We start from the raw sequence: 57,671 nt of genomic DNA, 5'->3' as shown, positions 1-57,671 counted from the left end.
TAGCGTCTCGCCCGCCGCGCGCGGAAGCTTAAATTTATCGCTCGGCTTGTGCTTTACCTTTTTTGCCTTCTGATTGATGCAGACGCGCCCTATCGGCATTTTCGCAGCTCGCACGATGTCTGCGATCTCGTCGGTGTCGCGCTTAGCGAAGCGCTCGGCAAAATCCATCGCGCCTATGCGCTCCTGCACGGCCTCGGAAAGAGCTAGCGAGACTTCGAATTTGCCTAAGCTAAGCTCCAAAAATATATATGCGCCGCGCAGCTCCTGCTCCGGCACGGCCTCAAGCGGCGACCTGCCCTCTAGCGTGAACGCGCCGCCGTATAGCTCGCGCGGAACCTCGTGCTGCACGCCCTTTGCGACCTCAAGCATCAAAATTATCTCGGTAAGCTTCGGCTCTGCGAGCTCTCCTGCGCGCACGAAGGCGAAAATTCCCGCCTCATCCCAAAAATAGCGGCTTTTGCCCTCCCCATCATCGATCACGCGCGGCTGCCCCAAAGCTTCGTTAAGCTTAGCCAGATCAAACTCACAGTTTACGCCGCCAATGAAAATGCCGTCCGAGCGCATATCGACGTCAAATTTATCCTTTTTAAAAATGCCAAACAGTCCCATTTCGCCTCTCCTGATTTTGCGTTAATTTCGTCTTAAAATTTTTCCAAAAACCCGTAAAAATCGTCTGCGAAAAGCCTATCCTCGCCCTCCGCGTAGTCGCGCACATAGACTTTGTATTCGCACGGCGCGTCATCTGCCCGCTCGCTCGCTATCTCTTTCGTTGCTCCACTTGCCACCTCATCTGCCGCCTCGCTTGTTGTTGCGCCCGCTGTTTTACACGTCGTTTCATCTGGCGCTTCGGCATTCATATCGCGCGCCGCATCCGGCGATCGCTCCGCACGCGCTTCGTCGTCCGATGCCCTGTTTTCTGCACCGTCGGCTACCGTCGCAACGACTGTATCACGCACCGTCGCGCCCATGGCTTCGCCGCTCGTACTCTCCGCCGTCTTGCCGCGCGCCGTGTTGGACGAGCCATCCGCTATGTCGCTTGCGGGCGAAATTTTAAAATAATACTCCTCGTCCTCTAGCTGCAAAAACACGAGCTCGTCCGCGGCGAATAGCCCGTTTTTGAGATTTATCTTATACGTGTAGCAGATGTCGGCGTCGGCGCTACCCGCGAACTCGGGCGGCGCGATCGTTTTTAGCTCCGTCCCCGCCGCGCTCACGCTGGCGTATCTTAGCAGCATCTGCTTGTAGCTCTCAGGCAGCGCAAAGCCTAGCCGCCGCTGCGCCTGCGCGATCCATGCTGGCTCTATGTCGCTGCGCCCCACGGCTGCGATATTTTTAGATTTTTGAATAAGTTTTTCTATGATTTTGATCCCGTTTCGAGCGAGAAATTTTAACGCCTTAGCAGCACTAAAACGCGCTGTTTACATAAACCCGCGGGCGTTTGGCGCGGCTTTGAAAATCTAAATTTAAAAGCACGCTCGGCTTCAAAACCAAAGCGAGCCGTTTAAAATTTCGAGCAGCCCGCGTATAAATTTTAACCGCAAACGCGAACTGGCAGAGTTTTAGCGATCTAAATTTAGCGCTAAGCCCTAGCCAGCGCTATTACTTCGATCTCCACAAGCGCGCCTTTGGGGAGTCTGGCGACCTGCACCGTGCTGCGAGCCGGCTTGTGCTCGCCGAACGCCGCTGCGTATATCTCGTTCACCGCGGCAAAATCGCCCATATCGGCCAGAAAAATCGTCGTTTTGACGGCATCCTGCAGCGTCGCGCCCGCCTCTTTCAAGATCGCGGCGAGGTTTTGCAAAACTTGCCTCGTTTGCGCCTCCACGCCGCCCGCGACAAACTCGCCGTCAGGCTTAAGCGCGATCTGCCCTGAGGTAAAGATGAGTCCGCCCGTCTTGATCGCCTGAGAGTACGGCCCGATGGCCTGCGCCGCATCGGGAGTCGAGATGATCTGCATAGTAAATCCTTTGTGAAAAATTTTGCCCATTTTATCGCAAAATATTTTAACTTTGTTTTAGGCGGCGGAATTTTGCGAGCGGGCGGCTAAAATTGCGGATGCGGCGGGTGCGATAAAATTTAATTGGCGCGAGAGGTTGGCTAAATTTCGGTGGGCGAGGCGAAACAGATACGCGGTAATGCGACAAATTTAAATGGCATGGATGGACAAAATTTCGCCTACGATAGCAGAATGAAACGGCAAACGCAGCGGTGCGGTTAAATTTATCGCACAATACAGCGGACAATATGCGAGAAGCTAGCGCGAAATAACAAGCCGTGGCGGCGAAACGGCAAATTTAAAAGAGCTAACGGACGTAACAAAACAGCACGTGAAAGTGCGGCTAAATTTAATCTGTACGAGCACGGCGGCGAATCTGCACAGCAAATGGTTGAACTGTGGGCACGAGCGCAGGGCGAGTAAAACGGCTCGCTAAGGTGGCGTGTATTTTAAAAGGCAAGTAAGCGGGAAAGAGGCGTGCGTGACGGTGCCCGATTAAATTTCATCAATGCGGACATGATAACGCCGCGCGCTCGGCAATACGACAACTCTATCAGCGGCACCGAATTAATGCATGGCGATACGACGAAATAGATACGGGCAGTGTGGCTAAATTTAGTCGATGTGAATGAACGAAACTTCATCGGCATCGTTGTACAGCAAATCAAATCCTTGCACATCAAGACCATCAATGTCGCGACAGCCAAACCGAGCCCGCCCACGGTAGTGATACGGGCGGCGGGGCGGTAAAAGCAGCGCCAAAATTGCTACCATCGCAGCAGAAAGAACAGCGCCGTCATAAAAAATCAGTGCGATACCGCGCAACGCAATTAAAATCCTCGCAGTAGCAAGCGCAGCAACGAAGTTGTCGATGTAGCGGAGCAATCAGCGCCGCCAAAATAATAAAATCAAAGACCTCGCGACAAGCGAGGCCTCCGACGTAACGCCAATAGAATCAACATCGCAGCAGCGGAAAATTAGCGTAGTCGCGACAAGATCAGCACAATGCTACGATATAATCGACGCCATCGAAGCGAGACTGACGCGACCCTACAACAAGATCTGCGCTACTGCGGCAGTAAGATCAGCTTTATCGAATAGATCGACCAGGACTCATAAAATTTTACGCGAAATTTTATACGAAATCCTGTATAAAATTCTATGATTTTGGCTTAAGATTAGCCTATGATCGGCCTTCAATCGGTCTGCATCAATTTGCGATCAGTCCGTAAAGTAACTTTAAAATCGTAGCGGCAACGACGAATAGAAGCATCTTGCGCACGAATTTTACGTCGCATCGCATCACTAGGCTTGAGCCTGCGAAGCTGCCCGCGATCTGTCCGACTGCCATCACCGCTCCGACGAGCCACAAAATTTGCCCGCCGATGATAAAAACGCCCAAAGAGACGATGTTTGAGGTGAAATTTAAAACCTTCGTGTGCGCGACCGCCTTTTTCATATAAAGCCCTAAAATTCCTACGAGCGCAAACGTCCAAAACGAGCCCGTACCGGGACCGAAAAACCCATCGTAAAAGCCCAAAACAAGCCCGAAAATCGCGTAAAAGCTCTTTTTTGACATTTTGGGCTTTGCGGGCGCTTCGCCTAGGTTTGGCGAAAAAATCATATAAAGCAAAAGCGCCAGCAGCAGGATCGGAATGAGGTAGTTTAGGAATTTCGCATCGACTAGAAGCAGGACATAAGCGCCGACGAGTCCGCCGATAAACGTAAAAACCACGCCGCGCAAGATCTCCGCCGCATCGACGTAACCCTTGCGGATGAAATTTAAAGCGGCGGTGAAACTTCCGAAACTGCCTTGAAATCTATTTGTGGCGATCGCTACATGCGGCGGAACGCCCACGGCAAGCAGCGCAGGCAGCGAGATCAGTCCGCCGCCGCCAGCGATCGAGTCTATAAATCCGCCGAAAAATGCCGCCGCAAAAAGCACCGCAAACTGCCAAAGTTCAAGCTCCATTTTTGTCCTTTTTTTTTCAAATCACGCAGGCACGTGCTATGAACGCCTGTCAGAATTCTCGCAATTACGATCGCAAACCGCTCATACGTCGCAAAGTGCATACGGGCGCCTGTTATAATTCCATAAAATCCAAAAAAATCCACGGAATTCTAGCAGATTTTGCCGCATGGCTCCCGCTTAAATTTTATGAAATTTACTGCGCGATTGCCGTTTTAGCTCCATGCAATCTATCGCGTCGTGCGCGAGCTGCAAAATTTCATAAAATTTAAGCAGCGAAAATTACTGGAATTTTACCTAAATTTCGCAAGATAAGTCCTACAATTCAGCGAGGCTATTTTTAAAATTTATAGAATTTTATGAAGCGATCTTTTACCAAAATTCTATAAAATTTCGGCACGCTGTACTCAAGACGCACGGCAAATCCATAAAGCCAGCTCCACTTATGCAGCAAAACAGCGCAAAATTCCGCCGTGTACCCGCATTGAATCTCCATAAAATTTCATCGCTCGTGTTAAGTAAAATTCCGCCGACTTACTCCGCGGTTTTGTTCTAATTTGCGGCTAATTCGGGTAAAATTTTATCTATCTCGCCACTCTGTCCGAGACGATACAGCGCGAAGTCGTATTTGATGGGATCGCTCGGATCGAAGCGCCTTAAGCTTTGCGTAAGCTGCAAAACCGCCTCGAAATCGTAACTCTTGCGATCGATCAGCCCAAGCTTAAGCGAAACTTTATGCGTGTGGGTATCGAGCGGGATGAGGAGGCGCGATTTTTCAATCTTTTTGTACAGCCCCAGATCGATGTCGCTGTCGCGCACCGCCCAGCGTAGGAAAAGATTGTAGCGCTTATACGGCGATGTGGGCTTTTGCGAGAAGCCGCGCCCGAAAAAAAACTCATATCCCGGACTGCGGTAGGGATTTAATCTGTAAATTTCGCCGATTAAAAAATTTATCCCATCCTCGATCCGTCCGCTTTTTTGCATGCCGCAAAGCACGCTCTCCTCGATGCTAAGGCTGTTTTTAAGCCACTTTAAAGTTATAAAAATTTCAGCGACGTCGCGCGAGCTTTGAAATCTATACTTTTTGCCCGCAAGCTCCGCACCAATGCGCTCATCGCTCGCGTCCAAAAGCGAAAAATCAAGCGAGCGGAGGAATTTTAAAATTTGAGCCGCGCTCCCGTAAGCAAACAGCGCACAAATAAGCGCTACGACGTCGTTTCGATGTCCCTTTGCGACCTGCAGCGGATCGGGTGCGCCGAAAAGATCCGCGTCGCAATTTTTCAAATCGGCGTAGTAATCCAAAATCTGCTTTAAGCTTTTCATTTTGCGTAGTAGCTCATCGTCGTGGTGCCGAATTTACGTGATTTAAGCAGCACGAAATCGCCGATTTTAAGCGGCAGCTCAAGCTCGCTCATATGCTCGATCGCGATTAGCAGCTCGCACTGCACGGAGCCCAGGCGCGCTATCAGCGCCAACACGCGCTCGTAAATCTCGCCAAAGCCCTGTCTGATCGCAAACGGCGGGTCCAGATATACAAACACTCTGCGCACGGGATCGGAGATGGAATTTTCTTTGGAATTTGCGGTATGGCTTTCGCTAGAATTTTCAGCAGGGCTTTCGCCTAAATCGCAGGCGAAATTTTCACGGGAGTTAACGTCGAAATTTTTTCTTGAACCGCGGGTTAAATTTACGTTTGGGCGCGAATTTTCTTTGCAGCTAGCGGCAAAATTGCCGTCAGAATTCGCAGTGGAATTTTTTCTTGAATCATAGACGAAATTTGCGCTTGAATGTAAACTTTTTCTGCAGCTAGAATCAAAATTTTCGCCTAAATTTAAGCTTTTTTTCTCTTCGCAGCTCACGTCTAAGCCCGCACCGTGATTTACACCAAAATTAGAGCTCTCGCTGCATTTTGAGCTTAAATTTAAGTTGCAATTAGCGGTCTCGGTGCCGCTCGCGTTGTATTCCGAAGCGCAGTTATCGTCAAACTTTTTGCTAAAGCTCATGGCATCCGTGGCTAGCGAATTTACGCAGTATTTTATACTAGAAGCGCCCGCATAATCGCCATTTGCGCCGCTCTGTGCGCTATTTTGCACTCTGTCATACATACTGCTTCGCGTGCCATATTTTGCCAAATATTTCACGCCGCTTTGCGCTTCTACGCTTTGCTCGGCGCGGTATCCGTCCTCGCCCCGCTCTACGCTATTAAAGCTTTTGCGACAGCCCTCTTTTTCGCTGCTTAAATTTTTATAGCAGGCGGCGTCGGCAGTGCGGTTTTTGAAATTGTTGCCGCTTAAATTTGGCGAATTCGCGCCCGAGCGTCCGTTCATATCCGCCTGCAGATCGTGCAAAATTTGGGGCAGTCGTTCGAAGCAATCACCCAAAATCGTATTTGCGCCGAGCCCGAAAAGCTCGAAATTTTTCCGCATTATTTTATGCGCGGCGGCGTCCTTTTCGATCGCATAAACGTTTTTTGCGCCGTTGCTTAGCGCTTCAAGCGCCATCGCGCCGCTACCGCCGAAGCACTCGATAAACGCCGCGCCGCGCAACTCCACCCGCCAAGTATCGAAAAACGAGCCCTTTACGATGCTTTTCGTGCTGCGCGTACTAGAAAGCGCGGGCAGAGCGAGCTTTTTGCCCTTATAGATGCCGCTTGAAATTTGCGTAAAGAGCGTGCCGCCAGATTTGGAAAATTTAGCCATTTTGCCTTCTTAAAATTTCGATGATTCTTGCCTTAAACTCATCAAATAGCGCGCAAATTTCAACTTCCGCCGCGTCGTATCCACTAAGATCTACCCGTAGCGAGCTTTGAAAATCCTCTAGCGTCGATAATAACATCTGCTTGGAAAACGGTAGCGCCAAATCTCCGCCCTCGCCGATCAAAAATAGCGGTTTTGCCGAGCTTTGCGGCTCATCGCTTATCACAAAGTCGCAATCCTGCGCACTTGTAGCATGACCTTTTAAAAACAACTCCAGCGTCTTTTGCAAAATTTCGCAGTCGCAATCGATAAAAGCTCTCATCAAAGCCCCTTTTTAAATTTTATCATCTTAAATTTTTCGCCAAACTCAGCGCGCAGGTGATTGAACTGCAAAAGCGCGTTATGATAGCCCTTCTCGCCACTTTTTTGCATAAAAAGCTCTAAAAGCTGGACCGCGCCGAAGTCTATGAGAGCCGCGATCTGTCTTTTAAAATCCGCCGTCACGGCGCCCACGTCCTCAAACGCAGCACGCAAAATTTCAAAATTTACGTCGTAGGTAAGATCGCTCTTGCCGTGAAAATCGCTCAAGTTTTTCACCTCAAAGAAGCTAAAAACCTCGTGGTTTCGGTAAATCCGCAGGCTAAAATCGCCGCTAGCGCCCATCTGTCCGTAATCGAAGGCTATGAAATAAAACCGCTGCGCACTAGCGCAAATTTCGCGGGCGAAGCGAAAGTATCCGACCGGGATTTCGCCGCGCGATATACCGAATCTGCGCGCGAGGGTTAAAATTTCGCGTTCTTTTATGGGGGCAAATTTTGCCGCGCCGCTTTCGATAAAAAGCATATTTTCGCCGTCCACCGCCTCGCATTTAAAGGCGTCGAAAAGCTCGTTTGCCACAAAGATCGCATCTTTAAATTTCGCCTCATGCGCACTTGCAAAGTGCTTTAGCGCGATTTCGTCGCCGAAGCTCTCCGCAAAGCTCGCTCGCTGTAGCTCGCGCAGGCGCTCGTGCGGCTCGATAATCGCAAAGCTAAATTTATCAAGCGCCGCCGCACCGCCTAATGTAAAAATCGCCTGCGCTATATCGCAAAGCAGCCGCCCGTCGTGCGAGCCGATCTCTACGATAGCGATTTTAGCGCTATTTTGCGGTTTTTCTGCAAGCGCGACATCTGAATTTAACTCGCACGCCGCCGCAAAATTTTGCCGCGATGCAATTGGGCTTGCCGCCGCATCTAAGCTTAACTCTTGCGTCGCGCTAAAATCCGCGCTTAAGCGTAAAATTTCGCGCGCGATGCAGATCCCAAAGAAGCTCCCTACGCTCACAGCGGTGTAAAAATCGCCGCTCTTGCCGATTTTAGCGCCATTTGCGTAGTAGCTCTCGTTTAGCCAGCCCTCGAAAAAATCGCTAAATTTCACGCCCGCACTATCTCGTCCAGGCTCTTGCGTAGGCGCACAAAGCCCTCTTTGATCTCCGGTTTTTTGATATTTAGCGCAGGCAAAAATCTAAGGGTGCGCTTGCCAGATTTTAGGATCAAAAGTCCGTTTTGCAGGGCTTTGTTAAAGATCTCGCCCAAGTTTTTTTCATCGCGCAGCACGAGGCCTTGCATCAGACCGAGCCCCACGCGCTTTTCGATCAGGCTAGGATAGTCTGCAGCGAGCCCGTCTAGTTTTTTGATAAATCTTTTTATAGTCTTATCAAGCTTACCGCTCGCTTTTAAAAACTGAAGCTGCGAAAGCACCGCAAGCGCCGTAGAGGTCGCCAAAAAGTTACCGCCGAAGGTGCTGCCGTGCTCGCCCGGAGCGAAAATGTTTTGCTGCGCCACGCACGCGCCGATCGGCACGCCGCCCGCAAGCCCTTTGGCAAAGGTGATGATGTCGGGGCGGATGCCGTAAATTTGCGACGTCGCAAACTCGCCCGTGCGATATACGCCGCACTGCACCTCGTCGGTGATCAAAAGCAGCTTTTTCTCTTTCAAAACCGCCGCCAGCCTTTGCACGCTCGCCTTATCCAGAGGCTTGATACCTCCCTCGCCCTGGACTAGCTCGATCATCACGGCGACGCTATTTTCATCGATATGCGCGATGATCTCCTCGATATCGTCGAAAAATTTAAACCCGGGCATATAGGGCGCAAAAATTTCCGGATGAAATTTCTCCTGCCCGGTAGCTTGTAGCGTCGCTAGCGTGCGGCCATGGAAAGAATTTCGCAGAGTTAGAATTTCAAATTTTTTATTAGGAAAATTTACGGTGCCGTATTTACGCGCCATTTTGATCGCCGCTTCGTTCGCCTCCGCGCCGGAGTTGCAAAACACCGCGTAGCTGCGATACCCCAAAAGCTCGCTAATCTTTTGAGCCAGGGCTTCTTGGGGCAGAATTCTATAGATATTTGAGCCGTGGATGATCTGCGCGGCTTGCGTGCCGATCGCCTCCAGCACGATCTCGTTTGCGTGCCCCAGGCAGTTTACGCCGATGCCCGCGCCAAAATCCACGTAGTCCTTGCCCGCTTCGTCATAGACTATCGAGCCCTCGCCTCTTACCAGCGCTACGTTTACGCGCGCAAAATTATCCATTAAATAGTTCATTGTTTGTACTCCACTTTAGGCAGATGCCAAGATTTGTAATAAGCTACCATGCGAAACGCAACTCCCAAAACCAGCAAAATAATCACCGAAAAGGCGCCGCTAAGCCCCAATCCATCAAGCACGAAATATATTAAGCCCACGCCCATGCTTATCGTGCCATAAAGCCCCGTATGCAAAAACCACGGCACTTCGTTCAGCAGCACGTCGCGCAAGATGCCGCCGCCCACGCCGTTACAAAACGCGATCAGTACCACGCCGAAAACGTTGTGATTATAGCTTAGCGCAACCATCGCCCCGACGATCGAAAAGCTTACGACATCGATCGCATCGGTTAGAATAAATAAAAATTTACCCTCCAAATCACGGTTCTCGTAAAGTTTGGCAAAAATGGCTACGGCGCTTACCGCAAGCACGATGGTTACGGGCGCATAGTGCGTGAATGAGTAGATCTCGCGGCTTACCAAGGTGTCGCGCATGATCCCGCCGCCAAGCGCAGTCAAAAACGCCGCGATAAAGATCCCAAGCCAATCGCAGCCCTTCTTTACGCCGAATAAAAACCCGCTAAGCGCCGCCGAAGCGATGCCTACGCACTCCGTAAACTCTAAAATACTCATATCACAAACCGCTAAAATCCTTTTAAAAACGCATTTTACAACAACTAAATATAAATTTGGGTAAAGCGCGACGAGCGGGAGAAATTTAGGCGCTGCGGGATAAATTTCAGAGCGGCGAATAAAATTTGAGCGCGGCGAATTAAAATTCTACAAGATAGAATTTTACGAAACAGAATTTCGCTAGATAAAATTTTACGCGGCAGAATTCTACACGGATAAAATACGGCGTCGCTTCCGCGCAAATATAAAATTTAGACTTGAAATTTATAAATGTCCGCGGGATAAAATTTCACAGAACTTTATTTCAGCTAAAATATATGGCGTCACGGTCTGGCGCAAATTTTAGCTTTAAATTTACGGCACGTGCGCGCCAAAAAGAATTTAACGCTACAAAGTCGGCTCTATACTTATGCCAACGGCACATAAATTTTGATTTGAAATTACGCCTCGTTTTTGGCGCCGTGTTTCGCCGCTATAAAATTTCATGCGATTTTGCGGAGACCGAGCCCGCGTGGAATTCTACGTAAAATTTTAAAATTTAGCGGTCGATTCTGCGTAGAATTTTACGCCGAGCTCCGCTAAATTATTGCAGCCTCTTTTTTAAAATTTCCCAAATACCGGGCATTGCCAGCAGCCCATTATGCGGCGCGGCGGCTATTTCGTAAAATAGATCGCCCGCCTTAAGAGATCCCGCAAGATCGTTTGAGTGCTGCACCGGTATTAGCTCATCTGCGGCTCCGTGTATGAGCGTGATCTGCGTGCCGCGTGCCGCTTGCAAAAATTCCGCGGTCGGAATCTTATATCGGATCAAAAATTTAGGCACAAAGGGGATTTTTTCGTGCGCAAGCCGTTCGAAGCTAAAATAGGGCGCGAGCAAAATCAGCCGCGCCGCATCCCACTTCGCAGCCTGCTGTGCTGCGATGCCGCTTCCGATCGAGTAGCCGATCATCGCGATCTTCCTTGGCGGATGCTGCGCTAAAACGTAACGGCTCATCGCATCCGCGCTCGCAAAAAGCTGCTGCTGCGATGAAATTTTGCCGTCCGATTTGCCGTAGCCCGGGTAATCGAAAATATAAAAATCGTATCCCAAAGCCGCAAAATCCGCGCCGTATGCGCCCCAGCCGCTCACGTCGCCGAAGTTGCCGTGGAAGAACAAAATCGCGCCTTTAGGCTCTGCCGCGCTAAATTTCAGCCCGTTTATCGACCCGCTCTCAAACGGGATATTGATCTCTTGAAATTTTATCGCAGCGGAGTTTGTGTTATTGCCCAATGCGACGTCCTGAGCGGTATTTTCGCCGACGCGCTTGGCGCTAGTTTGAGCGCTTTTATTTTTGATCTCGCCCGCTGCAGAGCCGCTTTCTTTTACGCCACCCTCCACAGAAGCGTTTTCGTCCGCGACGCCGCTTGTAGAGGCGCTATTTTTCGTAGCGGACGTCGGTATGTCTAAATACTCGCCGCTCTCGGGAGCGTTAACAAGTCCTGCAAATTCGGAATTTTCAAAGCTAAATTTGAAGTTTTTATCTAACGGCTCGCCCAAAAATATCAGCCGCTCCTGAAAGATATAAAGCCCCGCCGCGATCGCCGCATAAAGGCACGCCGCGATAATGCACAGCCTAAGTAAAACCCTCATCGCCGTCCTTTAAATTTAAAGCCGAGACGCAAAAACGCGCGATGGCACACGAAATTCCATCTCGCCGCTAAGCTTTAAACTCGCTCAAAAACCATTGAAATGCCAAGATCAGCCCCGGCGCGCGCACGATCTTTTCGTCGAACATAAACTCTCGCGCTTTGGCTGCAGGCAGGTAGAAAAGCTCGATATTCTCGCCATCCACGCCGCCGCCGGCTCCTAGCTTCATAGATTCGTCGATGCACGCGAAGTACAAAATTTGGCGGTTTGCCGCAAAGCCCAGGGCGCTGTAGTAGCTCGTGATAAATCTCAGATCCTTCACGGCATAGCCGGTCTCTTCGAGCACCTCTTCGATCGCCGTTTGCTCCTCGCTGATACCCTTGTCCAAAATGCCCGCGCAAAGCTCATAGGTGTAGCCCTTCTCGGGCGAATTTATTAAATTTTCCTCTTGATAAAACCACACGCTGGGACGAAACTGCTTGACGAGCAAAAGCGCATCGCGCTGCGTATGGTAGAGCAAAATCGAGACGCTATCGTGCACCTTGACGCAGTCCCACGCGCGCGCCACGCCATCCATTTCGAAATTTAGGCGAAATGGTTTAACGAAATTTGAGCTTTTAAGCTCGGAAATTTTGAAATTTTTTATAGTAGTATCCACGTCGCAAGTCCTAAAAAGCTGAAAAATCCCACGATGTCCGTAACCGTGGTAAGCAGCACGGAGCTGCCGACGGCGGGATCGATATTTAATTTTTTAAGCGTGATCGGAATGACGGCGCCGAAAAGCCCCGCAAGAGTTAAATTTAGCACCATCGACATCGCAATCACCAGCCCCAAAAGCTTAATACCGAACCAAAAATACGCCACAAACCCCATTAGCGTGGCAAAGATAAGACCGTTTATGAAAGCGATCGTGATCTCGCGAAAGAGAACCTGCTTTTTGTCTTTAAACGCTATCTCGCCCAAGGCCAGGCGGCGCACGGTTACCGTAAGCGCCTGCGTGCCGGTGTTGCCGCCCATGGAGGCGACTATCGGCATAAGCACGGCGAGCGCGACCAGCTTTTCGATAGTGGCGTCAAAAAGCCCGATGATCGTGGAGCTTACGATCGCCGTGCATAAATTTACCGCCAACCACAAGGCGCGCGCGCGACCTGCTTTAAAGATCGTAGTCTCATCGTCCTCCGCTTCGTCATCGACGCCCGCGAGGTTGTAAATTTGCTCGGTGGCGCGCTCTTGGATGAGATCGTGGATATCATCGGCAGTGATACGTCCGATGAGCACGCCGTTAGCATCGACTACGGGGATAACGTTAAGGTCGAACTCCTCAAAATCCTTGATTACGTCGTCGATCTTATCGGTATCGGTGGCGAAGTGGATTTTATTTTCGGCGCCGAATTTTTGTGAAATTTGCTCCAGCGTGAGCGAAAAATCATATAAAATCAGATCGGACGTCGAAAAGGTAGTAAGCAAATGTCCCTTTTTATCGAGCACGAAGAGCTGAAAGACGTTCTCGATCTCGTCCTTTTCTCGCATAACGCGCAGCATCTCGACCGCCTGCCCCAGAGTCTGATCCTGCCTAGCGCTAAAGACCTCGGTCTGCATATACGCGCCCGCCTCATCTTCGCTATATTTGGAGATAGTAAGAATATCGTGGCGATCGTCCTCGTCAAGCCCATAGAAAATCTGCTCGGCCTTGTCCTCGTCGATTTCGCCGATGTTTTGCAAAAGCTCTGCCTGATCGTCGCTTTCGAGCTCCTCGATCGCTTTGACGATCTTTTCGTGAGGTAGAGTTTCGATGACGTCTTCGAGCATATGCTCGGGCATCTCAAGCGCAGCATCGGCAAGATCCTCAGGATCTAGCTTTTTTAAGAATTCTACGTATTTTTCTTCGTCATGCTTTTTTAGAGTTTTTAAATGCTCCGTAAGATCGGCGGCACTCAGCTCATGCTCAAGCGTATCGCCTAGATGCGCATCAAGAAGCGCCTTAGCTTCCTCGACGTCGTCCAGCTGCTCTTTATTTTCCATTTTCAGCCTTAATTTATCGTGATAAGCGACTCGTAGTTTTCAAATTTAGCAGGGTTTTTCGAGCCGTCTTTAGCCGCAGCCATTCTGGCGTCCATATCTTTGACGAGAGCTTTAAATTTAAGCTCTTCGGCGCTTATGACGTTCGTTTTTTCAATCTTGACTACCTTAAGCGGATCTATAGCCTGCTTATTTTTATAAAGTCCGAAGTGCAGATGCGGTCCCGAACTAAGCCCGGTCGAGCCCACATAGGCGATTAACTGACCTTGCTTGACGCTAACGCCTGCTTTTGTGCCGCTAGCAAAGCCGCTAAGATGCGCATAAAGCGTACTGATACCGCCGCCGTGGTTGATCTCTACGGTGTTGCCGTAGCCGTTTTTACGCCCTACGAAGCTAATCTTGCCCGCCCCTGCGGCATTTACCTTAGTGCCTTTGGGGGCTGCATAATCTACGCCTAAGTGCGCGCGATATCGCTTTAAAATCGGATGAAATCTTTTAGGGGTAAAATACGATGAAATTCTAGTATAAACAAGCGGCGTAATTAGCAGAAAAGATTCGACCTTTTTGCCGCTTCGGTCGTAGTATTTATCATCGAAAAAATATAGCGATTTGGGCTTTTTATTTTCCTCGATCATTCCTGCGGTGATATTTACTCCGCCAAAAGGCTTGCCAAGGCGCGTCTTTTGCTCATACAGAATCACAAGCCGATCGCCCTTTTGCAGCTTTTTAAAATTTACCTCATTTTTAAAAACAAGCATAAACTCATTCGCTAAAGCTGCATTGCCCGTAGCTTTGATGATATCTTGATAGGGCGAGCTTTCGATCTGAATTCCTAAAGAGTAGCTGTTTTCCTCATAAACTATTGGAGTATAAACGAATCTAAAAGTGCCGAATTTATCGCGGTATATGTGGATCTGAAGCTCCTCACTGACAGGGATTAACAGCTGAGAGACGCGACCTGCTGGATCACGCAAAATTTGACACTCCACGCCCGCTCGCACCTCAGCGGCAAGCTCTTGATCCTCTTTATCCAGGTCGTAATATACAGATGCGGGGATGCCCGCGGTTTCCATAAATTGCAGAAGACTCACGCCATCTGGCCAGGCAAACTTCTCTACGCTGGGGTTGTTCGCAAAAACTACGCCTATCCACAGAAAAAGCAATATAAAAATTCTAGTCATATAAAACCGCTTTGAAATATTATTTTAAGGCGGGATTGTAACGAAAAAACGCTTATATTTCGTAAATACCGTGGAATTTTATCGCTAATTTCAAAGTTTTATGTATAATTAGCCGAAATTTTATTCAGGAGCAGAATTTTGAAAAAAGCTTTACTTATTTTAGGTCTATTTTTAAGTGCGGCGATAGGGGCGGAATTTAATATGCCGCGATACGAAACCGCCCTCCTTAGCGTAAAGGATGGTTCGGGCGAGATCACAGATAGCCCTACGATTGCCGTAGGCAGCAGCGGAGTGGTGATGCATAATTTTGGCAGTGGCGCGAGCTCCATCATCGCACGTGCCGTCGTGACGCAAAAAAGCGCAGGCAAGGCAAAGGTGCGATTTGAGGTTTTTGATATGTTAGCTCAAGAGGCGCTGCCACTGCCTAAAATTTTACCCTCAAGCGGCGATAAAGTGATCTTAAATTTCCTCTATGACCGCGCCATAATCGTCGCACCTAACGCTGAAATTTACGAGCAGGTTATCAAGGCTTTCCCTAATATAAATTTTATTCACCCAGATCTTGGCGGCGCCTATCTTAGCTACAATCACAAGCCAAATCCCAGCCGTGACGATTTTCGTAAAATTTGCGCGCAAAACAGCGCCGGACTGATTTTTATCGCGATGGATAAACAAGGCGTATTTGCCGACTGCGGCAGCTTCAAGCCTTTGCGTACGTTCGCTAGCGGCAGCGTGGCTTATTATCAGCTGCCGTTTTACTCACGCGTGGGCGAGATAAAGACCGTCATTTGGGACTTTACTAATGGCCCGATCAGCGATTACGACAAACACTACCGCTATTTGCTGGGCTTAGACGGCGATGAATAGCGCTGCGCAAGCGTTTTTTACAAATCTATTAGGCGCGGATAATGCCTATTTTGACGAGGCTCATCGCACGGCATACTGCTACGACGCGACGAAAAGGCGCTGTCTGCCGGACGGCGTGCTTTTCCCGCGAAGCGAGGACGATGTCAGTCAAATTTTAAAATTCTGCAACGAAAATTTAATCCCTGTAGTTCCAAGAGGCGCAGGTAGCGGCTTTACGGGTGGATCTTTAGCCGCAAACGGCGGAGTGATTTTAGCATTTGAAAAACATATGAATAAAATTCTAGAAATCGACATGCAAAATCTACTCGCCGTAGTCCAACCCGGCTGCATAAATATCGATCTGCAAAAAGCAGCTGCAGCGCGCGGGCTTTTTTATCCGCCCGACCCGGCAAGCCAGGATTATTCCACGCTAGGAGGCAACGTCGCCGAAAACTCCGGTGGCATGCGCGCCGCAAAATACGGCATCACCAAAGACTACGTAATGGCACTGCGTGCGGTACTGCCTAATGGAGAGGTGATCCGAGCGGGTAAACGCACTATAAAAGATGTCGCAGGCTTCAACGTGGTAGGAATTTTAATCGCAAGCGAAGGCGCGCTTGCCGTCATTACCGAAATCACGCTCAAGCTCATCCCGATGCCAAAGCTTAAAAAGACCGCGATGGGCGTCTTTCCTAGCGTAGATGCAGCAATGAATGCCGTGTATAAGACAATGGCAGCCGGTATCACGCCCGTGGCGATGGAATTTTTAGACGCGCTGTGCATAGCCGCGGTCGAGGAGAAATTTCATAAAGGCTTGCCAAGGGATGCGGGCGCGATTTTGATCTGCGAAACAGACGGCAATTTAGAAGCAGTGCTTTTGGAGGAGCTCGCACTCATAAAAGAAATTTTCGTTCAAAACGGCGCGAGCGACTTTCGCATCGCAGAAAGCGAAGAGGAGCGTGCGGGCATTTGGTTTGCGAGACGCAACTGCTCGCAGGCGATCAATATCTACGGCACGCTTAAGCTAAATGAGGACATCACCGTCCCGCGCTCGCAGCTGCCCGAGCTACTGCGCCGTATCGCGCGCATCGGCGATAAATACGGCGTGCGCGTGCCCTGTTTCGGGCACACGGGCGACGGCAATGTCCACACCAACGTCATGGTCGCCGACAAAAAAGATGAAGCTCAAGTGCGACGCGGACATGACGCAATCACCGAAATTTTCAAAGCTGCAGTTGATCTTGGCGGTACGCTCAGCGGCGAGCACGGCATCGGGCTAAGTAAGGCGGAATTTATGCCACTAGCTTTTAGCGCAGCAGAGATGGAGCTATTTCGCGCAATCAAAAGGGCTTTCGATCCAAAAGGCATCTTAAATCCCGGAAAAATGGGGCTTTAAATTAGGATCGTCATCCAACTTCTACGGTGATTTGAAATCGATTTATCCCACTTATCTCATCTAAAATTTTACTTTCTTACAATATGCCTACTTAAAATTTATCTTGCTTGCAATTTAGCCTATTTACAGGCTACTTCGAGTTAGTTTTAAGCTTGATCTGCCCATTTACAGATCGATTTTGCTTACTTTGCGATGAATAATTTTACTTGTTTATTGATAGATTCCCATTCCCTTGTGAATTGATTTTATTTACTTCGCAAATTAATTATCCCGTGCGATCTTCTTCGGATATTTTTGCCATATCAGCTGTGATTACATAGCTACTCGCTAGTTTGCGCAATTTTTTCTCTTTCAGGGATGCACTAAAATTATGATTAAATCCCTATATCGCGATGGATAAGTCTATGACAAGTCAAAATTCTGTCAATAAAATCCACAGCATAGATTAAATTCTAAACTTCCAAGATACTGAAATTTTAAAATCGCTATCCATCGCCATTATCGCAATATGCGGAATCTCAGCAATAAAATTTAAAGACAAAATTTCACGAAATTCCATAAAATCCCATAAAGCTCCGCAAAATTTCTATACTAATTTCGATCTCGCCGTATTATCTAGCTAGCCCTGCCATCTATTTGGTCGCATTAGCCTCGCTTGCATTTATTTTATTCATCGCGGCTACTACGTTGCAGCTAAACTCCGCTCCCAGTTTGCAAGCCTTGTCGTAGTAGATCATCGCCTTATCCAGATCCGGCTCGCCAAATTCCTTCTTTGAATACGCTAGTCCAACCCTTTGGCATCCCTCCGCCAAAGCAGCATCGCAAGATTTTAGGAAAAACTTAAGAGCGCCCTGATAGTCTTTTTCTTCATAGCTAGCGACCGCAGCGTTCAAGCAGCCCTCGCCTAATCCCAAATCGCATGATTTGGCAAAAAATGCGAACGTATTTTTCTTATCGGCATTTTTATAAGAGATTATCGCAGCGTTGTAGCAAGCTTTGGCGGCTCCCAGCTCGCACGCTTTGGAATAAAACCGCGCGGACTTGCCCTTATCTTTTGTAGTTTTATATAAATTTTGCTCGTCGTAATACAAATCCCCCGCGATAGCACAGCTATTTTCTAGTCCCGCTTCACAAGCTTTTTCAAATGGCTTTTTTGCTGCCTCATAATCGCGCTCCTCAAGCAAATATCCTCCATAGTCTTCGCACGAATTAGCCATACCGACGCCACATCCGACAAACGAGATCGCCTGCGGGAAAAATATCTGCGCGAGCAAGTAGACTGCTACGATTAGTGCGGCAATCGACGCTAAAATTTTCATTTTTGCTCCTTTTAAATTTTAAAAATAATTATAGCAAAAAGCGAGGGATAAAATTTTAATTTTTGATAATAGCTGTGAAATTTGCGGCGAAATTCCTGCAAAATTTCTATCAAAATCCCAAGCAAAATTTTAAATAAAATTTTAAACGGAGCTTTGAGCTGAATTTTAAAAAGACAAATTAAAATTTTACTTGCAAGATTATTTTTATGGCTGGCTTGCCTCAATTTTTACTCGCATGTCTATATGACTGTCCACGGCTATAGTATTTATAATAGGACTAAAACGTATTTAATCCTTGAGGTCTTAAGCACCTGCAGCCTCTGCAATGGCGATTTATCAGAGCGATAATTTAGTGTGTAAAATATTTTGTCGAGTACCAAACCCGCGACAAGCATCTTGCCGCACCCTAGAAAACTTTTGAAAATTTCGCATTGCTGCTTAGAAATTTTAAAAAATTTACACTGCCAGCCTTTAAATTTTATCTTAGAAATAGGCTTGCCTATGCCAAAACTGCAGGCGTAATGCACCTTTAGGCATTTTTTGCTCCGATACCCAGGCTTATTAGATTATATCGCACCGCTTAGATATGTTGAGCCTGAAAATAATCAAGGCCGCGCAGTATCTGTATAGCGTACGTAAATTTCATCTATGTAAGCCGCACCCGCAATTTCAGCTGTGCAAGCCCAGCTCGTAAAATTCTGATAGTTTTAAAACCCAAATGCCACGTAGAATTGCTTTACTTCAAAATTTATTCGCTACAAGCCGCGCTCCCTAGCGCTCAAACTCTATCACAGCCTCCTCCTCGCCGAACCACATCACCGAGTTTTTCATATCGCAAAACCTCGCCTCATCCGCCATCAGCTCCGTTAGCACCGCTCGCGCTGCCTCGCTATTTCGCGCATCCGCAAATGCCTGCACGCTCTCATACCATAGCTCGCCCATCGCGTCGTAGCCAAACGCCGCCGTATTGCGCCTGGTGCTCTGCCCCTCGATAAAGATGGGCATAGTTTTTGCATAGCGGACGATATTTAGTGCCTTTTGATTATCCAAAACCTTTTGCGAATGCGCCGCCCAATGCGCCATAAACTCTTGCTGCGTGATACCCGGCGCCCTTTTTACCAACATCGTGATCTTAAACATAACCGCTTCCTAAATGAAATTTATCTCAAAATTCGCGCCCTATTCTATAATGCATCCGCGTTTTTGCAATTTTGCTTAGCATTCTTTGCGTCTAAATAGACCTTGAAAAAACTTAAAATAGCAGCCGTGCGCGCGAGCACAAATCGCCAAAATGCATAAACCTCGCCGTTTAAAACTTAAATCGCTGTCAATCTCGCTCGGTTTAACCGCCTAAAGCGTCATTTACGGATGCTCCGAAATAAATTATACAGACTCTTTTTAGGCAAAGCAAAATTTCGCCAAACTTTAACGGACGATGAAATTTTATCAATCTCTAACGAGCATAAAATTCCGTCCGTTTTAGGCGAGCGAGTAAAATTTCGCGGCCTTTCAAACGGCGACAAAATAGACAAACGGCAAAACAGACGAGTGGCAATTCTCTCTTGCGTCGCCGCGCGCAAATTACGTTGCTGCACACGCGCCTAGCCCCTGCTCGCCAAAAACCTCTGTAAAATTATCGTCGCGGCGATACTATCAAAGCGCGGATCCTTGCCGCCGCCCTTAGCGCATTTACTCGCAAACTCCGCGGCTTCGGCGCTCGAAAAGCTCTCGTCTTGAAATTTTATCTCGCCGTCAAAATCCAGCAGCGAGGCGAAGTGGCGTATGCGCCTGCTCATCTCCTCCTCGCTTGCCCCGCCACGCGGTACGCCCAGCACTAGCACGCTGGCGCCCTTTTCACGCAGCAGTTCGCTTAGCTCGAGCGCGGCTTGGGTGCGATTTTTGCGTAGGATCGGCTCGCACGGAAGCGGCGTCTTATCATCCGGTGCCGCCGCCACGCCGATACGCTTAAGCCCAAGATCGATCGCAACTATCAAATTTCATCCTTTACTTACATTAAATTTTATGGAATTTTGCGGAATTCCGCTATTAAAATTCTATCGCCGAAATTCCGCGATCGGAATTTCATAGCTAAATTTTATCGCAGAATTTAGCTGCGGAATTTATGAAATTTTATACTAAATTGACATAAATTTCACTCGCTCGCGCCGCTTGCGAGCCTATTAATTTATCATCCACAAGCTTCAAATTTTAAAATTTCGATCGCCGCACCCGGCAGGTACACCCGTACTTCGTCCACGCGAGCCGCATGTAAGCGACACTCAAACGCACGACGGACATAAACTCTGCCGCACAGATACGGACGCGATCGACGCACCCCGCGCGAAATTAAAATTTTAAAATGGGTCCGCATCTGCACGACGACCGAACGCAAGCTCGCCTCATCGTTAGTAAAATTCTGTCGCCACAACCAAAATTTTTCCTTGCGGCAAATTCAGCCTACTACGTTTATGCTGAAATCCGCAGCCAAATTTACCCGCAAAAATTTAGCACGATAGGCAAACAAACATTTAAACGCTATTTCAGAAAATTTCATGCATTTTAAAGCTTAAATTCTGCGCCGCAAAGTATTTATAAATCGCGCGCGGCATTCACAAACCGATCATTACCGCAAGCGGAGGCGAGCGGCGCTGCACAAACAAGCCGCGATGGTTTGTTTTAAGCTCAAGTGCTACTTGCGGAAAGCAAAATTTTACCGAGCCGCCTTTTTCTAAATTTAAACACCGGCCGCGCAGACTACGCGCCGTGCAAACAAGCCGCACCGGCGGGCAGCGCCTATCAAACCACGGCGAGCAAGCGCCAGCCTCCAGCTACTTTGCTACGATCTTTGCGCCTAAAATTTCTATCCTGCCTTCAAGCTCGTATTCGTAAATTTTATCGCCGAAGCGCTCGATCGCCGCTTGCAGATCGGAATTTAGCGCTAAAAATTCCATCACCTCATCCTGCGCGCGCTCGATGCTTTGCGGCGTCTGCGGAGCTAAAGAAGCCACAAACTCGCCAAAATCCGCGATCAGCCGCGCCTGAGATTTTGCGAGTAGATCGTTCGTGCCCGCGCTCTCGTCCATGCGGTGCGGCAGCACGTAGACGGGTACGCCCATCTCGCGAGCCAGGCGCGCGCTTTGCAGCGAGCCGCTGCGGGGCTCGGCTTGAGCGACTACGAGCGCCTCGGACAGCGCTACGACGATGCGGTTGCGCTGCAAAAACTGAAATCCGCGCGCGCTCACGCCGTCCTCATACTCGCTAAGCGCGAGGCTGCGTTCGTAAATTTTGCCGATCATAGCGGCGTTTTGCGCGGGATAAATTTGATCAAGGCCGTTGCCAAAAACCGCGATCGTGTTTGGAAACGCCCCTTCGTGCGCGGCTATGTCGCAGCCGATCGCCGCGCCGCTTACGACGCAAAAGTCCGCATCGCTCAAAGCGCGGGCGAGGCGCAGGATCAAATTTTTAGTATAAACACTCATCTTGCGCGAGCCTACGATCGAGATGCAGCGCTTTTGCAGCAGCGCCGGCTCGCCCCTAAAATACAGCCGCGCGGGCTCGCTTGCGCCAAGCCTCGCTAGGCTTAGAATTTTAAAATCGAGCTCACTCGTAGTACTCATAAATTTCGTCCAAATAGACCAAATCGACCTCGCCTAGGATGTCGGCGCTGTTTGCAAGCGCGCGCAGAGTGGAGCTTTTGGGATGGCCGATAGCGATGGCGTAACCCTGCTTTTTAGCAAGCGTCACGGCTTCACGTAGCTTTTTGCGCACCGCAGCGACGCTGTTTTGATTATCTAAAAACACGTCGCGATGCACGTATCGCATGCCAAGCCCATTCATCGCCGCCTTAGCCTTGGTAGCGGGGCTCGTGCGCGAGTCGATAAATAAAAATCCATGCTCGTTCATCGCGCGCAGCAGGTTTTGCATCGCGCGCTCGTCGGCGGTAAATTTAGAACCGGTGTGGTTGTTTATAAATTTAGCGTTCGGAAAGTCCGCGCGCAGCTTCTCTATGACGCCTCGCAGCTTCTCGTAATTATCCGAGGTTCGCAGCGTCGCGGAATTATTTTTAGCAGAGCTCGCCTCCATCGGCAGGTGGATCGCGTAATGCTCAAAGCCGCGAGCGAGCGAGCGCGTGTCCTTGCGCTGATACTCGGGCGGGAAGATGGACGGCGTCACTCGCACGGGCAGAGCGGCGATCTTTTGCGCCTGCTCGTCGGTGCCTACGTCGTCGATGATGATCGCTAGCTTTGCGCGAGAGCCTGCGGGCAAAGCCTTGCGCGGCGATTTAGAAAGATCGTCCGCGCCGCCGGAAGCACGGCTTTGCGCGGTAGAATTTATGGAATTTTCTGGCGCGGAATTTGCCGCGGTAAAATTTACGTCAGGTCCGTCACCCGCCGAATTTGCGGCGGCGGAATTTGCGGAAGCCATAGAATTTACGGAATTTTGCGAATCGCCGTTTGCGGAATTTTCTCCTGCGGAATTCCGCCGTGCGGGCTCGATACTCATCTTAGGCGTGGTTACGTTTTGCTCGGCGATCTTATTAAGCTCCTTTTGAATCAGCGCTTCCTTCTGTGCAGCGCTTAAACGAGGCTTTTTACCGCGAGAATCAGAAGCGCTCTCGGGAGTTTGTTTGCGCGAGCTTTGCTGCAATGCGGCTTTATTGCCCGAAAATACGAGATCCAAAACCGCGTAGGTAACCGCACCGCTTAAAAAGCATAAGATTACGACAAAGGCGATCGCTATGTAATTGATCGGGCGCTTTTTGCGGCGCCCTCGTGGATTTGTATTAGCCAAAGCTCAGCCGAAATCAGTTTTTATCTTTATTTACGAGCTTGCCTTTGGCGATCCACGGCATCATCGCGCGAAGCTTCTCGCCGGTTTTGCTAAGCAAACTGTTTGCCGTGATATTGCGCTCGGCGTTCATTCGCACATAGCCAGCTTTGCGCTCGAGGATAAAGTCTTTTGCAAATTTGCCATTTTGAATTTCCTTTAGCACCTCTTTCATCGCCGCTTTGCTGCTTTCGTTTACGACGCGGTTTCCGCTTACGTAATCGCCGTATTCTGCGGTGTTTGAGATCGAGTAGCGCATATCTGCCATGCCACCTTGATAGATGAGATCCACGATCAGCTTCATCTCGTGCTGGCACTCAAAATACGCCATTTCAGGCTCATATCCAGCCTCGACGAGGGTCTCAAAGCCTGCGTTAATGAGCGCGCAAAGTCCGCCGCAAAGTACAGCCTGCTCGCCGAAAAGATCAGTCTCGGTCTCTGCTTTAAAAGTCGTTTCGATGATGCCAGTGCGGCCGCCGCCGATCGCACTTGCGTAGCTTAGAGCAAGCTCTTTGGCTCTGCCGCTTTCGTTTTGCGAAACGGCGATCAGCATCGGTACGCCGCCGCCGCTTACGAACTCGTTGCGGACGGTGTGGCCCGGGGCTTTCGGAGCGATCATAATGCAGTCGACGCCCTTTGGAGGGACGATCTGTCCGAAGTGGATATTAAAGCCGTGCGCGAACGCGATCGCGTTACCCTCGCTTAAATTCGGCTCGATCTCGGCTTTAAAAATGTCGCCTTGAAACTCATCTGGCGTTAGGATCATCACAAGATCAGCGGCCTTCGTAGCTTCGCCGACGCTCATTACTTTAAAGCCCTTTGCCTCGGCCTTGCTCCAGCTCGCGCCCCCTTTTTTCAGGCCCACAATGACCTCTACGCCGCTATCTCGCAAATTTTCGGCATGAGCGTGTCCCTGCGAGCCAAAGCCGATCATAGCGACCTTTTTAGCCTTAATCAAACCTAAATCGCAATCTTTGTCGTAAAAAACGTTTATTGCCATAACGCATCCTTTTTTAAAAATTTAGGCGAGATTGTAGCTAAAATTTGCTTTTATGCAGATAAACCGCGCGCCGCAAGGGCGGATAAAGAAATTTTGAGCTATCATTGAGGCATAATTTAGCTTTAAAAGGAGCGAAAATGAAAGTGGGATTTATCGGCGGCGGGAATATGGGCGAGGCGATGATCGCCGCACTTTGCAGAGCTGGCGGGCGAGATTGCACGGCGAGCGGAGAAAATTTTACAGAGGATAAAGAAAATTGCGCAGCGAGCGGAGAGAATTGCGCGCACGGCGGGCAAAATTTTATGCCAGATACTCAAAGCTTTGCGGCTTGCGGGCGGAATTCCGCAAATTTAGAGCAGAATTTTGCGAGCCGCGAGCGTGATTCCGCCTGCGCGCAGCCCGCCTCCGATACGAAGCTTCAAGTCCTAGCTTATGCCAGAAGCAAAAACGAATTTTTGCGCAAGCGCTACGGCGTGCAGATTTTGCAAGGCGAGACACAGCTGGCGCACGAAGCGGATATTATCGTGCTCGCGACCAAGCCCGCCAGTTACGAGGAGATTTTGCGCCTGATCGCGCCCGAGCTCGCGGGGAAAATCCTGATTCTTTTGGCGCCGAATTTCAAGCTGAAGTGCGCCCAAAATATCGTAGGTGCGGACGTTTTCGTAGTCCGCGCGATGCCAAACGTCGCTGCGGGTATCGGCGCGTCGGCTACGGCGCTGTGCTACGGCGAGTATTTTGATGAGGCTAGTCGGGAGATCGTACGAGCGCTAGCCGCCAAAATCGGCAAATTTTACGAGATAGACGAGGCTGGCTTTGCCGCATTTACGGGGATCGCAGGGAGTCTGCCCGCGTATGTGTGCGCCTTTATCGAGGCTGCGGCGGATGCGGGCGTGCGGGGCGGACTACCGCGGGCGCTATGCTACGACGCAGTAGCGGCGGCGGTAGAGGGCACGGCGCGCCTGCTACAAAGCGGCAAGCGCCCATCGGAGCTCAAAGACGCCGTCTGCTCGCCTGCGGGCACGACGATAGAGGGGCTGGCGGCGCTGGAGGCGGCGGGGTTTCGCGCAGCGGTGATGGCGGCTATCGAGGCGTGCATCGCCAAAGCTCGCGGCTAGCCTCGTCGGTTTTGGGTTTCAAACGCAGCGCGTTTGCAGTCGCGCTAACATTGGGATTCTGTTCTGCGCGGACGCGCTAGCTAAAATTTTGTCTTATTTTTATCAAATAAATTCGTCGCTTCTGCGGCGATGGAGTTTACGAACCTTACAACAAGCGAGCTGGCAAAGCTCGTATCGCATTTAGAATTTTAAATTTTAGAAATTTTAGGTCAAAATTTTACGCTTAAAATTTTAAATTTAGAGATTGTAAATTTAGCGCTCGCGGCAGGGCAAAATTTTGATTTTTAGCGGCGCGAACCTACGTCCAAAACCATTAAAATCAAAATTTAACGCAGCATAGGCAGATGCGCCCGCGACTGCGAACTTGCTGGATAAAAAATCAAGCCAAGAACGCAAGCGCTCAAATAGCGCGTCTTGCGCCGAAGTCTTATTAGGACACAAACGCAAGCCGCAAAATTTCACCGTCCACGAGAGCAGTAAAACAAAGCTAGCCGCGTCGAGCCGTATTTTACTACCAGAGCAAGCTGCAAATCAAAACACATTCCGCCGCCCGCCGAGCAAGCCGCAAATCAAAAACTACATTCCACTACTCGGACAAGCTTTAAATTTAAACCGCGTTTCGCCGCTGAGCTGCAAACCAAACCTGTGCGCCAAATCCTGTCAATCTGCGCAATAAAATTTGACTTTCATCCAGCCAAAACTTCGCACGCAAAGCCGTGATAAGCAAAAAGATCAGATAAATTCCTTCTCTAAAGGCTGCATCGCGTTGCCGTCTGCGTCGAAAAGTACCCGCCCGCAAACCTCGCAAACCTCATCTCTAGGAGAGGGCTCGTCCGCATCCAGCTGCCACGCTGACATCTCGCCGCACTCGCAGTTTATGACGTAAAGGATCTGCCTTTTGCGGCGCTTGCCCCACGGCGCGATATCCCAAAATAGCTCCTCGCGCTTGCCTAACTTTTTAAAATCTTTCTCGGCGTCCTTGTGCGCGACGAGCAGATAATATGCGTCGCTATGAATATCCAAAGTAAAGAGCCTAAAATCGCTCTTCTTCAGCGCCTTTTGAAACTCGTTCATCAAAAATAGGCTCGCATCGCCGCGCTCGAAACCCTCTTTTTTCGCTTCTTTTTCGAGCCTTGCGTAAATTTTATCGCAGTCTAGTGACACGCCGCTTTGCAGCGCCTCAAGCCTAGAGCTGATAAATTCGCCTACATCTCCCGTCTCGTCCTCGCCGGCCCAGTCAAGCATCCAAACAAGCCCTTTTCCGATAAGCGCATCCAAAAACTCGCCGTCATTCATCTCGCCCGTTTTCTCAAAACCGCCCGTCTCGCCCTCCGTCAAATGCTTTAGGATGCAGCACTGATCCTTCGTCATTTTCGCTCCTTTGATTAAATTTACCGCCTACGTGGGTTTGTTTAAATTTTACTCACAAAAAGCTTTAAGCTTACTTTTCGCAACTCTTTACGCCGTAAATTTAGCTCGCGGCGGCGGGTAAAATTTACGCTATAATTTCACAAAAGCGCTAAAATTCCAACCGAAAAGGACGCAAATGCAAACGGATCTGCAAGAAAAGATTAAGGAGCTGCAGCGCAAGATCGCGCGCGAAATCACCTATTTTCAGACGGGCGGCGTGAGGCCGCGAGGCGCTATTGATGAGTGCTGGATCGGTCGCGTGCTCGCTTACGCGGCGGACGAGGAGCTGCCTACGGATCAAAACGGCGTGCCGATGCTTCCTCTGGCGCAGTTTTACCTGCCCGCGCTACCCCACGTGCCGCAGGTCTTAGACGGTGTCAAGCTGCTTGCGGTCTTTATCTCGCAGGATCTCATCGGCAAATCCTGCGAGGATATGGACGGCCTGTGGAAGGTCCGCGAGTATAAAAACGAGGAGGAGCTCGTCATAAAGGAGCTTGCAAATCCGCGCTCGCAGATAAGGCCCTTTCCTTTGCAGCCAAAATTTGCCGCGGACGATACGCCCGTTTGGGACGGCGGCGGGCTGGATGCGGACGCCATAGATGAAATTTTGCGTCTTGAGGAGACGGAGGGGCTCGAGTATTACGACGACATCGCCTTGGAGTTTTATAACTGCACGAAATTCGGCGGCTATCCCTCCTTTTGCCAGTCAGGAGTGAGCTTCGGCGAGGGCTATCAGTTCGTTTTTCAGATCTCAAGCGATGAAAAGGCGGGCTTTAACGTCATTGACGGCGGCAGCTTGATGTTTGCTAAAAACCCGCAAAGCGGCGCGTGGAGCCTGTATTATGATTTCGATTAGGCGCGCGAAAGGCTTTAGCTCACCCGCAAAATTCCGCCGCTTTAAATAGATGCTCGGGCTGCATAAATTTACGATGAAATTTTATCTGAGCGCGGCTTTGAGCCCGCTCGGCGCGGATTAAATTTTAACGACGGCGCGCTCCGATCTAGATTAAATTTAAGCCGCCGAAAGACGAGCCGTATAGTTGCAGGCGAGCCGAATACAGCGAGCGGGCCGTGAAAAATTCGGCGCCGCAAAATTTTAAAATTTTATAGCCTGAAATTTTGGCTTCGAGCTTGAAATTTAAGGCGCGTTTGAAATTTCAACCCGCAAATTTAAAGGAGCGAAAATGAACGCAAACGAGCTTGCAAACATCTGGCGCAGGCCGATCTACCTGCCCTATCTACAAGATCCGCTCACGCCCGAGGCGCTGCGGGCTGCAGAAGAGGAGCTAGGACGCGCCCTGCCGCGCGAGCTTACTATGATGCTGAGCGCGCAAAACGGCGGCTACCTGCGCTACGAGCTAGAGGGCTATCCGCTAGACGCCATCAGCGGCATCGGCGAGGCGTATCCGTCGCTTACGCGCTTTAGCTGGGGCGAGGAGCGCGAGTGCGTGAGCTTCGAGCTTGACGGGCTGGTGCCATTCAGCGGCGACGGGCATTGGTATCTGTGCCTGGACTACCGCGCGAGCGAACAGCCTGCGGTCGCCTATATCGACGTCGAATGCGATGAGCAAAGCATCATTGCGAAGGATTTTGCTTCGTTTTTGGCGCTTTTGCGGCTCGACACGGGCGGCAAGATCGCGCTGCAAACAAAGCTCGATCTAAATGGCATAAAGGCGCGGCTGGAGGAAATTTTGGGCGTGCGCGCAAGAGCCGCCGATCCACAGCTTTACGGCTTTAGCGTGTATAATTTCGCTCGCGACGGCGGCATGCTGAGCCTTAGCCCGAACGAGGTTCGGCTCGGATTTGCCAGGCGGGGCGAGCGACGGTTTAAGGAGCTTAAAAACTTCAGCGAGCCCGCCCTGCGCTATGCCGAGCTGGACGCCGGCGCGATGTTACTGGACGTTTTCAAAGAGGAGCTGATGGGCGAAATTTTGCGCGAGCTAAAGGATACGGGTTTGTGCGCACAGAGCCTAAAAGACATAATCGGTGCGTAAGCTTTTGCGATTGAGAGTGCAGTTTTGTGCGGGCTGCGGCGCGCATTTGTGCAACCAGCAATACGGGCTTGCGCGCGCAAATTTAGCTCACCGCAGCAGGTAAAATTTCGCTATAATTTTGCCGTTTCAATAAGGAGAAAACGATGAGCGTAGAATTCCGCGTCAAAAACAAAAAGCGCCCGCTATTTATGGGCTATTCGGACGCCATGAGCGTTAGCAAGGCATTGGATCTCCTGCCCGATCTATCGGTATTTGACATAGACGAGAGCGCCGAAGGCTTTGACGAGAGGGCGTTTTTAAAATCACCTTTGAGCGAGCAGGAGTGCTTGATTTTGGGCGTGCAGGGCAAGAGCGGGCGCGGAATGGAGCTAAGATATGACGAGGAGCGACAAGGCTACGCCGTGCGCGTAAATACGCCCGCGACGGTCTTTGATTGGGTTTTGGCGATCTCATATCTGCAGGCGCTATCCAAGCAGCTACAAAGCGAGATCGCGGATGAAAACGGCGAAATTTACACCCACGACAGTATAGAACAATTCGACTACGAGCGCGATATATCGGCGGGGCTACATTCGATAGATCAGCACTTAAGCGGCGATACGGAGGTAAATTTTTGCTACGGAGTAGAGAGGCCTTTTGCGATAAACCGCGCGATGATGGATGAAATTTTAGCCTCATACAATCCCGCCGCCGAGTTTAGCAAGCGGCTAACCGAGGTGCAGTACCTCGACGCTTACAGCGCGCATCAGAGGTTTTACCGAAATGGGGATGACGGCGCGATAATGGGCTCATACGCGCTCACGCAAGACCTACCCACTATCCTGCCCTACAAGCCGCTTGTGGAGTGGCAAAACGCGGAGATGCTGAAAAATAGCGACGTAGCGCGCTGGCAGATCTCGCTCATAGGCATAGAGGGCGACGAAAACGACGCAGGTAACTACCATGCAATCGCCGAGCTGGAATACGGCGAGTTTATCGCGCGTCTGCCGAAGCAAAACTACCGCTTCATCGATGCGAGCTATATTTTGGTTGACGGGCTAAGCGCCGAGCAGCTAAAGGCGCTGGCGGGCTAAACTCGGCTTGCGGTGAAATTCTACAGAATTTTATCGAGAATTGATGCCGCAAAATTTAAAGACGCGGAATTCGCGGTAAATTTCGCGGCGGGCAAAATTCTAAAAGATAGAATTTTATCGCGATGCAAATTTAAGAATTCCACCACGATAAAATTTCGTCGCGGTAAAATTTAGAAGGGTTAAAATGAAAAAGACTTGCTACGATCTAAAAATTTACGATAACGGCATGATGCGAGGCGTGCTGCAAGAGGACATCGAGGCATTGCCGTTTTTCGGCTACTGGCAAAAGATGAGTCTTGGCTCGACGCAGGGCATATACATAGACGAAAGCGGCAAAGAGTACAGGCTCGTCTATCTGCACGACTGGGAGAAATTTTGCAGATTATTCGCTCGCGAACAGGAGCTACTTAAGCGCGCCCCGGTCGGTAGCGAAAATGAGCGATCCGAGCCGTAGCGGATCTCGGTCGGCGGCGGAGAATAACGGCGATCCTGGCGCAGCGCAAGTAAATTTTAGCCGATAAATAGCGACGCGCGTTAATCAGCCAAAATCGCCGCCCCGCTTAAATCCGGGTTTAAATTTAGCTCGTCTATGATAGATAAAAGCTCTGAAATTTCCTTTTTGATCCCCGCGGCGTCCTCGAGGCTAGGCGGCGGCGAAAAGAGCGTCGTTTCAAATTTATTTTTCGCTCCGTTTAAAAATAGATAAAATTTATCGTCCATAAACGCCGCGCTCAGCCCCATTTTCCCCGCGAATTTTTCCTTTAGCTCTCGCAGGCGCTCCATAAATGCGGGCGTCAAAAGATACCTCGCCTCTACTTTATCGTCCGCAAAGACCCGAAATTCTTTACTAAAAAACACGTCATCCATCTGTTCTTTTTCGCCTATAAATTTAGTGTTTAGCGTGCGACTCGCGACTATCGTTTGCCCGCTAAATTTCTTGTAGAACTCGCAGACCAAGACCGAGCCGCTGAACGCCTGCATATCCTTCATCGCCTCCCATGCAAAAACTATCGCGGATAGCAAATTTAGCGCCGCCGAGTCGCTTAGCTCCAGCGTCGCGCCGTTTGGGATATCGATCGCTTCGCTGAGGTTAAATTTGACGCCGTTATAAATGCCGCTGATTTGGTCTTCGGCGCGAAACTCATCGGGCGAATAGATGCCGATTTTGCGAAATTCTTTACGGCTGATGCCGGCATTCGGATCGTAGTTAAAATTTGGATCTACCCTGCGGATGGCGGCGCGGACGAAAACGTCTTTATAAAACGCTTTATAATCCCCCAGCTCGCTGGTCACTCGGCTAGCGTTAGCCATTAGCGCGGCGAGAAAAAACGGAATATAGATAATGATGAAAAATAGCGGCGCAAGGCGATTTTCAAAAAGATGTCCTACGGCAAATCCGCCGCCTACGGGCAGTGCTATTATAAATAAAATTCCCAAAAACAGATACTTTATAAATGCTAGCCGGCACTCTTTTTGCTTTTTTGCGGTGGCAACTATCGCTTCGTTTATGTTCAAATTTTGCCTTTTTCTAAATTTACGCAGCGGAATTTCGCGCTCGGAGCGAATTTTAGCAAAATTTGCGCCGCAAAGATACGGCGGCGTGAGTAAATTTTATTCGGCGGATTAAATTTATGAAATTTACGCCACGGCGGCGATCTACTCGGACGTGCGTTGATTCAGCCACGCTCTCAGATTATCCGCACCCTCTTTTAGCACCCCAAATCCTGCGGCGGCAACACAGACAAAATTAATTAGAGAGCCCCTCCCGCCGACGTTTAAAATCCCAAAGCCTACGATCCACAGCGCCGCGCCGAAACCCAGCGTGCACACGGCGGTCGCGATCCCCAGCTTGCGGCGCAAAGGGCTTGGTTTGCGTACCACCTGAACTCGAGTGATCACGTAGCTGCCCGCATATCCTCCGCGGATGAAATACGCGCGCGCAGGCTCGCCCTCCTCTACGGGGATATCGTTAAACTCGCCGCGCAGTTTCACACCGTCTATCTCGAAAAATACCCAAATTTTGCTATTTCCTCTTGCAGTGTGGACGCGGAGATTTCGAACCTCGCCCGTGATCTCATATTCCAATTTGTCTCCTCAAACATAGCTCCGCGCTTTGCTTCCGCGCTAAATTCCGCGCCGTAAAATTTTAAAATCAAAATTTATGCCTTGCTCGCAGCACTGTCCGTAAAATTTTAAAGTTGAACCTCTACAAGCACTAAATTTAGAACTAAGCCTTAAAAATTTTATAGCAATAGAATTCCAAATAAAGCTCGCCGCTAAATTTAGCAAGCCATATGTGCGGGCTATCTGGACCTTGCCGAATTTCGCACATCGCAAAATCGCGGCGAAATTGCGTGCGCTACAAAAGCTCACAAACCCATCGCGGCAATATCACAGACAAAGCCCATCGAAAAAACTGATACCGCGCGACGAGTAGCGTAGATAGACGGTGCAAGGCAGGTAGCACAACAAACGCCATACGACAGACGGTGCACGGCGAGCAATACAAAACAGGCGGCGTGCACGGCAGGCAGTGCAAATCGGCAAATGTGCGCCGGGCTACCAAGCGCCTACTTCTTTAAAATTTCGTTTTTCATGAATTCGTAGAGCTGGCAGGATTTTTTATTGCCCGCGTCGCAGCCCTTTTTGACGCATCCAAGCCCCTTGGAAAATCCGCGCAGATCCCCCTTGCTCACATACAAATAGCCTAAATTATTGCAGGCATCGCCGTAGCCCAGCTCGCAGGATTTGGTGTAAAGCTTCTCCGCCTTGTCGCGATCCTGCGGCGCGCCGAGACCCTTATCATACGCAACGCCGGCGTTATAGCAGCTATCCACTAGCCCGCCGTCGCAACCTCGCTCGAAAAAGCTCACCGCCTTTGCAGGATCCGCCGCGAGCCCAAAACCGCCCGTGAAATAGACCACGCCCGCATTATGACAGCTTTTGGCGTAGCCCAAATCGCAGGCCTTGACATAGTGCCGAGCTGCCGCAACGAAGTCCCTACTCAGGCGCCCTCGCTGATATAGGTTGCCTAGCTTGTGGCAGGCTACGGCGACGTTTTTATCGCACGCTGCGGCATAAAATACGCCCGCTTGCGTCGCATTGCCCTCGCCGTCGTATAGGGCACCCAAATCAAAGCAGCTATCTTTCTCGCCCGCCTCGCAAGCCTTAGCAAGAGCGAACTTGGCGCCATCGTAATCTCCGCGGGAGAGCTTGTCGCGCCCCAGCTGCGCGCAGCTTACGCCATCGCCGCGGTAGCACTTAAACGATAAAATGGGCGACGGCAAAAAAAGCACCATAACCAAGATGCAAACGGCAATCGAAAGCGCCGCTATGTCGATGATCTTTCTCATATTTATCCTTTTTGCGGCAATGCGCCGCGGAGCTTAAGGAGCGGTCTTACAGGCAAATCCCGCCCGAGTAAATTTCGCGGATGAAATTCCCTCACATGAAATTTGATCTGCGCAAAATTTTAGTACTTCAAGCCTTGTTTTAAAATTTTACTTAAAGCTTCCGCGCCGTAAAATTTTAGAATTTCAAAATTCCGCAAGCGGTAAATTTACGACCGAATTTAAATTTTACGAACAAGGCCCAGTGCAGTAGCAATACCGCGAAATCGCTCGCAAAATTCTAAAATCAAAATTTTACGAGCCGCAAATTTAGAACTAGCTTTAAAATTTTATAGCGATAGAATTTTAAGTCAAATTTCGCGATAAAATTTCATCCCAGATTCCGCCGTAAAATTTCGCTTTGTATTTAAATCATAGAATTTCGTTCGTGAGATTTAGGCTATCGGCGCGAATGTAGCCTGTGCGGCTACATTTTTTCTTTCGCGTTTAGACCCATCAGAGCAAACGCCGTGCGGATACTGAGTGCCACGAGCGCGAACAGCTTGAGTTTCGCGTCCTCGTTCTCGCTGCCTACGACGCGGTTTTCGTTATAGTATTTGTGAAAGTCCGCCGCGAGTGCCTTTAGGAAATCTGGCAGCTTCTGCAAGCCGCGCGAATTAAATGCGTCGTTTAAAATTTCATTCAAGCCAAGCGCCGCAAAAGCTAAGCCGAGCCCCGCTTCATCTAGCGCGCCGAAGTCCGCGCCCAAGACGTCCGCCTCGCTCTTGCCCGCTTTGGTAAAAATTTGATTGACCCGCGCGTGAGCGTAGTTGATGTAAAAGATCGGATTACTGCTGTCCTCGCGCGCAAGCTCGTCCACGTCGAACTCAAGCGGCGTCTCGCCCTTTTTGCTGATGAAGATAAAGCGCATCGCATCTCTACCGATCGCGGCAAGCACGTCGCTCATCAAAATCGCGTTGCCCGCGCGCTTACTCATCTTGTAAGTCTGCCCGTCTTTGAGCAAATTTACCATCTGCATTAGGATAATCTCGAGCCTGCTTTCGTCGTAGCCCAGAAAATGCACGGCGGCCTTTAATCGCGCGATGTAGCCGTGGTGATCGGCTCCCCAGATGTTAATGCAGCGCTCATATCCGCGCTCAAATTTGTTGTTGTGATAGACGATATCGCCCGCAAGATAGGTCGGGCGCGCATCCTCGCGGATGACGACGCGATCTTTTTCGTCGCCGAGCTGCGATGAGCGGATCCAAATTTTGCCGTCCTGCTCATACATCTTGCCGCTGCGCTCAAGCTTCTTAATCGTAGGCCCAAGCTCGCCGTAGAGGCTCTTTTCACTAGCCCAGTTTTGGATATGGATGCCGGCGTCTGCGAGATCTTTTTGGATGATCTTTAGCACTTCGTCCTTAGCGAACTCCGCGAGCTGCAAGATCCGCGATTCGTCGCGGAAAATTTCATCGCCGAATTGGGCGCGCGCAAGAGGGATGATCTCATCGATATACTCGCCGCGATAGTATTTCTCGGGATAGCTCACGTCCTCGCCTGCGAGCTCGCGCGCACGAAGCGCGATCGAAGTGCCCAAAAGCTCGATCTGATTGCCCGCGTCGTTGATGTAGTACTCGGTATCGACGCGGTGCCCCAAATAGCCTCCGATGCGCGCGAACGTATCGCCGTAAACGGCGCCGCGCACGTGCCCGATATGAAGCGGACCGGTCGGATTGGCGCTGATGTATTCGAGCAGAATTTTTTGCGGCATAGTGGCGGAATTCTGCGTCTCATCGCAATTTGATGCTGCGATGGAATTTGACGCCGCCTCGGAATTCTGCGAAATAAAATTTTGCCTAGCGGCGGAATTTCGCGATTTGGCGGCGTCATTACCGCTCGCAGCTAGATTCGCAGCGTAACCTTTGCTAGCAGGCTCGCTCGCGCAAAGCTTTTCCGAGGCCGGTAAAATTCCATGTCCAAGCTCGGCGTCGTTTTTCGCAAAATTGCCGCCCAGTTTAAGGGCATTTTCAGCAAGAGCACCCAACACAGCAGGCTTTAGGTGAAAATTTAGATAGCCGTTCACCGCCGTGGCGCTTAAAATTTCGCTATCTTTAAATTTAGCCGCAAGCTCCTCAGCGATGAGCTTAGGCGCCTTTCGCAGCTCCTTAGCCAGCGCGAAAGCCTCGGGCGAGGCGTAATGAGCCAAACTCTTATCTTTGGGTTTTTCTAAAACGACTTCGCGAGATAAAATTTTAAAAATTTCGTTTAAGACTAAATTTTTCAAATCCCTTACGCCTTTTTAGTATCGCTGATTTCGGCGTCTTTAACCTCTTGCTCCATCTTTTTCTCGACCTTTTGCGGTTCGTCGTCCTCTTCCATCTCTTTTTTGAAAGTCTTTATGCCCTGTCCTAGACCCTTTGCAAGCTCTGGGATTTTTTTCGCTCCAAACATCAACACAACAACGATCAAAACGATCAGCCAGTGACCAATACTCATAGAACCCATTTTTTCTCCTTTAAATTTTCCAAATTTCGATTAGCTTGCCTATGTCGCGGCTCGCCGTTTCTAGTTTGATAGTTTTGTAGATTGATCTCAAATTTTCATACGCCGCTTCCAAGCGGTCGTTTATTATGAAATAATCATACTCGCCTAGGCGCTCCATCTCCTCTTGCGCGTTTTGCAGGCGTAAAGCAATATCGGCAGGATCATTATCGCCGCGAGCGCGTAACCTATCTCTAAGCTCCGACAAGCTCGGCGTAGTAATAAATACGCTAGTAAGCTCGCTTTTAGGCACTTTGCTACGCACGATCTCATATCCTTGCACATCGATGTCAAAAATCACGATCTTACCCCGCTCAAGCTCGCTCGTAGCAGCTTTTAGCGAAGTACCGTAGTATTTGCCGTGGACCAACGCCCACTCTAAAAACTCCCCACGCTCGATGCCTGCGCGAAACTCGCTCTCGCTTATGAAATGATAATTCACACCATCCGCTTCGCCCGCACGCATTTCGCGCGTCGTAGAGGAGATCGAGAAATATATCTGCTCGCCAAATTCTGCGATAAGACGCTTTATGAGCGTACTTTTGCCGCTGCCGCTAGGACCGGAGACGAGCAAAATTTTGCCTTTCACTATCTATCTCCAAACGATATGTCGATATTGATCTTAAAGTCCTTCAGCGCGTCTTTAGCATCCTTGCTGCCCGCAAATTTCTCGATCGTGTTTGCGATGCCCGCTTCCAGATCATCGCGCAACTTGGTTTTCAGCTCCTCGGCACTCGGTTTTTTACCATGCTCGTTACGCAGCGGCTCGCTTTTAGAGCTAGGCTCTAACTCGCTTGCCATAAGGCTGGCAAATTCCGCCGCAGCCGAAGCGGCAAGCTCATTCGGCGTAGATTGCGCGCCAAATTTCATCTCATTTACCTGCTCGGACGCGCCGAATTTATGCGTTTTAAATTCTACGCGCTCCGAAGCCTTTGATATAGGCTTTGAAGCATTAAATTTTATCTGCTGCGCGGCGCTCTTTGCGGGCTTGCCGGATTTAAATTGCTCGCTATCTGCGGAGCTTGCGGCAAACGAGTTTGCAAAATCGCCCTCCATAGCGCGCAAAAATCCGTCCGCAAACCCGCCAGCAACGCTATTGGCTTGCTCGCTTTGCTTCGGTAAATCTGAGGCATCTAATATGTGCGGTAAGTTTAGCTCCGAAAAATTCGGCGCAGGAGTAGAATTTGCAGAAGCTACGAAATTCGCGGAAGCTGCGAAATTGGCGCTAATTGAATCCCCTGCTTCATTATGAGCAGACATAAGCGTATTCTGTGCAAATCCGCCAGTAAATTCCATACTTTGAAACGGAACGGCGTTATAAAGATTTTCACGAGGTATATTGCCCGCACCCGCTAACGCAATCGGCGTATCTGAAGCGACCTCGTATTGAGACGAAATTTGCATTTTTTGAAAATCCGTAGCCGCTGTATTTTTATCCTCTTTTTCATCAGAAGCAAACGCAGCCGCGGCAAAATTATCATATCCGCCAAACTCCTCCACGGGCATGCCGGCACTATCGAAAAGCCTGGAAAAATCCATATCAAATCCGCTGTTAACAGGTGCGCCAGCTGCATCTTGCACTACTTGCGAGGCAGATTTTTTTTCCTCTGTTTTATAGGCAAATGAGCCATCTGACTCATGCTGTTTAAGCGTAACGTCCGCAGAGTCTTTCGCTTCCTCTAGATTAGGCCCAGCGTCTGCCTTTTTTTCAACAGCAGTTTCATTAGAGCTGCCAGCTCTTTGCGGCTCGTCTTGCTGCGCAAGCGGTAAAGTTTCGCTTGCCCGTGTGGCAGGAATTTCATCTTCTGTCTGCGATTTATCTATTTTGGAATTCTTAGGATTTTCATCATCTAGCGCCGCTAGAGCTATCGGAGCGTCATCCTTTGCGAGTGGAATTTCATCTTGAGGCGCGTGATTACTTTCGGCAGGCTCGCTTGCGCCGATACTATTTAGCGGCACATCCTCAGGAATATCACTAGCAGCTAAGTTTAGAGGCATATCATCTGCGATATTATCCGCAATCTTTTCTGCGACGGCGTTAAGCGGCGTATCATCGGCGATGGTGTCCGCAAGAGCTGCTTCATCTGCAAGCTGTGAGAGTGGAATATCATCTGCGATCTCGTCCGTGCGCGGCATATCACCTACCAACTGCGAAAGCGGGACATCATCTGCAATCTCGGGCGCTATGTCGCTTGCCAGCTGCGAAAGCGGTATATCCTTGCCGGAGTCGTAAAAGCTATCCACGAGCTCTTCAAAATTACTGCCCGAAGCGGAATTTGCCTGGTCAATCGCATCGATCTCTTTCATCACAGAGCTTGCGTCGGCAAATTCTTTCGCCATTTTTTCTTTCGCCTGCACACTCATATTTTGAACCGAAAATTCGCTGATAAACGTGATGAGCTCAAGCGGCGAAAAAGGCTTAGTAAGGGTGTATCGCGCTCCTGGGACCGAGACATTTTTAGGCGTCAGAAATAGCGTCTTATTAAGATCAAATTTTGAAATATCATCGCCATCTTCATAATTTTTTATCGTCAAATCATATTCACTCTCGTCCGCACTATATGCTACCAGATCCGCACCGATGCGCTCGCAGCAAATATTTACGACACTTGCAACCTGCTCATTGTGATTGTCAAGTAGAATTTTCATTTATGACCTTTTAGAAAGAATTTGGGCTATTGTAAGATATTTTTGGTTATTAATTGCTTATATTTGCGCTAAATTTCGGTTATTTAGGCGATAAACTTTGCAGCATTTTTGCGCTAAATTCTCATCGTGGGTCACGAGCACGAGCGCGCCACGGCTGGATTTTACGTAATCAAAAATCACGTCCATGACCTCGTTTGCGGTATCTTTGTCTAAATTTCCAGTAGGCTCGTCGGCAAAGATTATGCGCGGCTTTTTGCAAAGTATACGGGCGATACTCACGCGCTGCTGCTGTCCGCCGCTAAGCTCGCCCACGCCTTGCTTTAAAGTATGTTCGATCTGAAGCTTTTTTAAAATTTCATCATCTATTGCATTATTCGTAAGTTTAGCAGCGAGTTCGATATTTTCGCCAGAGGAGAAGCCCTTAAAAAGGTAGTGGGATTGAAATATTATGCCGAAGTCGTTGCGGCGAATTTTAAGTCTCTCATCGGAGCTTAGCTCGTAAATACTGCGCCCGCCGTAGATCAACTCGCCCGAGTTCGGTTTTAAAAGCGTGCATAGAATATGAAGCAGGGTCGATTTGCCGCAGCCGCTAACGCCCAAAATGGCGATGCTCTCGCTCTCTTGGACACTTAAGCTTACATTTTCAAAGAGCGTATAATCATACGCGTGAGTAAGATTTACGCCCTTTAGAAGTTCCATATTTAGCCAATTTGAGCCGCTACTTCGGCAGCGAAGTCTTCACTCTTTTTCTCCAGACCCTCGCCCACTTCAAAGCGGACGTATTTTACGATCTCGATCTTGCCGCCTAGTTTTTTAGCTTCTTCGTCAATCACCTGCTCAACGGTTTTTTTATCGTCCATAACGTAAAATTGCCCTAGCAGCGTGAGGCGCTGATCGATTTGAGTATTATCGGCGATGAAGCGATCGATCTGGCCCGGTAAAATTTTATCCCAAATTTTTTCAGGTTTATTTTGTTTGCGAAGCTCGTCTTTTAAAACTTCGATCTCTTTGGCTAAAATTTCGTCCGTTAAATGCGCGCGCGAGCCGAACCGCGGGATCTTATGAAGCGGCTTGCCTAAGCGTACGAACTCCTCATTTTCCTTCTCAAACTCGCCTTTAAGAGCTAAGAATTCTTTTTCGATAAAACCGGGATCAAGCTCTTTATAGCTGATAACCTGAGGTTTCATCGCGGCTGCATGCATGCAGAGATTTTTTATAAGCTCCTTCGCACCCTCTGCAGTCCGCTCACTGTCGCAAGCTGCGGCGATGATGACGCCTACGCGACCGTTTGAGTGTAGGTAGCCGTTTACCACGCCGTTTGCGCCCGCCTTAATCGTTTCAAATCTTCTAACGACCAAATTTTCGCCAATCGTAGCGATCTGACTCTTTAGATGCTCGTCAAATTTAACGCCGTCGATGATGCTGGAATTTAGCTCATCAATGCTGCTAATGCCCTTGCTTTGGATATGTAGAGTAGTATTTTTAACTAAATTTATAAAATTTTGATTTTTAGCTACGAAGTCGGTTTCGGAATTTATCTCGCTTATCGTGGCGATCTTATGATCCGCGCCCACTTCGACGCTCACTAGACCCTCGCTAGCTAGGCGGTCGGCTTTTTTAGCAGCCTTTCCAAGGCCCTTTTCGCGAAGCAGATCGACGGCCTTATCCATATCGCCGTCTGTTTCAACTAAAGCCTTTTTGCAGTCCATCATCCCCGCTCCGGTGCTCTCGCGGAGCTCTTTTACCATTTGCGCGCTGATTTCCATTACTCTTCGTCCTCGCTTACGTCAAAATCCTCTTCGCTCATCGCCTCAGCTACGACTTCCTCTTTCTCCTCGTCGCTGATGGCTTCGCTCTGCTCGACATCCTCGCTCGCATCTTGATCGCGAAGCGCCTTGCCTTCGTTGATCGCCTCAGCCATCTCTTGGCAGAAAAGCTGAACCGAGCGGATCGCATCGTCGTTGCCCGGAATCGGGAAATCGACTACATCCGGATCGCAGTTCGTATCCAAAGGCGCGATAACCGGCATTTTTAGGCGGTTAGCTTCCGCTACGGCGATCTTTTCTTTTACAACATCGATGACGAAGATCATATCGGGAAGGCCCTTCATATTGCGAATACCGCCTAGATAAAGCTCGAGCTTCTCTTTTTTGCGGCGAAGCATTAGCGCCTCTTTTTTAGTTAGTAAATTTATCGAGCCGTCCTCTTCCATAGTCTCGATTACTTCGAGCTTGCGGATCGATTGCTTGATAGTGGAAAAATTCGTCAGCATGCCGCCTAACCATCTGTGGCTCACATAAGGCATGCCGCATTTTTCGGCGTACTCTTTTAGCGTCGCGCCGGCTTGCTTTTTAGTGCCTACGAAAAGTATCGTCTTGCCCTCGGCAGCCGCGTCGCGTACGATATTATAAGTGTAGCGGAAGTAGCGGATAGTTTTTTGTAGATCTATGATGTAGATACCTTTTCTCTCGCCGAAAATGAATTTTTTCATCTTCGGATTCCATCTGCGCGTTTGGTGTCCGAAATGAACGCCGCACTCTAGCAAATCTCTCATTGTTACCATGAGTTTTCTCCTTGTGGGTTGCCCCGAAATTTAGTTTATTCCTCCGCATCCGCCCGTAAATTTGCTCTAAATTTACAACTAAATCAAGGATTGATGCGTGTGAAATGAAATAAGAATTATATTTAAAATTTTATTAAAATAAGCTGATTATAAAAAACGAGGGATCAAGAGCGATATATTGACGCAAAGTTTATTATTTCACCAAGATATCCTTATAATAAAATCTTGTAATTTTTATATAGTACATAAAAAATGGTTAAAAATTTTAGGAATCAACAAAGTTCTATCGTTGATTTTTGGCACTTAATACATCAACTTTGATAGGAAATTTTCAAATTCATTTACTATAAATTCATGAGTTTTTGTTTTATCTGCACCATTAATAATATTGATACTATAGACTGTAGCAAATACAGCGAGTTGATTTACGCAAGTTAAAATTGTTGAAATTTGTCGTCCATATGCCATATAAATCAAAGCTGATACAAATCCATCGTTCTCAGAATATTTTCTAATCACATGTGTCTTAACCTCATTGTCAATTTCGCCATTTAAAATTCCACAAATTTTAAATGCAATGTCAATAAAGTAGCATATGTAAGCTATATCTGTATCGTTATAGTCATATTCCAATCTTACTTGCCATTGCGATTCAAAAAAGGCGCAGACATCAGTAAAATTACTAAATTGTTTTTTAGACCCACGTAAAAGCGTATCTATAACGAGATTTGAAATTCCAACTTTGCCAAGCTTAAAGCCATAGAATTTATCTAAAAATCCTATAAAAACATTTTTGGCTTCAATTTTATTTTTTAAAAATCTCTCAAAGTCCATATTTTATCCTTATTTTAATCTTAGATTACGTAATACTCAGACACCAAGCAATTCAAATTCGGTTTTTATAAAATTCGTGACATCGCCGTCAGCCGCAAGAGTACAAGTTATAAAAATTTGTTTAATCAGTTTCAATTGTTCATCGGCACATTTGTAATTGTACCTTTTAATTACTTTAAGTACAATTCTTTTATATGCATCTATTGACGAAGACAAATCAATAGTACGTATACCCTCGTTTTCTAATAGTATTGTCAATAAAATTGCCGCTTTTTCAAGATTTTGATCTATTTCAGAATATTTATCAGATATTTTCATTGTATCATCTATATTTTCTCTATCTATATCTATGCTGCTAGTAGTATCATCTTCATTATTATTTTTTATGTTATAACTAATTGCCCAAACTATCGCAACTAAAATTATAACAAATATGATATCTCCCATAAAATCCTCCTAATAAAAAATGACTATTAGAAATTTGGAAAATCAGATATAATACGATCATAATCGCCAATTCTATATATTTTCATTATGGCTACGATTATAGCGTATGAAAAAAACTGCACCGTCAAAGGGGTATCTGCCAACGTCAGCATACATTCCCCATCGGTTGATGTTCTTATACACATTGTAGTAATAAAATTTTGTCGTAAATTCATCTGCATATCAAGCAATATATCACCCGCAACAGTATCATATGTCATAAACGGTACTTGATATTTATCCTTTGAAATTCCGCTATCCTCGCAAAATCTTAACGACAGACGATCGTCGCTGTGATACATAGGACATAATTGCTCATAAATAAATTCTTCAGCATCTGATCTGATATTAAATTCATGCATGATCTTTTCGAAAGCAATTTGAACATATGGTGGGATTAGTAGTATCTTTTTGGTTTCTAATATCTCTTTTAAAATTTTTATATTTTCCATAATTTGCATCCAAATTTTAAAATTTCTAACTATAGTTAGTTGATAGCGGATTATAATCCAAATATACTTATGGTTAGTTTAATTATAGGTAGGTGTATTTGAAGGATTGCACGATAACCGATGAGAAGATGGACGCTATTTACAAGGCTATCGGCGATAATGTCAAGCGCATCAGAACGGTAAAAGGCGTTTCGCAGCTTTCACTCGCCCTCGCTATTGGACACAAAGCCGTAGGAACGATCTCAATGGCTGAACTTCATATCAATAAAAAACATTTCAATATCGAGCATTTGATAAAAATAGCAGATGTTTTGGAAGTAGATATTTCAGAATTTTTTGCTTTTGATCCACAGCCACAAGCCGATTAAATTTTATTCATCACAAAGCCGCAGAAGCGCCCCGTGACGCCATCTCTGCGGTAAGAAAAATGCCGATCGCTCTCGAAGGTGCAGCGCGGATCAAATTTAACGTTTCGCACCCCCGCAGCTGCGAGCTCATCGCGAAGTGCGTCGTTTAGATCGAAATGCCCCTGCGTTTTGTAGCGCTCGAACTCGCCCAGATCAAGCCCGCCGAGTTCGTAATTTCTCGCCTTGATATTAGCGCCCACGAATACCTTCAGCTCCGCAGCGACGCAGCCGAAGCGCTCGCTCATCAAATTTATCGCATTCGTGCAGATCCGCCCTATCACGCCCGCGCGCCCCGCATGCACCGCAGCAACCACGCCGCGTCGCTCGTCCGCGATCAAAACGGGCGAACAGTCCGCTACCAGCACGCACAGCGCTGCGCCGCGCAAATCGGTCACGAGCCCGTCGCAGGGTGGGATTTCATCGCTGCCTGCGCGTAAAATTTCAACCTTGCTCGAGTGGATCTGGCGCATAAATTTTAAATTTCGAGGCGCGATACCGAGCGCAGCGGCTAAAATTTCGCGATTTTGCGCGACGTTTTGCGGATCGTCGCCTACGTGATCTCCTAAATTTAGACTTGCGTAGGCCCCACCGCTTACGCCGCCAAGCCGCGTGCTAAAGCCCGCTAGCACGCCGTGTCCGTCCAATACAAACTCAAGATTTTCTCTGCAAATTTCTATTTTAGCCATCGCGCGCCGCTTAATACAGGCTCAAAATTTTATCTACCGCATCCCACGAAAGCCCATCTTTCCCGCTTGCGGCGCTATCATCACGTGCCGTGTCCATACCGCAGACGGGCTGTCCGCCGGCAAAGCGTATCTGCGCCGCGACGTATCGCGTGAGCAGATCGGTTTCGATATTTACGAGGCGCCCGATTTTGTATGATCCAAAAAGCGTATCCTTAAGCGTGAGCGGGATGATCGTAAGACGAATGGCGCAACTTTGCGCTCCGCTTTTTAAATTTGCGCCCAAAAAGTTTGGATCGCGAACGGAATTTGAGCTGCTAAAATTTTGCCCGCGCAAGCTTACGCCGTTAAAATTTAAGCCTGAGCAGTTAAAATTTGCGCCGCGCGGCTCTTTACGAGTAAAATTTCCGCCGTCAAGACCTTGGCCGTTAAAATTTCGCCCGTGCGAGCCGCCGCTTTCAAGCACTTCGTTGATCGTTAGGCTCACGCCATCGATCGCCACCGAGCCCTTCGGCGCTAGTAGCGGCGCTATGTGCAGCGGTGCGCGGATAAAAAAATCGACGCCGCTTACAAGCTTTGAAATTTTATAAATTTCACCCACGGCATCGACGTGCCCTTGGATCAAATGCCCGTCTATGCGCTCGCCTAGCCGCATCGCTGGCTCGATATGCACCGAGCCACGCAGGTTTTGTGCGGCGATGACGCGCGCCGTTTCGCTCGAAAGCTGCACCGCAAATCCGTCCGCAAAAAGCCGCGTCACGCTCAGGCACGCGCCGTTTACCGCGACGCTATCTCCGAGCGCGGGGCGGTATTTCGCGCGCAGTCGCAGCAAATCGCCGCTAAAGCTCGCAACCTGCGCGATCTCTCTGATCAGTCCGTTAAACATTATAAGCCTTTGGAATTTTTACGTGATATTAGCGTAGAATTTTGAAATTTTAAATTAAGCGAAGTTCGGCGAGCGCAAAGCCCGCCGAATGAAGTTTGAAATTATTTTTTAGAGACGATGAAATCGGCTAGCGCTTCGATCGATTCGTCGTTAAGCGAAGCTGCTTGACCTTTCATAACGCCCATCATTCCAAATTTTCCCTTGCCCTCGCCCAAACTGCCGTCTTTGTAGCCTTTTAGGCTAGCGATGATATCTTCCTTGCTTAGGGTGTTTAGCGCAGGTACTTTGCCGCCAAGATAAGGCTTCTCGGCGTTAGCTCCATGACAGGCCACGCATTTTTTATATAAAGTAGCGCCGTCAGCGGCGAATACACTCGAACTAAACGCCGCAACCGCAGCACATGCAATAAGAACTTTTTTCATTCCTATCCTTTCTTTTTAAATTGTGGGTGCAGTATAATCAAAATTTAGTAAATTTCGGTTAAATTTTTGCAATTTGCGCTAAAGAGGCGAAATTCTATCTACTGCAAACTTTAGCGTAGGGACTTGAAGCGGAATTTGCGCTGTAAAATTTTAAGCAAATTTTACCTTCCCGCTGAAATTTCAATCGTAGAATTTCGTGGCGAAATCCTAAGGCGAATTTCATCTAGACGCTAAATTCCATCGCGAAATTCTGCGTAGAATTTTAAAATTTCACCGCTTTACTTTATGCGAGAAATTTCGCCTCTTTGCATCTTATAAATTTTATCTGCAGCGCCGAAGTATTTATCATCGTGCGAGATCGCAAAGATCGTGTATCCGCGCGATTTCAGCTCGGGCAAAATTTGCTCGTAAAACTCCGCGCGAAACTGCGGATCGAGATCGACCGCAAACTCATCGAGCATCAAAAATTTTCGCCCGTCCATCAGCACGCTTACGAGCGCCAAGCGCTTGCGCTGCCCGCTAGATAGGCTCGTAGTGCTAAATTTAGCCCCCTTTAGCTCAACCTTATCCTGCAGGTGCGTAAGCGCTAGCCACTCGCGCGCGATGTCCGCATCGCCCGTAGCGTAGTCGAAGAGGTAAAAATCGCTGAAAACCGCGCTTATGTTGTTGCTGTAGGCGCGCAGATCAGAGGGTTTAAGGGCCGCGCCGTCGGCTAAAATTTCGCCTGCTTGTGGCGTATAAAGGCCCGCTAAAATCATAAAAAGCGTCGATTTTCCGCTGCCGTTTTCGCCGATCAAAAACACCGTCTCGCCCGCATTTAGCTGCAAGCTTACCCCTTTTATGCCGAATTTTCCGTCTGGATACGAAAAGCCCACGTCTTTAAGCTCCAAGCTGTGCCACGGCTGCATTTGCGCAAGCTCAAAGCCCTGCACGAATGGATCTAAGCCCAGCTCATTGATCTTTGCGTAGGCGATCTTGGCGCGCAGCACGCTAGGAAGCGAGAATATGAGCATCATCAAAGGCGCGCGCAAAAAAAGCACCGTAAGCGCGATCGTTACGGCGTTTGCAAGCTCCGCTTTGCCGCCGCTAAGCCCAAAATAAAGCACAAAGCCTACGGCGCCTAACATCATTACGTTCATAAAATTACTCGCAAACGCGCCGTAAACCTCGGCTCGCAGCGAGCTTTGGCGTAAATTTTGCGCGTTGGGCAAAAAGTCATTTTCGTATAGGCTCTTTGCTTTGGCTAGGCTTAGCGACAGCTCCTTATGCCCCTCGATCGCCGCGGCGTAGTTTTTATACAAAACGTCCTCGTTTTGGCGGTACAGATCGTAATTTTGCATGACTTTTTTCATCAAAAAACGGTTGAAAATCATCAGCGCGCCGATCCAGACGAATAAAAACGCAAACATCATAGGCGCGATGTATAGCACGTAGATGCCGCAAAATAGCACGATCATCGCGCCTTGGATCAGCTCGGAGATACGCATAAAGCCCTCGGTCAGGCGCGAAATATCGCTGGAAAGGGACGCAAGCAGGTTCGCCTTTGACGCAGCCTCGATGCGCTCGAACTTCGTATCGATGATCTGCTTGATGATCTTGGTGCGCAGATCGAATACGAAGTCGTTTTCCATCTTGCAAAGCATGATGCGGCTTAGCACCGAAAGCAGCAGAAATAGCGCCAAGAGTGCGAAAAATAGCGCGATGATTCTGCCGCCTCTTTCGGCGCCGTCAAGTAGATATTTATTGATAAAGCTTAAAATCAAGATCCCTGAACCGCTGTAAATCGCGTTTAACGCGAGCATCGCGAGGATTTGTTTGGTATATTTTTTCATCTTTCGCCCCAATGAAATTTGAGCGCAATTGTGACAAAATTCGCTTGAAAAAACGGTTAAATTTTAAATCCGTTCTCATTTCGCGAATAAAATTTTACCCGGGTTGCGTAAAATTTTGCCGAAGATTTATCCGCTTTTGGCGCGCCAGGAGCGATAAGCTCTATCTGTGTTCATGCCTCTGACAGAAATTAGCAGATAGGATTAAATTTGACGGATCGTAAAATTTAAATCAAATTTAAAAACTTAAAGCGACAGAGTGCAAAATTTAACTATATTTTTAAATTTTATAAACTTTGCCGGCTCTGCTAAAATCTAAATTTAACTCTAGGCATCGCCCTTTTTGTTGCGCTCCGTGATGAATTTGGCTAATAAATTTATCTCCAATTTACTCACTTCAAATAACGCCGTGATTTTCTTTTCGGCTAGGTCTAAATTTTTATTACAAACGACTTTGAAATATCTACGCAGCTCGGCGTAATCGTTTGGATCGCTGATCATAAAATTACAAAACAAACCGTTTTTGCCCTGTAAAAATATCATATCAAAAACGCTATCGACGCCCCCTCCGAAGTGAAAAATGATCTGAGGCAAAAGCACCATGCAGATCGTCGCTAAAATTATAAAAATAGATGTCGCTACGGGCAGAACTACAAACATCGCCGCCATGATAACGACAAGAAATATTATGCCTGATTTACCGCCGACGCTATCTAGCCCGTAATGTATCGGAAGCGCGTAGGATACTGTTTTGTGAAGCTTTCGTATTTGACGCGGCGCAATTTCCGCAAAAATGTTACCGTCAATTATCTTGACGATTTTATCATTATAAAAATAGACATAAGCGTTTCTATAGAAATTCATATCGAATTTTCTCCTGCCTATGACGAGCAAAAAGTATAATGAAATTTTAAACATATCGGAGTTGCCGCCAAAAAATACGTTTCTTAAAATTCCAAAAACCATTAACGCGAGCATTAAAATAATCGAAATTTTTATGACTTGATTAGTTTCGTCTTTGATGACTAGCGGCTCTTTGTCGTAGTCTCTCGCAAATTTTCTCAGACTTAATAACTCATCCTGCATGCTTATTCCTATTTTGTTTGCATAGTCAAATCTACTACGGCTTTCTCACGCCAGACGCACAGGTTACTTCAAGCCAAAATTTTGCTTGATGTAAATGTGCAAAATATCGATCGCGGCGGGCGTTACGCCGCTGATCTCGCTCGCGGCAAACAGCGTCGGCGGCGCAAAGCGATTTAGCTTCTGCACGATCTCGTTGCTAAGCCCTCCGATCTTGCTAAAATCGATCTGCGGGGGGATTGCGACGCCAAGCAGCCCCTTCATCCTCTCGACCTCGGCGCGCTGCATCGCGATGTAAAAATAATACTTGCACTGCGTTAAAATTTCATCCAAAACCTCATCGCTAAAGCCCTCAAAATGCGGCGCCAGAACAAGCAAGCCCGCCTTTGAAAAACCGCTCTGAGAGGCGATTTTTTGCAAGCTACAGCTTTGCGAAATGGGCTCCGCGCCGATGCTTTGCAGCAGGCTAAGCGTCTGTTTCGAAGGGGTAATCTGCGTTTTTAGCAAAAATTCCATTCCGCTCTGCGCGTCGTGCTTAAACTTACGCGCCCGCTCGTAGCTCGCCTCGTCTAAAAGCCCGATCTCGCGACCGTATTCGCTTAGGCGCAGCACGGCGTTGCCCTCGCGCAGCAGCAGGCGAAATTCCGCGCGCGAAGTAAACATTCGGTAAGGCTCGTTCGTGCCCTTGGTAACCAGATCGTCGATCAAAACGCCGATATACGCCTCATCTCTACGCAAAATCAGAGGCTGCCGCCCGCGCAAATCAAGCACGGCGTTGATGCCCGCCATCAGCCCCTGCGCCGCAGCCTCCTCGTAGCCGGTGGTGCCGTTGATCTGCCCCGCCAAAAACAGCCCGCGGATCTTTTTGGTCTCGAGGCTGTGTTTAAGCTCGGTAGGATCGATGAAATCGTACTCGATCGCATAGCCCGGGCGGACGATTTTTGCATTTTCAAAGCCTCTGATCGTGCGCAAAAATGCAATCTGCACGTCGTAAGGAAGGCTCGTAGAAAGCCCGTTTACGTAATACTCCGTAGCCTCGCGCGTCTGCGGCTCGACGAAGACGTGGTGGCGGTCGCGATTTGGGAATTCATAAATTTTAGTCTCGATGCTCGGGCAGTAGCGCGGGCCGGTGCTTGAAATTTGCCCCGTAAACATCGGCGCGCGGGCGAAATTTTCGCGGATGATCTCATGCGTGCGCTCGTTCGTATAAGCGATGAAGCAGGCAAGCTGTTTCGGCGCAAAATCCCTGCTGCGAAAGCTGAAAGGGCGCGGATCCGCGTCGCCGTCTTGGCGCTCAAGCACGCTAAAATCGATCGTCTTAGCATCGATCCTTGGGCAGGTGCCCGTCTTTAGCCGCCCCATTTGCAGCCCCAAGCTTCGTAGCGATTCGGCTAGCTCGACGCTTGCTAACTCGCCCACGCGCCCTGCTTGTAGCTTGTTCTCGCCTACGTGAATTAGCCCGTTTAAAAAGGTGCCGGCGGTGATTATCAGATGCTCGGTCTCATAAACGTTGCCAAGATGGCTCTTAACGCCGCAAACGCGCGGGACGCCATCCTGCTCGCAGGTTAAAATTTCGCTTGCGATCTCCTGGCTTATATCCAACCCCTGCGTGTTTAGCAGCAAATTTCGCATGTAGATGCGGTATTCATCCATATCGATCTGAGCGCGCGAGCCTCGCACGGCGGGGCCCTTGCTCTCGTTTAAAATTCTAAACTGCAGCCCGCACGCATCCGCCGCAAGCCCCATCTGACCGCCCAACGCATCGATCTCCTTTACTAGATGCCCCTTAGCAAGGCCGCCGATTGCTGGGTTACAGCTCGCAGCGCCGATCTGCTCGGCTAAGATCGTAATTAGCAGCGTCTTTGCGCCCATTTTTGCGGCGGCTAAGCTCGCCTCGATACCAGCGTGCCCGCCACCCACAACGATAACGTCGTATTTCATTTTTTACCTTTAAATTTAAAGCCGCAATTTTAGCCAAAATAAAATTTCAAAACGATAAATCGCGCGCAGATACCATGGGTAGCGGCTCGCTATGTATTTTTCATACGCGTAAAATTTTACCGTATCGCGACTTTTAAGCGATTTTAATTTGCGCCGCCGCAAGCGTGCAGACGAGCCGTCCGTAAAGGCTTCGGTACAAAATCGGCGAGCAAGGGCGTAAAATTCCGCGTGAAATTTTTAGCGAAAAATTCCTGCGCCAAAATTTCGCACGCGAGCTTTGCTTTAAATTTCGCATTGTATAATTACGCATTTTTTTCAAAAAGGCTAAGTATTGATAGACAAATTTTATGTTTCTGAGCTGAAAGATCGCGTGATAGGCGGCTGCGAGATTGCAAAGCAGCAGGCGCTAGAGCTGGCGCAGTGCGAGGATTTAGGCGCGCTTTTTGCGGCATCGGATGAGATCAGGCGCGAGTTTTGCGGCGATAAATTTAATCTCTGCACGATCATAAACGTAAAATCGGGGCGCTGTAGCGAGGACTGCAAATACTGCGCGCAGTCGGCGCATTTTAACACGGGCTGCGAGACTTACGAAATTTTGGGCGAGCAGCAGGTACTAAGCGCCGCGCTTGCGAACGAAGCCGAGCAGACGCACCGCTTCTCGCTCGTCGCCAGCGGGCGCGGAATTTCTCAAAAAAGCTCCGATCTTAAGGCATACTGCACGATCTATAAGCGGCTGCGAAGCGAAACGCGGCTGCATCTGTGTGCCTCGCTGGGGATCGCCTCAAAGCCCGTGCTGGCGCTGCTTAAAGCAAGCGGCGTGCAGACCTATCATCACAATCTCGAGACTTCGCGTAAATTTTATCCGCAGATCTGCACGACGCACAGCTACGACGATCGCATCCAAACGATACAAAACTGCCGCGCCGTGGGGCTTGACGTATGTAGCGGCGGGATTTTCGGGCTGGGCGAGGGCATGGAGGATCGCATAGATATGGCGCTGCAGCTGCGAGAGTTGGGCGTTAGCTCCGTGCCGATCAATATCCTGACCCCAATCAAGGGCACTCCGCTGCAAAACGCCGCGCCGTTAGAGCACGATGAAATTTTAAAATCGATCGCGATCTATCGCTTCATCTTGCCGCGCGCGTATCTGCGCTTCGCAGGCGGCAGGCGGAATTTGGGAGAGCACGTGCGCACGGCGCTTGGATGCGGCATCAACTCGGCGCTTACGGGCAATTTCCTAACCACCACCGGCGATAGCATCGCAAGCGATAAGGCGCTTGTGGCGCAGTGCGGGTTCGACCTAGCAAAGGGCGCAGACTAGCGGCGGTCGGGAATTAAAGATAAAATTTAAGAGGCGGCTATGAAGTTAAAATTTTTTCTTGCCTTGGTTTTAGTCGTGTTGCTTGGCGGTTGCTCGCTACTCTCGCAGGGCGACGAGGAGGCTCCATTCTTGGCGGACGCGAGCAGATGCGACGTCATAAGCTCGTTAAATAAGGAGCAGTCAAATCGCTGCGCGAAGCGGCAAAAGATTGACGCCGAAGTCGCGCGAAAGGCGCAAGAGCAGGCGGTATCGCAAGATACGCTTAATTCATTCAGAGCGGACAGCGCGCAAGCTCAGCAAATAGCGCATGAGCAATATATTGCCGCGCAGCAAAGCCTAATGCAGCAGCAAACGCAGCAGCAGCTAGGGCAGATGCAGCAGCGACAAAATATGAGAAATTTACAAAACGAGCAGAACTGGAATCGGCTGCGCAATCTAGAAAATATAAGTAACGGCGGGATTTAGCCGTGAATTTTACAATTTGATCTAAATTTTAATTCGCGCGACTTTAATTCTAGAGCAATTAGCCTAGATAAAAAAATATGATGAAATTTTAATCAACATACTACAAAATCAAATGAGGTCTTAATTTCAAGGGCAGGCAGCCGAATGCTAGAAAATTTTAATTGATTTTAAGTGATGAAATGGTGACCCACAGGAGATTTGAACTCCTGTTACCGGCGTGAGAGGCCAGCGTCCTAACCACTAGACGAGTGGGCCGCGAAATTAAAAGTGAGATGATAGCGAAGTGTATATAAATTTTGGATTAAATTATATAATTTCAACAAAAATAATGCAAAATAAAATTTTCGCCGAAAACTTAAAGCTTTTTGGCATAGCCGTAAATCTTGGTGCTCTAGAGAGTCCGATATGCCGCCCATTCTAGATGGCACATAAATAAGTTCCGTCGTTGCAGCCATAAGCCAAATCGATATCATAAAAGCTTGCTGCGCCTTGCTATCAGCATCAAAAACGCCAATAATTTTATCGCACTGATTTAAAGCAGGTGATAAAAAGCCATTTAGCATGCCTTGTTATTTGGCTTCTAGGCTTTTTAGATACTCATATACTCTTTTATCCTCATTTTTTCTTGCCCAATCCGATGGGGTTACGCTTTGGTTATGAGAACATCTAGCTTTTGGATCGGCGCCTCTTTCTATTAGATATTTTACGATTTCTAGACTATGAGAACTTGCCGCATAATTTACCATGGAGCAGCCATCCCTATCCTTTGCTTTAAAATTTCCGCCGTATTTTTCCAAAAGCTTTACGAGCCTAAAACTCTTCTCATCGTCGTGTTGGCTTCCGAATACGCTCATCATCATTGCGCTATCGGTCAGTCTTTTTGCGCACTCTAGCATCGCGCGAAGCGAATTTTCGCTACCTAACATTACCGCCATTTCGATGGGAGTGGTATTTTCATGACCTTTAAAATTCGGATCGCCGCCCATTTCGCAGTATTTTTTAGCATCTTCGGCGTTGTCTGAATATGCCGTTTTGTGAAGCAACGTTTGTATCTCATCTATACTCAAACTCTCTTCAGTCTTAGGCGTAACGAAAAAGTTTTTGTCGTAAATCTCCTTTAATGAATTTGTGCCGTAGTATTTACCCGGCTCGTCTTTAAAAATTAAATTTATACCATTTAAATCCGTAAGTTCTATAGAGTCGTTTGTTTTTAAATTTATTATCTTGTTAAAGTTAAAAACTAAATCATCCTTTTTAACCCCGCTATCAAAGATGAAAAAGTGGCTAAATTCGTAAGGAAATTCGCTTTTGTATTCGGGGTTTGACGCCGGATTTATCCTAGAATCGCCGATTTCTATCTTATCGTGCCCCCATCTTTTGCCGAATATAAATATATTTGTACCCCAGCTTTTTGAAATTTTATCATCGTTCTCGCCCATTACGAAGATATCGTTTCCCCATGGGTCTTCCACATCGCTTCTGCCGCCCGTCAAAATATAGACGTTGTTATTTCCGGGGCAAACTATAGAGTGCCTCGTATCGCTTTCGGCTATAATGATCTCGTCTGCGTTTTGGTTGCAGCGAGAATTTATATCCCAATATATGGTTTTGCTAAAATTTAAACTCACGTCTTCTAATACGGTGGTATCAAATCCTTGCGTCACTAAAATCTTTTTAGGAAAATATCCTTTCGCTTGCCCGTCTTTAATAAATTTTTCCAAGCTTTGAAAATCGGTTATATTGCCTCCAAAACAGCCGCTGACCACCAAAAACAATATAACGATAAATCTCATACTCGCTCCTCTTTTCGAGATAAAATTTTAAAAATTATACAAAATTTGTAAGCAAAATTTACTAAAAACAGCTCAAATTTAAAAATCAAAAATAAGCGTTTTTAATGCTTATAGTAATGGCACTTGGATAGTTATAAATTTTAAGCTGCTCCGCTGCTTTTAAATTTAAAAAGTTAAATCCATTTTAAACAGAATTTGCGTAAAATCCCATTTCAAAAACGTATTACGCGAGCGGCGGCGGCAAAGTAAAATTTGCGGTAAATACGGCGTTAAATTAAAAGCACTCGTAACGGCGGAACTAAATAAAATTCGCGGCAGTAGCCCAAGGATGAGATATTCGGCGGTGTGCTGAGTTTAAATCATTCACAGCGATGTAAAGTACGAAGTATGCACGGCGGCGTAAAATTAAAATTCGCAGCGGCTAAATTTAAAGCCCACGCGGCGATAATCAAAGCATCGCCCGCCGTTCATCTGCACAGTGCAAGTAGCGAGCCGCACATTAAAATTTAAAAGTATAAAATGAACGAAGATTTTCAAAGAGCGAAGCTGCAAGGCACGCTCGGCGCGCTCTGCCTACTGGTCGCGAGCGTGGCGTATTCTATAAAAGGCGAGATCGCGTACCTGGATTCTCAAATCTTAGTGTGGATTTTTGCTTTCACATTCCTTTACCACGCGCTTAAAAACATCCAAAATATCACGGGCCCGCAGGTTTTTATAATCTTCAAATACGCTTACAGCATTGCGCTTGCGGCGCTACTATATTTTTCAGCCATTTATATACTCAGAAGATGTGATTGTAATAGGCTGCAAATATACGTGCCGTATTTGATATTTGCGGTTACGATCGCTTGGATAGTTATAAATTTTAAGTTGCGCGCCGCTACCGGATGCAAGCTTTTTGCCGTATACACCGCGCTGCTAATCGTTGATGTCGCCGCAGACATCATCTACGGCATGCTGCAAGTACTCGCGCCGCCCCTCATCACCCCAAGCGTCGTAAAATACATGGCGCTAGCGAATTTGTTATTCGAGCCCTTGGCGCCTGCGGTGCTGCTCCTTGCCTGGCCTAGTATGAAAAGCTCCGCAAGCTCGCAGGATCTGTGGCATTAGGCGCGCAGGGCGACGATTTTACGCGAGAGGTTTAAATTTGAATCGCCGCATTGCGATTGTTTTTCGATCGCCTAAGCGGTACAATTTCGCACATTTTAAAATTTACGGTGCGACGAAATAAGCGCGGAATTTCATCTTGCAAAGGCGGAGTTTGGAATTTTAAATCCTCGTTGCGCGCCGCTCAGCCCGAGCGTATCGGCGACGGCGTTTGCAAACGCGGCGTAGCAGGGACCTAGCAAGCGTCTGCGCCAAAGACGCTCGCTTTTTTTGACGCCGTTTTGTAAATTGTAGCGAAAAATGCGCCGCGAAAGGTTTGCAAACTTTGCTACGACGCGACTATTGAGATTTACATCGCGACGTTACGATGCCTTGAGTTTAAAATATCTTCATCGCGCATAATGAAAGCGGGCGTTTCAAATTCAATGCATACGCCTTTTGCAGGCATATCGGCTCGTATCCAAACGAAATTTTATCCGTCGTTTGCGCTCTCGAGACGATGCGCTCGGCAAGCCCAATCTTTTTCAATAGTATGCAGCTAAAAAATTTGATTTTATACCTAAATTTAAAAGCTCCGATTTCAATTTCAATCCTGCCCTTTGATTGCACCGACGCAGGCTAGAGCATACTTTAGCCGCTTAAAATTTATAAACGAAGCGCAATCCCGCGTTGATCCCTTCTTTCTTGCCGCTTAAACCCTCTAGTTTCAAGGAAGTATCCAGCTTGCCGCTCGAATACTTCGCGCCGATCTCGCCGATAGCGGTATTGCCCTTGACGCTCGCGGCATCAATATCCATAGCGTAGGTACTATTATAGCCGCCGATCTTGCCTTTAAATTCTCGCTCGAAAGCGGCTCCCGCGAAAAGCTCCACGTTATCGCTTACGTCGAAATTAAATCGAGCGCCTGCCCTGCTTCTTACAGAATCGATACCCTCCAGCTTGATGCCCTCGCCCAAGACCTCCGTTTTCTTAGAATCGATATGCGTATAAAAGCCCTTGACATAAACATCCGCATTGAGATTAGCGCTCAGCTCGAAAATCTTGCCGAGGGCTAAATTTGCCCCGTAGTAGGTTCTCGTTACGTCGTATTCGGCCCTTCCCGAGGCCAGAGAAGCCTCGTAGTCCGATTTGATGCGACCGATTTTGGCTCCCGATTTGGCATAGAAATTTTCCGCCAAGTCGAATTCGCTCACAATGCCCGCCCCCGCGTATTTGAGATCGCCGCTGCCTTTGACGGCGAAATCATTGAAGCTCTCATATTTACCGCCGCCCGTTTCTACGTATCCTCCCAGGCTCGCGCCGTCCCCAATACGGCCCATCGCTCCTGCGAGCACGGAGATACCTTTGTTTTCTACATAGGAGCCGGAATTGTAGCGCATATTAAAACCTCCCGCATACGCAAACGTTCCGTCTGCGGTATCCGTTATTCCCGAAAGGATATCGTCGCTTTGATTTATCGCGCCTAGCACCGCGGCACCGGTTTCCAGCGTATTTTTATTTTGCGCCATTAGCTTCGCTCCGATTCGATCAGAATTCGGCAGAGGCTGCGGATCGGGATTTATCGTGATTTTGGTTACGTCGGCGATCAGGTCTTTATCGTCGTTAGCGCTACGCAAGGCGAATGTATAGGCAGTCGAAAGCCCGCTTTGAACTAACTGTTCGGAGCGGTTAGCCATATCGCCGAATTTTATCCCGCTTGCGGTTTTTATGAGATTTACGCGATCGCCCGATTTGAGCTTATCCGCTCCGTTTGCTATACCCACGCCGATAGTCGCTTTGCTTATATCGGTTAGCTCGCCGCTTACTAAATTTAAAATCGTCTCGTCGTTTGCGGTATCCGCGGCTAGATAGAAATTGAGTTTTTCAAAGCCCGCGATCGATTTAAACGTATCGTTTTTGCCGTAGACGTTGAAAGTGTTGCCGCTTAATTTTTGGTTTTCCCGACCGAATGCGACGCAGAGATCCAATCGGCTCCAATCTTTATCGCGGACATATACGTTAAGCACGTTATCTCTCGCTTCCGCACCGTCGTGCGCCCACATTATATTTGCAACGTCTATCCTACCGCGAAGATCGTCCGCATCTTTGAGATTTACGACGTTGTTCGTAAGCTTACTATTTCCCCATGCAAATGCGGCCCGCATAGCGCTCAACGAATCGCCGATCGTGCCGCCGTTGATATTTAAAACGTTACCATCGGCGGTACCGCTATTGCCGAGATACGCAGCGGTAAAGGTAGTCGTTAAACGTTCGCCTTTGGTACCGTTGATATTAAGCGTATTTTCATTCGCCGCACCCCCATTGATATCTACAACCGAAAGACCGTGATAAATCATAGTGCCGTTTAAATTTAAGACATTTTTCGTAGCCGTAGCTCTACCGTTTGATTCAACGAGATGCGTTTTCCTGAGCTCACCGCCGTTTAGATTCAGCGTATTTTCGCTAAATACGGTACCGTCCTGCTGCGAGGAAGCTACGTTTATACTATTGAGCGTACCGGCGTTCATCGTCAAAGCATTGCCCTTAAGCGTCTGATCGGCTGCCGTGGCGCTATTTACGATGATATTATTCAACGGGGAATTATCGCTCGGTTGGCTATCGAGCGTAATTATCTGCGCGACGGTCGGATTTTTTACCGTTAGGGTTCCGTCGTCGACGTCTTTTTCATAGACGTCGTAATTATTTAAATCCGTGGTTTTATCGATCGTAAGCGGATTCGCAACGGGTATGGCGTAAAGTTGACCGGCGAGCGCCAAAGATAAACTCGCGCCGATAGTTTTACTGTGCATTTTGAACTCCTCCATAAATGCGAGATGAAATAGCGGCAAGCGAACTCAATTTAGCGACGCTTTTGCACGCTAAAATTTGAAATGTATTATACTCCTATCAATATTAAAGAATTATTAACTATTAAATTTTTAAAGTAGCATTAAAAAATATTCGTTTTGCGGCGTAAATTTAAAGCACAAACGCAATAAATTTCGCTCAATTTACATTGTGAAATCGCAAAAATCGCCCATCCTCAAGAAACGAATTTAGCATCACGCCGGCGCATAAATTTGCAGCGCAACGGTAACGCCGAATTGATGCTGCGGGCTCGTAGCAAATGCTCCGCGATATTGGTAAATTTCCGAGCGCGATTGCGTTAGACGGTCGCTTCGCGCCGAAAATACTGGCGTTAAATTTGACGCTCGCGGCAAAATCAAGTGCAGCTTC

The 57,671-nt window shown here is 48.3% G+C and carries 57 protein-coding genes and 1 tRNA gene (1 of these 58 only partly in view); 12 read left to right on the top strand and 46 right to left on the bottom strand.

Annotation, left to right across the window (positions count from 1 at the left end):
* The 16 genes from QZ367_RS01605 to QZ367_RS01530 form a co-directional block, all read right to left on the bottom strand.
* A protein-coding gene (locus QZ367_RS01605) for a hypothetical protein (protein ID WP_291936410.1) crosses the window boundary here: on the bottom strand, positions 1-609 show its 5' portion. Its footprint begins 408 nt before the window's first position; only the first 609 of its 1,017 coding nucleotides appear in the window; its start codon is at positions 607-609; its stop codon lies off the left edge, out of view.
* Positions 610-641: 32 nt separating this feature from the next.
* Positions 642-1,319, bottom strand: a complete 678-nt coding sequence (locus tag QZ367_RS01600; RefSeq protein ID WP_291936407.1) for a hypothetical protein — start codon at positions 1,317-1,319, stop codon at positions 642-644.
* A 260-nt stretch (positions 1,320-1,579) separates the two neighbouring features.
* Positions 1,580-1,957: a RidA family protein gene (locus QZ367_RS01595; protein WP_291936404.1), complete on the bottom strand. Its 378-nt coding sequence runs from the start codon at positions 1,955-1,957 to the stop codon at positions 1,580-1,582.
* Between the two features lie 654 nt (positions 1,958-2,611).
* Positions 2,612-2,881: a hypothetical protein gene (locus tag QZ367_RS01590; RefSeq protein WP_291936402.1), complete on the bottom strand. Its 270-nt coding sequence runs from the start codon at positions 2,879-2,881 to the stop codon at positions 2,612-2,614.
* Between the two features lie 325 nt (positions 2,882-3,206).
* Entirely contained in the window at positions 3,207-3,968 is a 762-nt protein-coding gene (locus QZ367_RS01585) for a TSUP family transporter (protein ID WP_291936399.1), read from the bottom strand.
* Between the two features lie 337 nt (positions 3,969-4,305).
* Positions 4,306-4,461 carry a hypothetical protein gene (locus QZ367_RS01580; protein ID WP_291936396.1) on the bottom strand — a complete coding sequence of 52 codons (156 nt, stop codon included), beginning with the start codon at positions 4,459-4,461 and terminating at the stop codon, positions 4,306-4,308.
* Between the two features lie 56 nt (positions 4,462-4,517).
* Positions 4,518-5,288 (bottom strand): TIGR02757 family protein, encoded by a 771-nt coding sequence (locus QZ367_RS01575; protein WP_291936394.1) that lies wholly within the window; start codon positions 5,286-5,288, stop codon positions 4,518-4,520.
* Complete coding sequence (locus tag QZ367_RS01570; protein ID WP_291936391.1) at positions 5,285-6,664, bottom strand: RsmD family RNA methyltransferase; 1,380 nt, start codon at positions 6,662-6,664, stop codon at positions 5,285-5,287. Before QZ367_RS01570 ends, QZ367_RS01575 begins: the two co-directional genes overlap by 4 nt.
* A complete protein-coding gene (locus tag QZ367_RS01565; RefSeq protein WP_291936388.1) occupies positions 6,657-6,983 on the bottom strand; it encodes a hypothetical protein in 327 nt (108 codons plus the stop codon). Before QZ367_RS01565 ends, QZ367_RS01570 begins: the two co-directional genes overlap by 8 nt.
* On the bottom strand, positions 6,983-8,077 hold the full coding sequence (locus QZ367_RS01560; protein WP_291936386.1) for an SAM-dependent methyltransferase: 1,095 nt from the start codon (positions 8,075-8,077) through the stop codon (positions 6,983-6,985). The genes QZ367_RS01565 and QZ367_RS01560 overlap by 1 nt, the downstream gene beginning before the upstream one ends.
* The gene (locus QZ367_RS01555; protein WP_291936382.1) at positions 8,074-9,243 is read right to left on the bottom strand and encodes an acetylornithine transaminase; all 1,170 of its coding nucleotides are present in this window, start codon (positions 9,241-9,243) and stop codon (positions 8,074-8,076) included. Before QZ367_RS01555 ends, QZ367_RS01560 begins: the two co-directional genes overlap by 4 nt.
* A complete protein-coding gene (locus QZ367_RS01550) occupies positions 9,240-9,857 on the bottom strand; it encodes a TRIC cation channel family protein (RefSeq protein WP_291936379.1) in 618 nt (205 codons plus the stop codon). Before QZ367_RS01550 ends, QZ367_RS01555 begins: the two co-directional genes overlap by 4 nt.
* A gap of 583 nt (positions 9,858-10,440) precedes the next feature.
* Positions 10,441-11,487, bottom strand: coding sequence for an alpha/beta fold hydrolase (locus QZ367_RS01545; protein ID WP_291936377.1), 1,047 nt, complete (start codon positions 11,485-11,487; stop codon positions 10,441-10,443).
* Between the two features lie 67 nt (positions 11,488-11,554).
* The gene (locus QZ367_RS01540; RefSeq protein ID WP_291936374.1) at positions 11,555-12,142 is read right to left on the bottom strand and encodes an NUDIX hydrolase; all 588 of its coding nucleotides are present in this window, start codon (positions 12,140-12,142) and stop codon (positions 11,555-11,557) included.
* Positions 12,127-13,506: a magnesium transporter gene (gene mgtE / locus QZ367_RS01535; protein WP_291936371.1), complete on the bottom strand. Its 1,380-nt coding sequence runs from the start codon at positions 13,504-13,506 to the stop codon at positions 12,127-12,129. The genes QZ367_RS01540 and mgtE overlap by 16 nt, the downstream gene beginning before the upstream one ends.
* Positions 13,507-13,514: 8 nt before the next feature.
* On the bottom strand, positions 13,515-14,684 hold the full coding sequence (locus QZ367_RS01530) for a peptidoglycan DD-metalloendopeptidase family protein (protein ID WP_291936368.1): 1,170 nt from the start codon (positions 14,682-14,684) through the stop codon (positions 13,515-13,517).
* Between the two features lie 138 nt (positions 14,685-14,822).
* Between QZ367_RS01530 and QZ367_RS01525 the strand changes: the two genes are divergently transcribed.
* Both QZ367_RS01525 and QZ367_RS01520 read left to right on the top strand, forming a co-directional pair.
* Positions 14,823-15,551 carry a plasminogen-binding N-terminal domain-containing protein gene (locus tag QZ367_RS01525; RefSeq protein ID WP_177386883.1) on the top strand — a complete coding sequence of 243 codons (729 nt, stop codon included), beginning with the start codon at positions 14,823-14,825 and terminating at the stop codon, positions 15,549-15,551.
* Positions 15,544-16,926, top strand: coding sequence for an FAD-linked oxidase C-terminal domain-containing protein (locus QZ367_RS01520; protein WP_291936362.1), 1,383 nt, complete (start codon positions 15,544-15,546; stop codon positions 16,924-16,926). The genes QZ367_RS01525 and QZ367_RS01520 overlap by 8 nt, the downstream gene beginning before the upstream one ends.
* Positions 16,927-17,558: 632 nt before the next feature.
* Here QZ367_RS01520 and QZ367_RS01515 read toward each other — a convergent pair.
* The 7 genes from QZ367_RS01515 to ilvC form a co-directional block, all read right to left on the bottom strand.
* Positions 17,559-18,245 (bottom strand): tetratricopeptide repeat protein, encoded by a 687-nt coding sequence (locus tag QZ367_RS01515; protein WP_291936358.1) that lies wholly within the window; start codon positions 18,243-18,245, stop codon positions 17,559-17,561.
* Positions 18,246-19,016: 771 nt separating this feature from the next.
* The gene (locus QZ367_RS01510) at positions 19,017-19,385 is read right to left on the bottom strand and encodes an EthD domain-containing protein (RefSeq protein ID WP_291936356.1); all 369 of its coding nucleotides are present in this window, start codon (positions 19,383-19,385) and stop codon (positions 19,017-19,019) included.
* Positions 19,386-19,846: 461 nt separating this feature from the next.
* A complete protein-coding gene (gene ruvX / locus QZ367_RS01505) occupies positions 19,847-20,239 on the bottom strand; it encodes a Holliday junction resolvase RuvX (protein ID WP_291936354.1) in 393 nt (130 codons plus the stop codon).
* 194 nt (positions 20,240-20,433) lie between these two features.
* Positions 20,434-20,673 carry a hypothetical protein gene (locus tag QZ367_RS01500; protein ID WP_291936350.1) on the bottom strand — a complete coding sequence of 80 codons (240 nt, stop codon included), beginning with the start codon at positions 20,671-20,673 and terminating at the stop codon, positions 20,434-20,436.
* Between the two features lie 400 nt (positions 20,674-21,073).
* Positions 21,074-21,862: a DNA-processing protein DprA gene (locus QZ367_RS01495; protein ID WP_291936347.1), complete on the bottom strand. Its 789-nt coding sequence runs from the start codon at positions 21,860-21,862 to the stop codon at positions 21,074-21,076.
* Positions 21,846-23,036: a divergent polysaccharide deacetylase family protein gene (locus tag QZ367_RS01490; RefSeq protein ID WP_291936345.1), complete on the bottom strand. Its 1,191-nt coding sequence runs from the start codon at positions 23,034-23,036 to the stop codon at positions 21,846-21,848. The genes QZ367_RS01495 and QZ367_RS01490 overlap by 17 nt, the downstream gene beginning before the upstream one ends.
* A gap of 13 nt (positions 23,037-23,049) precedes the next feature.
* Positions 23,050-24,072 carry a ketol-acid reductoisomerase gene (gene ilvC / locus QZ367_RS01485; protein ID WP_291936343.1) on the bottom strand — a complete coding sequence of 341 codons (1,023 nt, stop codon included), beginning with the start codon at positions 24,070-24,072 and terminating at the stop codon, positions 23,050-23,052.
* A gap of 137 nt (positions 24,073-24,209) precedes the next feature.
* Here ilvC and proC point away from each other — a divergent pair, with 137 nt between their 5' ends.
* The gene (gene proC / locus QZ367_RS01480; protein ID WP_291936341.1) at positions 24,210-25,187 is read left to right on the top strand and encodes a pyrroline-5-carboxylate reductase; all 978 of its coding nucleotides are present in this window, start codon (positions 24,210-24,212) and stop codon (positions 25,185-25,187) included.
* Positions 25,188-25,919: 732 nt separating this feature from the next.
* Here the strand turns inward: proC and QZ367_RS01475 are convergent.
* Positions 25,920-26,558 (bottom strand): hypothetical protein, encoded by a 639-nt coding sequence (locus QZ367_RS01475; RefSeq protein WP_291936339.1) that lies wholly within the window; start codon positions 26,556-26,558, stop codon positions 25,920-25,922.
* A gap of 175 nt (positions 26,559-26,733) precedes the next feature.
* On the opposite strand from QZ367_RS01475, the gene QZ367_RS01470 reads away from it, so the two are divergent.
* The 5 genes from QZ367_RS01470 to QZ367_RS01450 all read left to right on the top strand — a co-directional run bounded on the left by QZ367_RS01470 (position 26,734) and on the right by QZ367_RS01450 (position 30,118).
* Complete coding sequence (locus QZ367_RS01470; RefSeq protein WP_291936337.1) at positions 26,734-27,453, top strand: DUF1963 domain-containing protein; 720 nt, start codon at positions 26,734-26,736, stop codon at positions 27,451-27,453.
* 328 nt (positions 27,454-27,781) lie between these two features.
* Complete coding sequence (locus tag QZ367_RS01465; RefSeq protein WP_291936336.1) at positions 27,782-28,591, top strand: SMI1/KNR4 family protein; 810 nt, start codon at positions 27,782-27,784, stop codon at positions 28,589-28,591.
* Positions 28,592-28,734: 143 nt separating this feature from the next.
* Positions 28,735-29,664: a DUF4299 family protein gene (locus QZ367_RS01460; RefSeq protein WP_291936333.1), complete on the top strand. Its 930-nt coding sequence runs from the start codon at positions 28,735-28,737 to the stop codon at positions 29,662-29,664.
* 12 nt (positions 29,665-29,676) lie between these two features.
* Positions 29,677-29,838 (top strand): hypothetical protein, encoded by a 162-nt coding sequence (locus tag QZ367_RS01455; protein ID WP_291936330.1) that lies wholly within the window; start codon positions 29,677-29,679, stop codon positions 29,836-29,838.
* 10 nt (positions 29,839-29,848) lie between these two features.
* Positions 29,849-30,118: a hypothetical protein gene (locus QZ367_RS01450; protein WP_291936326.1), complete on the top strand. Its 270-nt coding sequence runs from the start codon at positions 29,849-29,851 to the stop codon at positions 30,116-30,118.
* A gap of 80 nt (positions 30,119-30,198) precedes the next feature.
* On the opposite strand, the gene QZ367_RS01445 is transcribed toward QZ367_RS01450, so the two are convergent.
* The 13 genes from QZ367_RS01445 to QZ367_RS01385 all read right to left on the bottom strand — a co-directional run bounded on the left by QZ367_RS01445 (position 30,199) and on the right by QZ367_RS01385 (position 42,518).
* Positions 30,199-31,179, bottom strand: a complete 981-nt coding sequence (locus QZ367_RS01445; RefSeq protein WP_291936323.1) for a DUF3137 domain-containing protein — start codon at positions 31,177-31,179, stop codon at positions 30,199-30,201.
* Between the two features lie 141 nt (positions 31,180-31,320).
* On the bottom strand, positions 31,321-31,749 hold the full coding sequence (locus QZ367_RS01440; RefSeq protein ID WP_291936320.1) for a hypothetical protein: 429 nt from the start codon (positions 31,747-31,749) through the stop codon (positions 31,321-31,323).
* A 485-nt stretch (positions 31,750-32,234) separates the two neighbouring features.
* The gene (locus tag QZ367_RS01435; protein ID WP_291936317.1) at positions 32,235-33,017 is read right to left on the bottom strand and encodes a tetratricopeptide repeat protein; all 783 of its coding nucleotides are present in this window, start codon (positions 33,015-33,017) and stop codon (positions 32,235-32,237) included.
* 463 nt (positions 33,018-33,480) lie between these two features.
* On the bottom strand, positions 33,481-35,277 hold the full coding sequence (gene argS, locus QZ367_RS01430; RefSeq protein WP_291936314.1) for an arginine--tRNA ligase: 1,797 nt from the start codon (positions 35,275-35,277) through the stop codon (positions 33,481-33,483).
* 5 nt (positions 35,278-35,282) lie between these two features.
* Positions 35,283-35,498: a twin-arginine translocase TatA/TatE family subunit gene (gene tatA, locus QZ367_RS01425; RefSeq protein WP_291936310.1), complete on the bottom strand. Its 216-nt coding sequence runs from the start codon at positions 35,496-35,498 to the stop codon at positions 35,283-35,285.
* 10 nt (positions 35,499-35,508) lie between these two features.
* On the bottom strand, positions 35,509-36,123 hold the full coding sequence (gene gmk, locus QZ367_RS01420; RefSeq protein WP_291936305.1) for a guanylate kinase: 615 nt from the start codon (positions 36,121-36,123) through the stop codon (positions 35,509-35,511).
* Positions 36,123-38,183: a hypothetical protein gene (locus QZ367_RS01415; protein WP_291936304.1), complete on the bottom strand. Its 2,061-nt coding sequence runs from the start codon at positions 38,181-38,183 to the stop codon at positions 36,123-36,125. Before QZ367_RS01415 ends, gmk begins: the two co-directional genes overlap by 1 nt.
* Before the next feature lie 57 nt (positions 38,184-38,240).
* On the bottom strand, positions 38,241-38,882 hold the full coding sequence (locus QZ367_RS01410) for an ABC transporter ATP-binding protein (RefSeq protein ID WP_291936303.1): 642 nt from the start codon (positions 38,880-38,882) through the stop codon (positions 38,241-38,243).
* Between the two features lie 2 nt (positions 38,883-38,884).
* Complete coding sequence (gene tsf, locus QZ367_RS01405; protein ID WP_291936301.1) at positions 38,885-39,949, bottom strand: translation elongation factor Ts; 1,065 nt, start codon at positions 39,947-39,949, stop codon at positions 38,885-38,887.
* Positions 39,949-40,746, bottom strand: coding sequence for a 30S ribosomal protein S2 (gene rpsB, locus QZ367_RS01400; protein ID WP_177388980.1), 798 nt, complete (start codon positions 40,744-40,746; stop codon positions 39,949-39,951). The genes tsf and rpsB overlap by 1 nt, the downstream gene beginning before the upstream one ends.
* 303 nt (positions 40,747-41,049) lie before the next feature.
* Positions 41,050-41,580, bottom strand: coding sequence for a hypothetical protein (locus tag QZ367_RS01395; protein WP_291936291.1), 531 nt, complete (start codon positions 41,578-41,580; stop codon positions 41,050-41,052).
* Positions 41,581-41,616: 36 nt separating this feature from the next.
* A complete protein-coding gene (locus QZ367_RS01390) occupies positions 41,617-42,027 on the bottom strand; it encodes a hypothetical protein (protein WP_291936288.1) in 411 nt (136 codons plus the stop codon).
* Positions 42,028-42,053: 26 nt separating this feature from the next.
* Complete coding sequence (locus QZ367_RS01385; protein ID WP_291936285.1) at positions 42,054-42,518, bottom strand: hypothetical protein; 465 nt, start codon at positions 42,516-42,518, stop codon at positions 42,054-42,056.
* Between the two features lie 98 nt (positions 42,519-42,616).
* Here QZ367_RS01385 and QZ367_RS01380 point away from each other — a divergent pair, with 98 nt between their 5' ends.
* On the top strand, positions 42,617-42,886 hold the full coding sequence (locus QZ367_RS01380) for a helix-turn-helix domain-containing protein (protein WP_291936283.1): 270 nt from the start codon (positions 42,617-42,619) through the stop codon (positions 42,884-42,886).
* Here the strand turns inward: QZ367_RS01380 and QZ367_RS01375 are convergent.
* The 6 genes from QZ367_RS01375 to mnmG all read right to left on the bottom strand — a co-directional run bounded on the left by QZ367_RS01375 (position 42,883) and on the right by mnmG (position 49,769).
* Positions 42,883-43,611, bottom strand: a complete 729-nt coding sequence (locus QZ367_RS01375; RefSeq protein ID WP_291936280.1) for a polyphenol oxidase family protein — start codon at positions 43,609-43,611, stop codon at positions 42,883-42,885. The genes QZ367_RS01380 and QZ367_RS01375 overlap by 4 nt on opposite strands.
* A 10-nt stretch (positions 43,612-43,621) precedes the next feature.
* Entirely contained in the window at positions 43,622-44,494 is an 873-nt protein-coding gene (locus QZ367_RS10365; RefSeq protein WP_367116666.1) for a riboflavin synthase, read from the bottom strand.
* A 101-nt stretch (positions 44,495-44,595) separates the two neighbouring features.
* Positions 44,596-44,916 carry a c-type cytochrome gene (locus QZ367_RS01360; RefSeq protein ID WP_291936277.1) on the bottom strand — a complete coding sequence of 107 codons (321 nt, stop codon included), beginning with the start codon at positions 44,914-44,916 and terminating at the stop codon, positions 44,596-44,598.
* A 278-nt stretch (positions 44,917-45,194) separates the two neighbouring features.
* Positions 45,195-46,748 carry a cyclic peptide export ABC transporter gene (locus QZ367_RS01355; protein ID WP_291936275.1) on the bottom strand — a complete coding sequence of 518 codons (1,554 nt, stop codon included), beginning with the start codon at positions 46,746-46,748 and terminating at the stop codon, positions 45,195-45,197.
* Between the two features lie 324 nt (positions 46,749-47,072).
* On the bottom strand, positions 47,073-47,831 hold the full coding sequence (locus QZ367_RS01350) for a hypothetical protein (protein ID WP_291936273.1): 759 nt from the start codon (positions 47,829-47,831) through the stop codon (positions 47,073-47,075).
* Positions 47,832-47,894: 63 nt separating this feature from the next.
* Positions 47,895-49,769 (bottom strand): tRNA uridine-5-carboxymethylaminomethyl(34) synthesis enzyme MnmG, encoded by a 1,875-nt coding sequence (mnmG, locus tag QZ367_RS01345; protein ID WP_291936270.1) that lies wholly within the window; start codon positions 49,767-49,769, stop codon positions 47,895-47,897.
* 331 nt (positions 49,770-50,100) lie between these two features.
* On the opposite strand from mnmG, the gene bioB reads away from it, so the two are divergent.
* Together bioB and QZ367_RS01335 are read left to right on the top strand one after the other, a co-directional pair.
* On the top strand, positions 50,101-51,090 hold the full coding sequence (gene bioB, locus QZ367_RS01340; RefSeq protein WP_291936267.1) for a biotin synthase BioB: 990 nt from the start codon (positions 50,101-50,103) through the stop codon (positions 51,088-51,090).
* A gap of 39 nt (positions 51,091-51,129) precedes the next feature.
* Complete coding sequence (locus tag QZ367_RS01335; protein WP_291936263.1) at positions 51,130-51,555, top strand: hypothetical protein; 426 nt, start codon at positions 51,130-51,132, stop codon at positions 51,553-51,555.
* Between the two features lie 180 nt (positions 51,556-51,735).
* On the opposite strand, the gene QZ367_RS01330 is transcribed toward QZ367_RS01335, so the two are convergent.
* Both QZ367_RS01330 and QZ367_RS01325 read right to left on the bottom strand, forming a co-directional pair.
* Positions 51,736-51,810: transfer RNA gene (locus QZ367_RS01330), tRNA-Glu, on the bottom strand.
* A 314-nt stretch (positions 51,811-52,124) separates the two neighbouring features.
* Complete coding sequence (locus QZ367_RS01325) at positions 52,125-53,348, bottom strand: ankyrin repeat domain-containing protein (protein ID WP_291936261.1); 1,224 nt, start codon at positions 53,346-53,348, stop codon at positions 52,125-52,127.
* A gap of 519 nt (positions 53,349-53,867) precedes the next feature.
* Between QZ367_RS01325 and QZ367_RS01320 the strand changes: the two genes are divergently transcribed.
* Positions 53,868-54,458, top strand: a complete 591-nt coding sequence (locus tag QZ367_RS01320) for a hypothetical protein (protein ID WP_291936259.1) — start codon at positions 53,868-53,870, stop codon at positions 54,456-54,458.
* 635 nt (positions 54,459-55,093) lie between these two features.
* Here the strand turns inward: QZ367_RS01320 and QZ367_RS01315 are convergent.
* The gene (locus tag QZ367_RS01315) at positions 55,094-57,244 is read right to left on the bottom strand and encodes an autotransporter outer membrane beta-barrel domain-containing protein (protein ID WP_291936257.1); all 2,151 of its coding nucleotides are present in this window, start codon (positions 57,242-57,244) and stop codon (positions 55,094-55,096) included.
* Positions 57,245-57,671: the final 427 nt, after the last annotated feature.

The organism is Campylobacter sp., assembly GCF_019423325.1.
Taxonomy (GTDB): domain Bacteria; phylum Campylobacterota; class Campylobacteria; order Campylobacterales; family Campylobacteraceae; genus Campylobacter_B.
The sequence above is the reverse complement of the archived record's forward strand: the minus strand, read 5'-3'. Positions and strand labels throughout refer to the sequence as shown.

Excerpts from the sequence above, each read along its gene's own strand:
- QZ367_RS01410 (WP_291936303.1), bottom strand. The coding sequence starts at position 38,882 with ATGGAACTTCTAAAGGGCGTAAATCTTACTCACGCGTATGATTATACG.
- tsf (WP_291936301.1), bottom strand. The coding sequence starts at position 39,949 with ATGGAAATCAGCGCGCAAATGGTAAAAGAGCTCCGCGAGAGCACCGGA.
- QZ367_RS01465 (WP_291936336.1), top strand. The coding sequence starts at position 27,782 with ATGAACGCAAACGAGCTTGCAAACATCTGGCGCAGGCCGATCTACCTG.
- QZ367_RS01460 (WP_291936333.1), top strand. The coding sequence starts at position 28,735 with ATGAGCGTAGAATTCCGCGTCAAAAACAAAAAGCGCCCGCTATTTATG.
- QZ367_RS01565 (WP_291936388.1), bottom strand. The coding sequence starts at position 6,983 with ATGAGAGCTTTTATCGATTGCGACTGCGAAATTTTGCAAAAGACGCTG.
- QZ367_RS01375 (WP_291936280.1), bottom strand. The coding sequence starts at position 43,611 with ATGGCTAAAATAGAAATTTGCAGAGAAAATCTTGAGTTTGTATTGGAC.
- QZ367_RS01435 (WP_291936317.1), bottom strand. The coding sequence starts at position 33,017 with ATGAGAAAGATCATCGACATAGCGGCGCTTTCGATTGCCGTTTGCATC.
- QZ367_RS01580 (WP_291936396.1), bottom strand. The coding sequence starts at position 4,461 with ATGGAGATTCAATGCGGGTACACGGCGGAATTTTGCGCTGTTTTGCTG.
- QZ367_RS01390 (WP_291936288.1), bottom strand. The coding sequence starts at position 42,027 with ATGGGAGATATCATATTTGTTATAATTTTAGTTGCGATAGTTTGGGCA.
- QZ367_RS01470 (WP_291936337.1), top strand. The coding sequence starts at position 26,734 with ATGCAAACGGATCTGCAAGAAAAGATTAAGGAGCTGCAGCGCAAGATC.
- QZ367_RS01335 (WP_291936263.1), top strand. The coding sequence starts at position 51,130 with ATGAAGTTAAAATTTTTTCTTGCCTTGGTTTTAGTCGTGTTGCTTGGC.
- QZ367_RS01350 (WP_291936273.1), bottom strand. The coding sequence starts at position 47,831 with ATGCAGGATGAGTTATTAAGTCTGAGAAAATTTGCGAGAGACTACGAC.
- QZ367_RS01415 (WP_291936304.1), bottom strand. The coding sequence starts at position 38,183 with ATGAAAATTCTACTTGACAATCACAATGAGCAGGTTGCAAGTGTCGTA.
- QZ367_RS01515 (WP_291936358.1), bottom strand. The coding sequence starts at position 18,245 with ATGAAAATTTTAGCGTCGATTGCCGCACTAATCGTAGCAGTCTACTTG.
- QZ367_RS01530 (WP_291936368.1), bottom strand. The coding sequence starts at position 14,684 with ATGACTAGAATTTTTATATTGCTTTTTCTGTGGATAGGCGTAGTTTTT.
- proC (WP_291936341.1), top strand. The coding sequence starts at position 24,210 with ATGAAAGTGGGATTTATCGGCGGCGGGAATATGGGCGAGGCGATGATC.
- QZ367_RS01320 (WP_291936259.1), top strand. The coding sequence starts at position 53,868 with ATGAACGAAGATTTTCAAAGAGCGAAGCTGCAAGGCACGCTCGGCGCG.
- tatA (WP_291936310.1), bottom strand. The coding sequence starts at position 35,498 with ATGGGTTCTATGAGTATTGGTCACTGGCTGATCGTTTTGATCGTTGTT.
- QZ367_RS01450 (WP_291936326.1), top strand. The coding sequence starts at position 29,849 with ATGAAAAAGACTTGCTACGATCTAAAAATTTACGATAACGGCATGATG.
- QZ367_RS01355 (WP_291936275.1), bottom strand. The coding sequence starts at position 46,748 with ATGAAAAAATATACCAAACAAATCCTCGCGATGCTCGCGTTAAACGCG.
- QZ367_RS01360 (WP_291936277.1), bottom strand. The coding sequence starts at position 44,916 with ATGAAAAAAGTTCTTATTGCATGTGCTGCGGTTGCGGCGTTTAGTTCG.
- mgtE (WP_291936371.1), bottom strand. The coding sequence starts at position 13,506 with ATGGAAAATAAAGAGCAGCTGGACGACGTCGAGGAAGCTAAGGCGCTT.
- QZ367_RS01595 (WP_291936404.1), bottom strand. The coding sequence starts at position 1,957 with ATGCAGATCATCTCGACTCCCGATGCGGCGCAGGCCATCGGGCCGTAC.
- QZ367_RS01550 (WP_291936379.1), bottom strand. The coding sequence starts at position 9,857 with ATGAGTATTTTAGAGTTTACGGAGTGCGTAGGCATCGCTTCGGCGGCG.
- QZ367_RS10365 (WP_367116666.1), bottom strand. The coding sequence starts at position 44,494 with ATGTTTAACGGACTGATCAGAGAGATCGCGCAGGTTGCGAGCTTTAGC.
- QZ367_RS01575 (WP_291936394.1), bottom strand. The coding sequence starts at position 5,288 with ATGAAAAGCTTAAAGCAGATTTTGGATTACTACGCCGATTTGAAAAAT.
- QZ367_RS01315 (WP_291936257.1), bottom strand. The coding sequence starts at position 57,244 with ATGCACAGTAAAACTATCGGCGCGAGTTTATCTTTGGCGCTCGCCGGT.
- QZ367_RS01520 (WP_291936362.1), top strand. The coding sequence starts at position 15,544 with ATGAATAGCGCTGCGCAAGCGTTTTTTACAAATCTATTAGGCGCGGAT.
- ilvC (WP_291936343.1), bottom strand. The coding sequence starts at position 24,072 with ATGGCAATAAACGTTTTTTACGACAAAGATTGCGATTTAGGTTTGATT.
- QZ367_RS01585 (WP_291936399.1), bottom strand. The coding sequence starts at position 3,968 with ATGGAGCTTGAACTTTGGCAGTTTGCGGTGCTTTTTGCGGCGGCATTT.
- QZ367_RS01570 (WP_291936391.1), bottom strand. The coding sequence starts at position 6,664 with ATGGCTAAATTTTCCAAATCTGGCGGCACGCTCTTTACGCAAATTTCA.
- QZ367_RS01395 (WP_291936291.1), bottom strand. The coding sequence starts at position 41,580 with ATGGACTTTGAGAGATTTTTAAAAAATAAAATTGAAGCCAAAAATGTT.
- QZ367_RS01555 (WP_291936382.1), bottom strand. The coding sequence starts at position 9,243 with ATGAACTATTTAATGGATAATTTTGCGCGCGTAAACGTAGCGCTGGTA.
- QZ367_RS01545 (WP_291936377.1), bottom strand. The coding sequence starts at position 11,487 with ATGAGGGTTTTACTTAGGCTGTGCATTATCGCGGCGTGCCTTTATGCG.
- QZ367_RS01475 (WP_291936339.1), bottom strand. The coding sequence starts at position 26,558 with ATGACGAAGGATCAGTGCTGCATCCTAAAGCATTTGACGGAGGGCGAG.
- QZ367_RS01510 (WP_291936356.1), bottom strand. The coding sequence starts at position 19,385 with ATGTTTAAGATCACGATGTTGGTAAAAAGGGCGCCGGGTATCACGCAG.
- rpsB (WP_177388980.1), bottom strand. The coding sequence starts at position 40,746 with ATGGTAACAATGAGAGATTTGCTAGAGTGCGGCGTTCATTTCGGACAC.
- QZ367_RS01385 (WP_291936285.1), bottom strand. The coding sequence starts at position 42,518 with ATGGAAAATATAAAAATTTTAAAAGAGATATTAGAAACCAAAAAGATA.
- QZ367_RS01325 (WP_291936261.1), bottom strand. The coding sequence starts at position 53,348 with ATGAGATTTATCGTTATATTGTTTTTGGTGGTCAGCGGCTGTTTTGGA.
- mnmG (WP_291936270.1), bottom strand. The coding sequence starts at position 49,769 with ATGAAATACGACGTTATCGTTGTGGGTGGCGGGCACGCTGGTATCGAG.
- QZ367_RS01495 (WP_291936347.1), bottom strand. The coding sequence starts at position 21,862 with ATGAGTACTACGAGTGAGCTCGATTTTAAAATTCTAAGCCTAGCGAGG.